The sequence below is a fragment of the Pseudarthrobacter woesei genome, assembly GCF_055412745.1.
In genome coordinates this window covers 285939-343609 of record NZ_JBVAYU010000003.1, presented here as the reverse complement: position 1 = coordinate 343609, position 57671 = coordinate 285939, and the positions used below count along the sequence as shown (strand labels likewise).

Sequence of the window (57671 nt, the reverse complement as noted above, 5' to 3'; positions counted from 1 at the left end):
CTGATTGCAGGAGGGCGTGCTGGCCCAGAATGTTGTCGAGGATCCGCCGTTCGGTCGCCGAAACGTCGGCAAGGTGTTCACCGTTGTCGAGGATTATCGCCGCCGGAGACGCTATGGCGCCGCGGACAAAGTACTCATGCATTACCAGCTTTAGAAACGTTCCGCGAGAGGGAGAGTCCCTGAACTCGCTTTGAAGCAGCTCTGACGTTTGGCCCGCATCCGGTGCAGACGTGACAACGGTTGGCGGGGACGCCTTCTCCTCCGGGCCTGGTGCCACGCGAGCGTCCTGGACCCGTTCCGCCCTGGCAGACGGCGTCGCATTGAAGCCCGGCATGGACCGAATCAACGACGCCAGGAGCGAGGGGAGTCGTAAGAGCGCCCGCACGGGCCGGATAATTAGCTTCCCGAGCCGAAGGCTTGCGGACGTACGCAGCCGCCGGAGCGTGGACTTGAGCTCGACGTTCTCCTTGCTTGCAGCTGAGAACTTCCCCTTGAATTCGTCACGGGCACGTTGCATGGCCCGCAGGTGCTTTTCGAGGTCGTCGATGTTGCGCGTCTGCCGGGCGGAGCGTTTGACCAGCCGCTCGTAATCTTGGATCAGGGAGTCAATATCCTGCGTGTATCGCCTGCGCTTGGCCAGATTTACCGCCGACGTCTGCGCCACTTCATCAGAATGTTTCATTCCCTGTCCTGCCTGTCCCTCTGTGGATGCTTACCTACTGCCAGATGCCGCGGGTGTCGATAAGCGGTTTGCCGGCCAAGGCGCTGACATCCATTTCTTTGAAGTCATCGTGGTCGACCAAGAGCAGTACGGCGTCTGCGCCGGCGACAGCCGGTCCCAAGTCGTGCAGGGAGACATTGGACAGGCCAGCGAGCTGACGGGGAAGTCTATCCACGTGGGGCTCCACGACCAGAAGTTCCGCGCCGTCCAACTTAGCGCTCAACTGCTGCACGATTGCCACTGCAGGGGATTCCCGGAGGTCGTCGATGTTGGCCTTGAACGCCAAGCCCAAGACTGCGATCTTGGGTGAAACTGTATCCCCCGCAGCTTCCAGGACTTTCCGGACTACCCAGTCGGGCTTCGAGTCGTTGGTTTCACGTGCCTGCCGGATCAGCTGTGCTTCTTCCGGCGCGGCCGCCACGATGAACCAGGGATCGACGGCGATGCAGTGGCCTCCCACTCCGGGACCCGGCTGCAGGATGTTGACGCGGGGGTGGTGGTTGGCAAGTTTGATGAGTTCCCAGACGTTGATGCCCAGCTTGTCGCTGATTATCGAAAGCTCGTTCGCGAAGGCAATATTGACGTCCCGGTAGGAGTTCTCGACCAGTTTCGCCATTTCCGCTGTAGCGGCATCGGTGACGAGGATCTCGCCCTGGCAAAAGACGGCGTACAGGGCCTTGGCGAGCTCGGCTGCCGCCGGCGTCAGGCCGCCAACAATACGGTCGTTAGTGACCAGTTCGATCATGATCCGGCCGGGCAACACACGCTCCGGGCAGTGGGCCACATGGATCGACGGCTTGCCATCGGCTCCGTCGAGGCTCAGATCTGGCCGCAGGCTGACGAGGTAGTCCCCAAGGAGTTGCGTGGTTCCAGGAGGCGAGGTGGACTCAAGAATGACAAGCTCTCCACCAACAAGCTGGGGGGCGATGCCACGCGCCGCGGCCTTGATGTACGTTACATCCGCGGTGTGGTCGGCGTTGAAAGGCGTGGGGACGGCCACGATGTACGCCTGTGCAACGGGTGTTTCAGCGGATGCGCTGAGCTTGTGCTGGCTCACAGCGCCGGCCACGTAGGACGCCAGATCGGGTTCGACGAAGGGGACCTCACCACGGTTGACGGACTCGACCGTCTCCAGGTTGACGTCGACCCCGATGACATGGACGCCATTTCCGGCCAGAATCGCCGCGGTCGGCAGACCGATGTAGCCCAGTCCGATGACAGCTACAGTTTCAATAGTATTCAAGGAGAACCCCCACTCAGACAGAGACTTGGTCCCTGTAATTTCCAAAAAATTTCAATGTTCCGCTGGCCAATAGTTCGCTCTCGCTGACTTTCCAGGTGTGTCCCTCGGAGGCCCGCTGTTGGCAGTAGTTGAACCTGTCTGACGCGTAGATCACACCGCCGCCGGCAACGACGTCACGAAGGAAGCGTGTATCTTCTCCGTTGCCCACTGCGGCAAACGGGTTGCCCCGGAATACGCCGGCGGCTCCCATGATTGTGGGTCCCATGACCGTCCGAGTATACCGGTGCTCCCACTCGGCGAAGCGAAGCAGCGTTGCGTTCCGGTCCACCAGGTGCATGTAGTGCGCCTGTTTGCCCACCACGTCTGCGGCGGAATACTCCAACGCGTGAAGCTGATCACTCAGGTAATCTGCGGCATAGAAGTCGTCGTCGTCCATCTTGGTCAGGACCTGTCCGTCTGCCGCTGAGACGCACAGGTTCAGGCACTCCCCCAGGGAAACGTGCGCCTCCGCTGTCAGCAAAGTCACGTCTCGAACAACGTATTTTTCCTTAAGGTGACGGATCGTTTCGCCGTCTGCTGTGAAGCCATGTGTCAGGAGTACCAACTCTGGGTCGACGTCGCGCTGGCTTCCGACAGTCTGGAAAACGTGTTCAAGCTGCCAGGGCCGAATTGTCGACACCAGTACGGACAACGTCGGGCGCCGCGATTTGAGGGGCAGTTCCGGGGCGACGGCGGCCAGTATTTGGTTGCTTCGCGCCCGGTACGTGTGTTCCCGCCAGATCCTCCGCTGACCCCGGTGCAGTTGGCGCTCGCCCAGCTCGGGGTTCCGATGCAGCGCGCGGAGGAGTTGCTCCGCCTCCGTCTCGGTGGCAACGGTAAAGACCTCATCCGGGCCAAAGTGCGCGCCGATTGCGGCGCTTGGTGTGGTCACGACGTTGGACCCGCTGGCGATGATCTCGAAAATTCGCCGCGAGCACATGGTGGGGGAATCCACTACAGAATTTACGTTAAGAAATGTCTTGTAGGCCTTGTAGGCGGTCAGCATTTCCGGGTAGCCAAGGGAACCGACGACCCTGTCAGCGAAGGGTGGCGGGAACTGGTATTTCGGCTCGCCGCCCATTTGCCGGGAAAAGATCTCGAGGCCCGTACCCATGACCTCTGAAGCGGCTTCGGCTGCCGTGAGCAGGAGGTCCAACTGCTCTCGGCGTTCGGGATATTTCTCGACGAAATACATCCCGCCAAAGGCAACGTCCCTGTCATGCCAGCCGTGTTTCGGGCGGACCGGGTTATGGATAACTGGTTGGGCAGCGAAGGGCAGCACGTCCACGAGATCGTGCCCCAAATCCTTCACATAGGCTTCGAGCCGGTTGGCATCACTGGTGAACACGTGGTCGAACAGCTTGGCGGCGGCCAGGAAGTCGCCGTAGTGGGGCGGATCCTCCTTATTCCAGAAGACCGTCGGAATTCCCTGTTCACGGCACCAGGACGTGAGTTGGGCCAATGCTGAAGCACCAGAATGACTCGGACCGACAATTTTCCCGCTCCACTGCCCGTTGTTACCATTCCAGGCAGATTCCACGAACAGAAGATCAACCGGATTTTCCGACAACTGTTCCAACCACGAACGGGGCGACAAAGGTATACAGGTCCATTCAGTGCCGAACGCCAACGCTGAAAAGTCGTCAAGGATTACGGCAGCGCGGGCAGCAGACCCGGCGCCGGCGCGGGAGGCTGGCACGGTCGATGGCCGGAAGGTAAGGCGCTTGTGCTTTCCGCGACCGACCCAGACACCCTCCGCACCCCGGACTGTGTCGAGCTTCCGGTGGCCTGCCTCAAATGCTTCTCGTGCCAGCCAGGTACGGACCTGCTGCGTCCCACCAGACCTGAAATGCCAAAGGAGTCTCCTCAGCGTTGGGATGTCCGCTCTCATGCCTTTGACCGCCGCGCAGAGTTGCGGTCTGTGACGTCGGCAACTTCCAGGTCGTGGATCATGCGCCGCCGAAGCTTCATGGCCCCGAAGCGGTCTCCGGCCGCAAGCTTTTGGGTAAACATGCGGTACCACTTGATGACTTCGGCCGGCGCGCCGTCCGAGACCAACTCCCCTTGGTCAATCCAAATGGCCCTATTGCAGAGCTCGGAGATCGTCGGCATGCTGTGGCTGACCAGGAAGACCGTTCCTGCCTGGCCGAGGAGTTCCAACATCCGCTTACGGGTTCTGTCTTTGAATTGTGCGTCGCCCGTGTTCAACGCCTCGTCAATGATGAGGATTTCGGGATCGATACTGGCCGCGATTGCGAACCGGAGTCTCGAACCCATGCCGGCCGAATATGACTTCATCGGCATGTGAACCGCCTCCCCCAGCCCGGACAGCTCCACAATCTCGTCATATTTTCCATCGATTTGCTGGTGCGTCATCCCCATGGCCAGGCAACCGAGGACGATGTTTTGGTCACCCGACAGGCCCGGCAACAATGCCGCGTTGACTCCGAGCATCACCGGTGTTGATGTGGCATACACTGCGCCTGACGTCGGGGGGACTTGTCCACCAACGAGTTTCAACAACGTGCTCTTGCCGGAACCATTCCTGCCGATAATTCCCACGGATTCACCGTGCTCGACAACTAAGGACAGTTCCTTGAGCGCCGACACCTCTACTGTTTTGGTTCGATTCGCCATGTTCTTTAGCCCCGGCCACCGCATCGAGGACGACGACGACGCGTCCCGGCTGCGGCTCTTTGTCCAGTAAGTCATACTGACCTTGTCGATGACGACCGCCGGCGTGCCCTGGATGAAGTTCAGGTCAGAGTTCTCGCCCATAGGTTTCCTCTCCCTTCCAGAAGAAGACCGCTCCCACAGCCAAGGCGGCAAGAGCCCAGAGGGCAAGTATGGTCCAGGCCTGCCAAGAGCCGATGCCCCCGTACAGGAGGCACTCCCGCGCCAGGTGGAGAACGTTGTACAAGGGGTTGTATTCCATCAGTGTCTTGATGGCCGGCATGGAGTCGAACCTGTCGATGGAGAAGAACATGCAGGACGTATACATCCATAGCCGCATTGCATATGAGATCAGCTGACTGGCATCGTTGAAGACAGAGACCACCCTGGCGAGGATGAGGCCCAAGCCGAGATTGAAGACAAACTGCAGCATAACAACCGGAATCAGCAGTAGCCAGCGCCAGGAAATCTCTTCGGCGGGTGGCAAAACGATGACCAGGATAAGCATCGTGATCAAAACCGGAATGTTAGACAGAAACTCGCGGACGTTTGCCGCCACGACCAAGCTCGCGCGTGGGAATTGGAACGCATGGATGACGTTCTTGTTTGCTGTGATGACGCGGGATGATGATGTGATGGCGCGGGTGGACATCTGGAACAGAAAGACGCCGATGATGAGGAAAGCAACGAAATTTTCAATGCCTCCGCCCGAATTCAGCAGCACGCCCATGATGAGATAAAACATCAAGCCGTTTAGCAGCGGACCGAGTACCAGCCAGGCCCGGCCTAGCCGGTCTTGTTCGTTGCCTGTCTGTACCCGGGACTGTGCGTCGTAGTAGATAAAGTGCCGGTAGTCCCAGAGCGACACGAGATAGTCGAGGAAAGGCGGCCTGGCACCGACCCGGCGTAGGTCGCGCAGGTTGACTGAAGTGGCGACCGCCGTTGGCGTCGGCCCCTGCGGGACTGCCGAAGTATCAGTGCTCAAATTCGAGCCTCCATTAAATGCTCATAGGCGCCGGCCAGGGTTAGCGCGTTCGCTTCCCATGTGCGGCTTTCCAGCACGCCTTGTCTCCCCGTCTGTCCCAAGAGGGCCCTTAACTCCTCGGAGTCGAGGAGTGGTTCCAGTTTAGCGGCCAAGTCCCGGGGGTCCTCCGCCGTCACCATCAGGCCGTTCGTGCCGTCCGTCACAATCTCTTGCAGGGCCTCCAGTCGGCTGGCAACTACCGGCCGTGCGCAGGCCAACGCTTCTACCGGTTTGAGTGGAGTTACCGAGCGGGTGACATCCAGATCCTTGCGTGGGACCACAAAGACATCCAAAGCCTGATGGAATAGTCGGGCCCGATCCCGCGGAACGCGTCCGGCGAAGATGATGCGGTGAGCGCATGCGCTTCGCCGGGCCAGCTGCTTCAGGGACGGCAGTGATAAGCCGTCACCGACGATCAGCAGACGAAGGTCCGGATTCTTTGGGGCCAACAGCTCGAAGGCTGCGATCAGGTCATCGATGCCCTCATAGGGCACAAGGCTGCTGACCGTGCCGATGTATGTTCCGTGTTCGGGAAGGCCCAGCTCTCGTCTTGCCGTGCACGCGTCCAGCGGTTCGTCCAGGAATTCCGCGCCAATGGCATTTGGCGTGATGATGATTCTCTCGCCTGGAATGCCGGAGGCAACAATGTTTGCCTTCATAGCCTCCCCCAGTGTCACCACGAGGTCCGCCGCGGCCATGACCTCAGCCTCGCGCTGCTGGAACAGTCGGTATTTTTCGCTGTCTCGGGCGGCCGGACCACGGGTGGCGGCCCAAGTATCAGCAAGCTGACCACGGACTTCGTACACCCACGGAATGTCAAGTGACTCCGCCACGGCCCGGACCACCATGCCGTTGACGAAGTGTGTGGTGGTGTGGAGCACGCTCGGCCTGAACTCCAAAGCTACGCTCAGCAGTTCCTCAGCCTGTTGCTGGAGACGGGCGTCCAACGTCGCCGCCAGACGAGCTGGGAGGAGCCGGCGATAGCGCACGCCGTCCACAACGTCGCTGAGGCCGGCGCGCAGCTTTCCTACCTGCACGGGATAGCCGAGGCGGGTGACCGCGAGGACATCCCACCCCTCCTGTTGCTGGGCCAGCATGATGGAGTGGGAACGCTGGGCGTAGCCACTGGCCGTGTGGGGCAGGGAATTTGTCAGCAAATGGAGGACCCTGCCGGGAACCGGGGTGTATTCGCGCCGGACCAGCGAGGGCGCAGCCCCTTGTAGTACTGCCAGTTCACCGGCCAGCCGCACCTGCTGGCGCCGTCCGAGCCGACCGGAACCTTCGAGAACGGCCACCGCGCGACTTAAGGCTCCGTCATGCCACTGCCTCCGTGCCTGGGCAGCCTCAAGCCCGCGGGAATGCCGTGCACCTGCCAGCAAGACGTCCGAAAGCTCCGGCAGATTCGCGGCGAGCGCGATGTCAGCAAGCCTCCGTGCCAGCTGGCCCGTGACATTTCGATCTGCGGCGAGCTGGAGGCGGCGAGTCACGTCCCGGTCGTCACCCCTCGTGATCGACGCCAGCAGCACCGGTATGCCCGTAGAGCTCTCGCGGGCTGTTGCACACACAAGACGTGCCAGCGGCTGGACAACGGATGCTGGCAAACGTCGGGACAACTGGAGGAACAGCACTATCGGATCGTCCGTAAGGTGCTGCCGTGCCGTGTGCGCGGCGAGCCGCACATTCTTCAGGAATTGGATCATTGAGTGACTGCACGTAGCAGACCATCGGGCCCCGGTTGGCCGGCCATAGCCCCGCCAACGACTTCTTCTTGAACCACGACCAATTACTTTCCTGCCTTGGCGGCCAGGCCGCGGCTCTTCCCGCCAAGAAACCTGAAGTACGCGAGCGCGAGTCCCAGCAGGATCAGCACGGTAACAACCTGCACCGGCAGCGGGCTTCCTGTCACAGTGGCCACGGCGGCTTGGATTTCTGCAGTGACAATAGCGGGAGGAGAGGCCGCGGGGGCAACCTCGGCAGGCGCCGTGGATCGCACGGGGTCCGGTGTCGGGGACGGCGAAGCCGTTGTCGCGGCACCGGCTGGAGCCAATTCTTCGGTGCCCGGCTCCGCCGCAGGTGGCTGAACTGGCTGCCTAAATATTGGCGGCGCAACAACCTCAGCACTGGGAGCTTCTATGACCGCCTCCGGAAGAGGCCCCGCGGGGAGCTCCATGGCCGGTGGGGATGTCACGACAGGAGGCGTCGTGTCCGCCGGCGGCGATGTGGGCTCAACGGGCTGTTCGGGCGCGGGCTCAAGGGGCGGCGGATCATCCGGCGTCGGGTCGCTAGGGGTCGGCTCAACGGGAGCAGGAGGGGGAGGCGTTGGAGTCAGAGTGACTGTTAGTGGGTCCGGAAGAACGGGGTCGTCAGCATAAGCCGCCGGGACTGCTGTGCTGATACAAAGTGCGAGCAGCGCTGTGCCCAATCCAACGCGTGCTGAACTTAATTTTCGGCTTCGCGACGTCATCGAAAGGCCCTCCCCCAGGTGCGAAATTGAATCAAAGGTGCGCTGTTCCGGCCATAACTCAAGTAATTGTCGGCGGCGCCCCGGAGTCGCACACGTCTTCCAAGTCTACTGGACGGTCCGGATCAGGGCGGTCACTGGCACTTGCGGACGGGCAGCTGTCCTGGCCGGTGCGGCCCTTCGGCAGGGATAGGCTTGAAGAATGCACCAGTTCCGTTTCCCGGCCCCCGCACGTCCGCTCCGGCTTCTGGCTGCCGCGGCCGCAGCGGGGCTCGCGTTGAGCGCCTGCGCACCGGTGGTCGACGTCGCGCCGGCCAAGAATTCCGCGGACGCCGCCTGTGCCCCGATGATGGTTGCCCTGCCGGACGCGATCGGCGAGGCCAAACTGCGCAAGACCAACAGCCAGGCCACCGCGGCGTGGGGCGATCCGTCCCTCGTGGTGCTGCGCTGCGGTGTGAACGTCCCGGGCCCGACGACGGACCGGTGCGTCAGCGTAAACGGCGTCGACTGGGTCATCAAGGAGGGCGACCCGGTCTGGACGCTGACCACGTTCGGGCGTGAACCTGCCACCGAGATCCTGATGGACCCGGACAAGATCAGCTCGGCCACTGTGCTGGCCGATCTCGCCGCCTCCGCCGCGAAGATCAAGCCGACACGGAACTGCGTGGGCCAGGCGGACCTGCAGAACCTGCCGCCGAGCCAGTAACCCCTAGCGCAGGCCCGTCTTGCGGTGCAGCGCCAGGAGGATCAGTTCGTCGATCAGCTCCGCGTAGCCCAGGCCGGAGGCCTTCCACATCTGCGGGTACATGCTCTTCGGCGTGAACCCGGGCATCGTGTTGATCTCGTTGATGATCAGCTCGCCCTCGGGTGTGTAGAAGAAGTCAACCCGGCTCAGCCCCTCCGCGCCGACGGCGTCGAACGCGACGGCGGCCAGCTCGCGGACCCGGGCGATCGCCTCTTCGGGGAGGTCGGCCGGGCAGCTGAGGTCCGCGGCGTCGTCCACGTATTTGGCGTTGAAGTCATAGAACTCGTGGCCGCCGCCGGCCACGGAAATCTCCCCCGGCATGGACGTCCGCGGGGCGTCGGTCCCCCGGCCCTCCAGCACGGCGCATTCGATCTCACGGCCCGTGATGCCGGCCTCGATGACCAGCTTCGGATCATGTTCACGGGCCGCCTCGATCGCCGCATCCAGGCCCTCGAGCGAATCCACCTTGGAGATGCCCATGGAGGAACCCGCCCGGGCCGGCTTGACGAACACCGGGAAGCCGAGCTGGTCCACGCGCTTGCGGACGGTCTCGGGATCGTTGAGCCACTGCCGGTCCGTCACGGCGATGTACGGCCCCACCCGCAGCCCGGCGGACTCAAACACCACCTTCATAAAGTGCTTGTCCATGCCGACCGCGGACGCCAGCACGCCGGCGCCGACGTAACGGGTGTCGGAGAGCTCCAGGAAGCCCTGGATGGTGCCGTCTTCGCCGAACGGGCCATGCAGCAGCGGGAAGACCACGTCCACGGCACCCAGTTCCTGCGGGACCGCGTTCGGGGAGGCCACGATCAGCTGGTGTTCGCCGCCGATCTCGGCCAGCGCCACGGTCTGTGCCGAGGACGCCACCTCGGGCAGCGACGATGCCGAGAGCGACCAGTCGTGGGTGTCGCCGGTGGCCAGCACCCACTGCCCTGTTTTGGCGATTCCGATCGGGATGACCTCGTACTTGGTCTGGTCGATGGCGCCCAGGACTCCGGCCGCCGTCACGCAACTGACGGCGTGTTCGCTGGAGCGGCCGCCGAAAAGCACCGCCACGCGGGGCCGGGACTGGCCGGTCCGGCCTGCTGTGGTCACGTTTTCTTCCGCCACGCTCAATAGTCGCCTTCGGGTTTCAGGTTCCGGGACAGCAGGAGCGGCCCCAGTTGGTCTACGGACAATTTTCCGGCCAGCACGGCGACGACGGCCGCCGTGATGGGCATCTCGACGCCGAGTTTACCGGCAAGTTCGTGGACGGCCTGCGCGGACTTGATGCCCTCGGCCGTCTGCGTCATTTCCGCGGTGACCTGGTCCAGCGTCAGGCCCTTGCCGAGCAGCCGCCCGGCGGTGTGGTTCCGGGACAGCGGAGAGGAACACGTCGCCACGAGATCGCCGAGGCCCGCGAGACCCGCCATCGTCTGCGCTTCGCCGCCGAGGGCGAGGGAGAGCCTTGACGTCTCCGCCAGGCCGCGGGTGATGACCGAAGCCTTGGTGTTGTCGCCCATCTGCTTGCCTTCGCAGATGCCGACGGCCAGGGCGATGATGTTCTTCACGATCCCGCCGATTTCGACGCCGACGACGTCCGCCGTTGTGTACGGACGGAAGTACGGGGCCGTGCAGCTGCGGGCAATCCAGCCGGCCGCAGCCTGGTCTGTGCAGGCAACGACGGACGCGGTGGGCTCTTCCCGGGCGATCTCCATGGCCAGGTTGGGCCCGGAGACCACGGCGACGCGGTCTGCCGGGATGCCCAGCTCTTCGCAGATGACTTCACTCATCCGCGCGTCGGAGTGAAGCTCGAGGCCTTTCATGAGTGAGACGACGAAGGCGCCCGGCTCCACCAGGTCCTTCCATTCGCGCAGCTGCGGCCGCAGGGTCTGCGCGGGCACGGCAAGCACCACCAGCTCGGCCCCGGCAAGAACCTCGGCGACGTCGGTGGACGCGGTAATGCTCGGCGGCAGCGCCGTGTCTTTGAGGTACTGCTCGTTGCGGTGCTTTAAGTTGATTTGCTGCACGACTTCGCGGCGGCGGCCCCAGAGCCGGATCTCACGCTCGACGCCGGACGCGGTGGCCGCGTCGGCGAGGATCTTCGCGAAGGCGGTCCCCCAGGAACCGGCGCCGAGGACGGCCACCCGGGCGGCGGAGCCCGTTCCGCGGATGTCCGCCGTCATGCGTCGTCCGCGCTGGTTCCGGTGCCGCCGTCGTCCGCGGTGATGCCTTTACCGCCGTCGGACGCGCCGCGCTCGGTGAAGCGGCCGTGGGCTGACTGGTTGTGCGCCGAGGGGTCCCAGCGCACCAGGGGCGGCTGTCCGCCGCGCAGGGTGGCCAGAAGCTCAGTGATGGCGTCCATGATGACGTTCGTGGCCTCGCTGAGGGTGGCCTTGTCCAGCGGCCGTCCGGCGAAGGCACTGAGGTCCACGGGTTCGCCGACCACCAGGCGCGAAGTTTTCCGCGGGAAGATGTGGAAGCGTTTGGCATAGCGGGGGAAGACTTCGTGGGCTCCCCAGTGGGCCATGGGGACCACCGGGATGCCGCTCTCGAGTGCCATCCGGGCGGCGCCGGTGTGGCCCTTCATCGGCCACAGTTCGGGGTCGCGGGTCAGTGTGCCCTCGGGGTAAATGATGATGGCACCGCCCTCGCCCACTATTTCCTTCGCGATCTGCAGCGAGCGGTTGGCCCCTGCCGAGGAACGTTCCACCGGGATCTGCTTGGTGTTGCGCAACACCGCCCGGAGGACCGGGACCTTGAACAGCCCGGCCTTGGCCAGGAAGTGCGGCATCCGCTTCTGGTTGTAGAGCATGTGCCCCACCACCAGCGGGTCGATCTCGGTGCAGTGGTTGGGTGCGGCGATGAAGCCACCGGCTGGGAGATTCTCCAGCCCGGTCCATTTCTTTTTCATCAGCAGGTTCATGGCGGGCCGGACGATTCCGGCCACGATGACAAAGGTGATGTGGCTCTTGGCCGATTCCTTCACTGCGGTCCCCGCTACTTGGCCGAGGTGATGTCGAAATCGGCGCCCAGGCCGGCGAGCTTTTCGGTGAAACGCTCGTAGCCGCGGTTGATGATGTCGATTCCCGTGACCCGTGAGGTGCCGGTGGCGGCCAGGGCGGCGATCAGGTGGCTGAAGCCGCCGCGCAGGTCGGGCACGTCGATGTCGGTACCGGTCAGCTGGGTGGGCCCGGAGATCACGGCGGAATGCAGGAAGTTGCGCTGGCCGAAGCGGCACGGCACACTGCCGAGGCATTCGCGGTGGACCTGGATGTTGGCGCCCATCCGGATCAGGGCCTCGGTGAAACCGAAGCGGTTCTCGTAGACGGTCTCGTGGACGATCGACACGCCCTCGGCCTGGGTCAGCGCTACGATCAGCGGCTGCTGCCAGTCGGTCATAAAGCCGGGGTGCACGTCCGTTTCGAGGACCAGCGGGTTGAGCTTGCCGCCGCGGTGGTAGAAGCGGATGCCGTCGTCGCCGATGTCCATGCCGCCGCCCACCTTGCGGTAGGTGTTGAGGAAGGTCATCATGTCGCGCTGGGTGGCGCCTTCGACGAAGATGTCGCCGCGGGTGACGAGGGCGGCGGAGGCCCAGGAGGCGGATTCGTTGCGGTCCGAGAGTGCGCGGTGGTTGTAGCCGCCGAGGTCCTGGACGCCTTCGATCCGGATGGTGCGGTCCGTCTGGACGCTGATGATGGCGCCCATCTTCTGCAGCACGGCGATGAGGTCCACGATCTCCGGCTCGGTGGCCGCACCGGAGAGCTCGGTGATGCCTTCGGCGCGGGTGGCGCTCAGCAGGACCTGCTCGGTGGCGCCGACGGAGGGGTACGGCAGGGAGATTTTGGCGCCCTTGAGGCCGTGGGGCGCGGAGATGTGGATGCCGCCGGGGCGTTTTTCCACAACGGCTCCGAACTGGCGCAGAACGTTCAGGTGGTAGTCGATCGGGCGGTCGCCGATCTTGCAGCCGCCGAGGTCGGGGATGAAGGCCTCGCCGATCGCGTGGATCAAGGGTCCGCAGAGCAGGATCGGGATGCGGGAGTCGCCGGCGTGGGCGTCGATGGCCGTGTGGGAGGCCGTCTTCGCGTTGCTCGGGTCGAGGGTGAGATCCCCCGTGACGGGGTCCTTCTCCACCGTGACACCGTGGAGCTGGAGCAGGCTGGTGACAACCTCGACGTCCTTGATTTCAGGGACGTTGCGCAGTACGGACGGCTCATTGCCCAGCAGCGCAGCCACCATGGCCTTGGGGACAAGATTCTTGGCCCCCCGGACGGTGACACGGCCGGTCAGCGGGACGCCTCCGCGGATTGTCAGAACACTACTCATATACCGGTTTCCTCACGACTACTCGCCCCAAATCCTTACAAAGGCTCCTGCTAAGCATAGGAGCTTGCGTTACCGATCTGAAATACGGGGTTCCCCGGAACCACGAAGGCCACGCAGTTGGCGGGCACTGAAGCCGCCCCCGGGCCCGTCACCGCGGCCTAGGCAGCGGCTGCCGCCGTTTCCCGGATTTGATCAGCGATCCAGGCAATGCCTGAGTCGCCGAAATGGTAGGGCGCCGCTCCCCACTTGTGGTCGACGGCGGCGTAACGGAGATCCTCCGGCAATTCCACCACCTTGAACCCAAGACTTCGAATGTGGGCGCAGGACTCGTTGAAATAGGCGTTGACTTCGGCCGTATCAAAGTTCCAGAACGGTGGGGCGGGGTCGCCCGCTTGCGTCGTTTCTGCCCACGGAGTGTTCAGTACGACTGTTTTTTCCTGCAGCCCCATCTGCGACAGTGCGCCTAGGAGCCGGGTGGCCGCGGCTTCCCACAAAGTCCAGTGCCGCTCCGTCAGAATCCGGATATCCTGCGTCCTGCCCTGAACGGCCTTCAGACGACCGGAGCTGACCAGTTCGTGCGACCGTGTGACGTGACTTCCGTCCGGGAGCCGGACGACGCCGAGCCGCTCGTCGGTTAGGTCAATTACTAAAACGTCAATGTCGCTCGCGAAGCGTCGAACGAGCTGCAAGAGGTTCGACCGGATGTCCCCGGCGAGCGAGCGGTCCTGGAAGGCCGAGCTCAGAGTGTCGCCCTGCAGCAGATCAGTGGGCTTGGACATCGCACTGATCATCGACTGCCGGGCGACATAGCTCAGCAGCTTGTATTCGGGATCCAGGAGCGGGAAGGCATCACGGGAGACGCAACTTCCATAGATCATGAGGTTCTTTTGCATTGTATGAACCTTAACAGAGACACTCCCAGTTCCCGCCCCCCGGCCGGGCCGCTGGTACAGTCAGCCACTGCCTTAATGAATCGTCCTTGGGGGAATCTTGAAGTCGTCTTCACTCACGCGCAAACCGCTCCGTATGGTCTTGATCTGCATTCTCGCTGCCGGCATCGCTGCCGGTACGACGGGGGCCAAGGAACCACCGATGGACCGCTTCTGTGGTGGCACCGACCCAGCCACTGGGGAGCAGGATTGCTGGTGGGGCCCGGCCTGGGAACTAAATGACGCCCCCTATTACTATCTCCCCCAGATCACCGGCACCATGACGGTCGGATCCACCCTGAGCGCCGTGGCGCCCCCGAATGACCTGCGGTGGACGCTCATAACGTACCAATGGTTGCGGAACGCAACTCCTGTTGCAGGGGCCACCACTGCCACGTACAAGCTGACCGATGCCGACATCGGCCAGACGATCGGACTTGAGTCGTACGGCGAGGCACACTACCACCAGGACGCCGGAGAAACGTTTACCGCTGACTCCCCGGTCAAGGGTTACACCCTGACTCCCGGCGCTCCCCGCGTGTCAGGAACGCGGCCGGTAGGGTCGGTCCTGACAGTGGCTCCGGGAGCCTGGACCGCTGGCACCTCATTCAGATACCGGTGGCTCCGCAATGGTGCGGCCATCAGCGGTGCCACGGCAGGCTCCTATAAGCTCACGGATCCTATAAGCTCACGGATGCGGATCGCGGCCACCGAATCGCAGTCCGGATCACGGGAAGCAAGCCTTTATTCACCTCAGCAACCAAGCTGGTTCTGGGGGTAGCATCTGTCGCCCCGTCGTCCACCACATTACTCAACCGGACTTTGCCAACGCTCACCGGTGCTCCGGCCGTTGGTAGGGTCCTCAAGGCCACCCCTGGAACATGGTCGCAGCCGGGCCTGACGTACCGGTATCAGTGGCTGCGCGATCGCTCGATTCCGATTCCCGGCGCCACTGGCACCGGCTACAAGGTAACCGCCGCGGATGTTGCTTTCCGGAGCCTGACGGTGAAGGTCTACTCCGTGAAACGGGGCTGGACTTCCGGATCGGCGCTATCCAGCCCGGTTGGTAGGATCCTGCCCGCACCATAGCAGCGGCACGCCTCTTGCGACGCGACGGCCGAGCCAAGGGCGCGTCAGGACAGCCTGGCGGGCAGGGTCTTGGGCATAAACGCCGGCCGGGTGGCCTCGAAGGCGGTGATGTCGGCCTCGTGCTTGAGGGTCAGCCCGATGTCGTCCAGGCCCTCCAGCAGGCGCCAGCGGGTGTAGTCGTCGATTTCAAAGGGCGCCACGAGGTTCCCGCACTGGACGGTCTTGGAGACGAGGTCCACGGTGACCGCTGTGCCGGGGGCGTTCTCCAGCTCCTTCCAGATGAGTTCGATGTCGTCCTGGGCCAGTTCGGCGGCCAGCACGCCCTGCTTGCCGGAGTTGCCGCGGAAGATGTCCGCGAAGCGCGACGACAGCACGGTCTTGAAGCCGTAGTCCTTGAGCGCCCAGACGGCGTGTTCCCGGGATGAACCGGTGCCGAAGTCGGGGCCGGCTACCAGCACGGAGCCCGCGTTGAAGGGTTCCTGGTTCAGGATGAACGCCGGGTCCTTGCGCCATGCCGCGAAGAGGGCGTCCTCGAAGCCGGTGCGTGTGATGCGCTTGAGGTAGACGGCCGGGATGATCTGGTCCGTGTCGACGTTGCTCTGGCGCAGCGGGACGCCGATTCCGGTGTGGGTGGTGAACTTTTCCATGGCGGATCCTTCGGTGCTGTCGGGGAACTAGGCTGCGTCGGTGCGGATGGCGGCGGACGCCGGAGCGGGATCCAGGTCCGATGGCGAGCTCAGGGTGCCGCGCACCGCCGTCGCTGCCGCCACCAACGGGGAGACCAGGTGGGTGCGGCCGCCCTTGCCCTGGCGGCCCTCGAAGTTGCGGTTCGAGGTGGACGCGCAGCGCTCCCCCACCTCCAGCTGGTCCGGGTTCATGCCCAGGCACATGGAGCAGCCGGCAAAGCGCCACTCGGCCCCGAAGTCCGTGAAGACCTTGTCCAGGCCCTCAGCCTCTGCCTCGAGGCGGACGCGGGCGGAGCCGGGCACCACCAGCATCCTGATGTCGGGGTCCTTGGTGCGGCCGCGGATGATGTCCGCGGCTGCCCGGAGGTCCTCCATCCGGGAGTTGGTGCAGGAGCCCAGGAAGACCGTGTCCACCCGGATGTCCTTCATCGGGGTGCCGGCTTCCAGCCCCATGTACTGCAGCGCCCGTTCCGCCGCGGCCTTGGCGTTTTCGTCGCCGAAGTCCTCGGGCGAGGGCACCTTCGAGGAGAGGGACACGCCCTGGCCGGGGTTGGTCCCCCAGGTCACGAACGGTTCCAGGGTGCCGGCGTCGAGGTCCACCTCGACGTCGAACGTGGCGTCGTCGTCGGTGCGCAGGGTGTTCCAGTACTCGACGGCGGCGTTCCACTCGGCGCCCTGCGGCGCATGCGGGCGGCCGTCCATGTAGGCGTACGTGGTCTGGTCCGGGGCGACCAGTCCGGCGCGGGCGCCGGCTTCGATGGACATGTTGCAGATGGTCATCCGGGCTTCCATGGAGAGCGCCCGGATCGCGGAGCCGCGGTATTCCAGCACGTAGCCCTGGCCTCCGCCGGTGCCGATCTTGGCGATGACGGCCAGGATAATGTCCTTGGCCGATACGCCGGGGCGCAGGGTGCCTTCGACATTGATGGCCATGGTCCTGAACGGCTTCAGGGACAGCGTCTGGGTGGCCATAACATGTTCCACCTCGGAGGTGCCGATGCCCATCGCCAGGGCGCCGAAGGCCCCGTGCGTGGAGGTGTGCGAGTCGCCGCAGACCACGGTCATGCCGGGCTGGGTGAGGCCAAGCTGCGGGCCGACGACGTGCACGATCCCCTGTTCGGCGTCACCGAGGGAGTGCAGCCGGACGCCGAACTCCCGGCAGTTGTTGCGCAGGGTCTGGATCTGGGTCCGGCTGGTCAGGTCCGCGATTGGCTTGTCGATATCCAGCGTGGGAGTGTTGTGGTCCTCGGTGGCGATGGTGAGGTCCGGCCGGCGCAGAGGGCGCCCGGCCAGCCGGAGGCCCTCAAAGGCCTGCGGGGACGTAACCTCGTGCACCAGGTGAAGGTCGATAAAGAGGAGGTCGGGTTGGGCATTGGCCCCTTCGCCGTCGCCCTTGCGCACCACGTGCGCGTCCCAGACTTTCTCGGCCAGTGTCTTTGCCACGGCCTGCTCCCTTCACTGCGGTGTTCGTTCATGCCGGCTGATTATCTCCACTGAATCAGCACTCCCGTGGAATGCGCCAGCGCGGTGACTTGCATCTCAGATAATGAGACGGCAATATCATTACATGGACAATTCTAGTGGTGTCGGTGTCATCGATAAAGCGGCCCATGTGCTTGACGCACTTGAGGCGGGCCCCACCACCCTGGCGCAGCTTGTTGCAGCCACGGGACTGGCACGGCCCACCGTACACCGGCTGGCGCTGGCGCTGGTCCATCACCGGCTGGTCAGCCGCGACATCCAGGGCCGCTTTGTGCTCGGCAGCCGCCTCGTGGAGCTGGCCTCCGCCGCCGGCGAGGACCGCCTGATCGCCTCGGCCGGCCCCGTCCTGGTCCAACTGCGCGACGCCACCGGCGAAAGCGCCCAGATTTTCCGCCGCCAGGGCGACTGGCGTGTCTGCGTCGCCTCCGCAGAACGCCCCATCGGCCTCCGCGACACCATCCCCGTGGGCACCCAGCTGTCCATGAAGGCCGGCTCCGCCGCCCAGGTGCTGCTCGCCTGGGAGGACCATGACCGTCTCCTGGAAGGCCTTCAGGCTGCCCGCTTCACCCCCACCGTACTTGCCGGCGTCCGGCGCCGCGGCTGGGGCCAGAGCCTGGGCGAACGCGAGCCGGGCGTCGCCTCCGTGTCGGCCCCGGTGCGCGGCCCGTCCGGCCGGGTGATCGCCGCGGTGTCCATCTCCGGCCCCATCGAACGCCTGACCCGCCAGCCCGGCCGGCTGCATGCCGAGGTGGTCTGCAACGCGGCACGTGTCCTCACCGAGGCGCTGCGCAAGACCAGCGACTGACTCCGCCGCCGGCTCATCCGCTCCCGCGTGCGCACCGGAAAGCTAGGCTGGGCGGATGAACAGCTATGCGGTGTTCCTGCGCGGGATCAATGTTGGCGGCATCACCATCAGGATGGCCGAGCTCAAGGAGGCCCTCACATCGCGGCCGTTTTCCGGAGTGAAGACGCTGCTGGCCAGCGGCAATGTGGTGCTCGCCAGCGAACTGGATGCCGGGCGGGTCAAGCAGGAATTCGAGGCCTGCCTCCGGGAGGCCTTCGGCTACGACGCCTGGGTGGTCGTTTTGGCGGCGGACCGGGTGGGCGAACTGGTCGCCGCGTGTCCATACCCCGCGCACGATGCCTCCACCCACACCTACCTCACGCTCGGCTCGGACGCCGGCGTGCTGGCTGAGCTGTATGAGGCAGGCAAGGCCCTGGACGGAGCGCAGGTCACCTCGCTGGGTCCGGAGGCCTTGGCGTGGCCGGCACCCGCCGGCGGCACCTTGGACAGTCCGTTCAGCAGGCTGTCCTCAAAGCAGAAGTACAAGGCCTCAACCACCACCCGCAATCTGCGCACCATGATCAAGGTCCGCGACGCGGCAGCCCTGTTGTAGTCGCGGTGCTATTAATGGTGACTCACCAGCTGCTCGCAAATTTGTGGCTCTTCATCACGAACGCGTACGCGATGGGCTTTCCCACGGCGCTGCCCGCCACGTCGCTGTAAGCAACTGAGCCTGCAGCATCGATTCCGACGATTCCGTTGTGATCGGTTTTGTGGCCGACGACCGGAGAAAAGGCCGTCATGCCGGTGTAGCCGCCTGTACTAAGGCGAACCGGCGACTTAGAAATCTGTCCGCTGGCGGTTCTCGCATAGCGGTACAGAGAGCCGCTTTCGTTCACTATCAACGCGGATGCCGTCGTCCGGGACGGCACCAGCATCACCATTGGTTTGTTGCTCCAGCCCGAGCCGATTAACGCCGGCTCGCCCAGTCCGCCAGACGCCAGACTGGGCCAGGAAAGCAAATGGCCGCTGATTCTGTCCGCAGACACTACTGTCAGTTGGGATCCCCACACGCCGACCGCAATCCTCCTGTTATGCCAGCCACTGGCACCCAGAGTCACCGGGGCAGCAAAACCGCCTCCGCGGAGGCCCTTAAAGAGTTGAAGCCTGCCGTCCGCGCGGGTGGCCAGGACGTCCAGCGTGCCGTCCCGGTTCCAGTCGGCCACGTGGCAGGAGCGGATATCGGTGCCAAACGCGGAAGCAGCACGGATCGGTAAGGCAAATTTGCCCTCGCCCAGCGAGCGAGCCACATACAGCCAGCCATCGGGTCCAACGCTGACGAGATCGGCGGATGACCGGATAGTGGGCGCCTGCGCCGCGTCGATCTCAACGACATTTGTGCCGTTCTCGGCGAAGTACAGCCGGTTCCGACTCGTGACCACCATATCCGTGTACTGCCCCCGAATGATTTCTTTCCTGGTCCGAGTTTCGGTATCCAAAGCAGTCGCCGTCCCCCCGCAGAGATGCACAATCGAATTCGCTTGGGGGAGGTAGGCGATACTGCTGGTCCTGTATCCCGCTACCGCAGTCCGGTTGAACAACCTGTATGTGGACACCAGGTTTCCACTGGCCCTGTCCAGGCTGATGACGCCGTTATTGGTACTCACATACAAGAGGCCCCGAACAAGGAGTGGGCTGTTTATCTCGACCTCGCCGGTCAGCGCACGCTTCCAGACGAGGCGGTTTTCCCGGACGTTCCAGGCAAAGACGTGCGCCGGCTTAGTGTCATCCACGGATCCGTAGCCGCCCTTGATCCCGGTAGTTCCGAAAACAGTGTCGCCGTCGCCGGCAAGGCCAAGGACGGATTGGCCTGGAATGGGACAGTTGACCACTGTGATATCTGCATCGTTCAGGGGGTTGATTATTGCCAGTGCGCCCGTGTTTAGTCCGTACTCGGCAACGGTGCCCGCGACCACTCTGTCGGCGGCACGTGCCCAGGCAAAGGGACGGGACTGCGAATATTTCTCGCGGAGTTCGATGAGTTTGGTGACGCTCTTGGTCTGGGGATTAAGCCTAAAAAGTCGCCCGGCTCCGTACGACCCAACATAAACGGTTGTGTCGTCGTACTGGAACATACCTTCGATTTGGGCGATGCCAGTATCGGCGGCAGAACGCCAAAGTTCCCGTGAGACTAGGTCCACTGATCCGATTCCGTCGCCCAGGGAACCCCCGAAATACATGGTGGTCCCGGATAGTGACGCTGCGAGGGCCTGAACTTTGAGGGGCGTGTCAGAAAAGGCAGATTTCACGGCTTGGATGACATTTTTCCCTGCGACTGAGACCTTGGCGTAAATTTGCTGCTGACCCGAGGCACAGAGGATGTTCACGATCGGGAGTCCGTTCGAACTTTCCACACTCAAAGCGCTCGGCGCGCCGGGAACGGTGCAAACGCTCTCGGCCGCCATGGTGCTGGGGTCTATTTTCATGAGTTCGTGGGTTCCGGCTGTGTACCGCACTGCATAGACGTGACCACCGGCCGGCAACGCCGCTGAGGTGCGCATCATGGGGATCCAGGTCCACGGTGGCGACTTCCAGGCCGCGGCTGCCAGGTCGTATACCCTGAACAATTCCTTGCCGAGGGCGCCTTGGTAGTACACGAAGAGCATTCCGGAATGGGCTGCAATGTTGTAGACAAACCCTTCCGCCGCCGCACCGGGCAGCGCGATTTCCCGTAATTCGGCGGGACGGTCCGTGTGCCAGGTCACGATACGAGGGTTCAGCGCGCCCGTCCCCGCATAAACATTGCCGTTGGCGTCGATGGCTAGGCTTCGTACATACTGTGCGCCTGCATGCACTCGTGGCGTATGGACGGTCCCGCCCGTGGTCGGGTCGAAACGGGTGGCGTTGCCCGTCGGATAGTTGCCGGTCCAAATCCTGCCTTTCGAATCGACCGCCCTGGCAAAAGCAACATTGGTTGTCCCTGGCGCGGCGCTGTAAGCGTCAGTAACGCGCCCTGAAAGGCTCACGCTCTTGGCTGTCGCCGAAGCACCAAAAGCAAGAACGGCGTCGGTGGATGGCTCGTAGACTACCCGGCCCGCGCCGCCTCCGGATCCTGGGAACGGCGTTGCGGACAGCTCAAGTTGCCCGGTGGCTGCATCGATGACTTGAACCTGTCCGGAAAGGCCCCGGCAGGCGGCGGCGAGCTTCAGGACTCCGGCCCGGTTTCGGAAGAACACGGCGTTTGGATTTGGGCTGCTCTTGAAAACGTTTACGTACCGGCGCAAAACCGCAGAAGGCTCAGTTCCGACTATGGACAGTGGAACTTCGGTGCCGCCTATCGCGTCCAGGGAGTTAGCCGGAACGTTCGCTAGGGCGGTGTTGTTTCCGACATATAGTGCTGCGCCTGCCCCTACGCCGACGGCCAATGATAGAAAGCCGCGTCGCCCTACTTCTCTCACTGGATACATCTCGGCTAGCCGTCCTCGTCAAGGAACTACCGGTTGTTTCCTAGCGAAGCTATCGAGAGGGGCTTGGGAAAACCTTAGGGGATCGCCCCGCCTGCGTGCGAACCTCTGACTTCATATTCCAAATAGGAGGCGAAAAGAATCAATGAAGCTAAAGGTTCTAAGATTCGGTCCACGGCCGGATTCCACCTGGTTGGGTCCCCGTGTAGAAGTCCAGTGTTTGTGTGAGTTTCGTGTCCGAGAATGGACACAGGAGGAAATTCACGAATCATGGCACGCAGACACACCCCAGAGCAGGTCATCGCCAAAGTCCGGCAGGGCCAGAAGATGCTCAGTGACGGACGCCCGATGGTCGAGGTCATCAAGGAGCTCCAGGTCACCGAGGCGACCTGGTACCGGTGGTTGAACCAGTACGGGTCCGAGAAGAACGCCGAGGCGTCCAAACGCACGAAGGAGCTGGAGAAGGAGAACGCCCGGCTCAAGCGCCTGCTGGCGGAGAAGGAACTGGCCATCGACATCCTCAACGAGGTGGCGAAGGGAAAATTCTAAGCCCCGAACCCCGCCGCCGTGCCGTGCGCATGGCGGTGGAGAAATTCGGGGCATCCGAACGCTTCGCCTGCGCAGTGCTGGGCCAGAACCGGTCCGCGTTCCGGAAGAAGAAACCCGACATGGGCTTCGAGGAAGCGCAGCTGCGCAAGCAGTTGCGCGCCACCGCCAGCAAGCACCCCGCATGGGGTTGGCGGAAGGCCCGCTGGCACCTGCTGGCCCAGCCGGAGTGGGACGGCATAGCGCTGAACAGGAAGCGTGTGCGCCGGCTCTGGCGCGACGAAGGCCTGGTCTGTAAACCCAAGGCGCGGAAGAAGCGCCGCACCGGGCCCGGCGCCGGGGAACAGAAACGACTCTCGGCTGAGTACCCGATGCATGTGGTCAGCTTCGACTTCCAGTCCGATGTGACCTCCTGCGGGCGGCACATCCGGTTCTTCAACGTCATCGACGAATACACCCGCACCGCGCTGGCGATCATCCCGCGCCGGTCGTTCAAGGCCGCCGACGTGGTCGCGGTGCTGGAGAACATCATCGCCGAAACCGGCACCGCCCCGGCCTACGTCAGATGTGACAACGGGCCGGAATTCACCGCCGCGGCACTGGTCGATTGGTGCAACACCGCCGGCGTGGACACGGCGTTCATCGACCCGGGATCACCCTGGCAGAACGGCTTCATCGAATCCTTCAACGCCCAATTCAGAAGGGAACAACTCTCCGGAGAAATCATGGACACCATGGCCGAAGCGAAGTATTTGGCCGAGGAATGGAAAGCTATCTACAATCATGAACGGCCCCACGGATCCCTGGACGGCATGACGCCGAAACGCTACTGGGAAAACTGGACGCTAGAAAACCAATTAGCTATCGCATAGACGCTGGACTGCTAACGGGGGCCCAACCACACCGACTCCCCAAATCACGCGATGGCGAGACGTAAGAGCCGAAGCCGGCGTGGCGGGAAGACCCGACTGCCGCGCAGCTTGCCGGGACAGTCCGGACTGAATATTCAATGCTTTGCGCGTCCGTTCGCTCTACAACGGGATGGATTTTATTCGGTCTCATTCACCCACTGGGGCTTCGTTTCTGTCCGACGAGGTGGTTGGTATGGGTATAGCTCTCTGAAGTGACCCCACCTTTGGGGCTTTTAGTCGCTTGAATTGGCCCCACCCTCGACCCGCCCGTAGCGTTCCCTTTGTCGTTCAAGACTAAGAGAACGGAACGGGTTTGAAAGAGAGAACGAGAGCCGAATAATTCGACCGTATCCGCCGCGATGCAAGTAAAAGATATGTCTGTCCGAGAGCTGGCCCGGGTCCCCGGTGTGCATCGGCGCACGGTGCGTGCCGCGCTGGCCGGCTCGACGCCGCCGCCGCGCAAGCAGCGCCATACCGCCCGGCCGTTCTGGCAGCGGCTGGTGGACGAGCTCGGGGTCACCGTGACGGAATCCAACGTCACCCACGCGGTGGCGAAGATCCGGCGCGAGCTGATTGGCACCGCGGTCGATGTCGCGGTCCCGCGGACCCATGCCCCCTGCGCGGAAGCTGAAGTCGATTTCGGTGAGTTCCAGGCCCTGATCGGCGGGATCATGGTCAAGCTGTTCATGTTCGTGCTGCGCCTGTCGCATTCTGGCCGGGCCGTGCACGTGGCGTATGTCAATCAGGCCCAGGAATCCTTCCCGGACGGGCACAACGTGGCCTTCGAACGCCTCGGCGGAGTCCCGTCGAAAATGATCCGTTACGACAACCTGACGCCGGCGGTGATCCGGGTGGCGCTGGGGCGGGAGCGGGTGGAGAACCCGCGGTTCATCGCCATGAGGTCCCACTACGGTTTCGACACGTTCTTCTGCATACCGGGCATTGAAGGGGCCCACGAGAAGGGCGGGGTGGAGGGCGAGGTCGGCCGGTTCCGGCGCCGCTGGCTCACCCCCGTGCCCGATTTCGCGACCCTGGCGGATCTGAACGGGTTCATGGCTGCCTGCGAGGACACGGACGACTTTCGGGTGATCTCTGCCCGCCCGGTCATGTCGGCGCCGCGGCCGCCGCCGAGACCCCGGAGCTGGTGCCGCTGCCTGCGGATGTTTTCGAGGCCGGCCCCACCGTCTCGGTCAAGGCCAACCACAAAGCCGAGGTCTGTGTGCGCCAGTGCTATTACGCCGTGCCGGTCACCTAAGCCGGCGGCGTGTCAGTGTGCGGATCGGGGCGGCACTCATCGAGGTCTTCGCCGACGGCAAGCGCATCGCAGCCCATGTGCGCGCCGTGCACAAGTGCGCCTATGCGCTCGAACTCGTCAAGTACGCGGATATCCGCATAGTCGACAGAGTGGGCTACGCCGAGCTCGATACCCACGGATCGGAGCTGCTCTTCCAGATCATCACCGCCCGGGAAGAAAGGGCATCCATCGTCTGCGCCTCCAACGCCAACTTCAATAGAGTGGGGCCAGACCTTCACCGGCCCCCGCCTCGCGGTGGCCATCGTGGAGAGGCTGACGTTCCGCGGCCATGTCATCAACACTGGAACCATTCCTACCGCCTCAAGACCACCCGCCAAGCACAGAAACGATTCCCCCGACGCGGCGGCCAAGCCGGAAACCCTACCAGGGGCGGGGCCAAAACAAGCGACGAACCCGGGCCAAATCAACTTGCTACTCCCACGTCAAACGCGCCGCTACGCAGAGGTTTTCATCTGAGGCATCGTATCCGGCTCCGCCGAGGTTTTCTATGAGTCAGCGCGGTTAAACATTTCCATTTGCCGTGGGGTAACATCGGCTCGTCAGCTATTGCCTTTCCTGGGGAATCAATGCCTAGCGTTATGCCTATGTCCGGTGCCCGTCCGGTTGGGATGGCGCTAAGCGTCACGGCCCCGAAAGAGTCCGCCGACACCCGTCGTGTGACCGATCCCTGGGCTACGGAAAGTACACGCCGGTGCTGTCATTGGCGCACTTAGTGCCCAACGATTCCAGTGGAGTCCGGAAGACGACCTGGCAGCCAGTACTCATCACGCCGGACAACAACGAACGGCTCGAACCAGCACATGCGGGCACCGTGACCCTAATTGGCACCGACGAATAGCAGAGGGTCAAATAGGTGGACCGCCTCGTGAATAACCATGAGCCCTTCGACACCTCAACGCCGTTGACACCCATGGAGACGGCGAGGCGCGTGAGCGGACTGTTGGTGCCGTCGCGCAGCTACTAGGTACCGGAAAACGAATCAACATCTAGTAGGAAGGCAATTCAGGGCGGCCCGGTACAATAACGGGTCGTTTTCACCGCTGGACGAGCACTCGCGATCCGCGAAGTAGCGCAGCAACCTTAGGCGAGTGATTATGGCAAGTATTTATATTTATGGCAGCTGCGTCTCGCGTGACGCGTTCGAATATTTAGACACAGCGGGCAACGAGTTACTTGGGTACACCGCACGACAGTCACTGATCAGCGCCGTCAACGAACCCTATGCAGCTGATGCAGCTAGTGGAAAGCTCTCGAGCCCTTTTCAGATCAGAAACCTTCAAGGTGATTTCGATGGAGACCTGTTCCAGACGCTAATTGATATGGCTGATCGTGCCGATTTCGTTTTCTGGGATCTCACAGATGAGCGACTAGGAGTTATCGAGGTTGGCGACGCCACTTACGTTACACGCTCGACTGAGCTGGTTCAGAGCGCAATACTTGGCGATCAGGCAGATCGCGACTGGATCCGGTTTGGTAGCGACCGACATTTGGCGCTCTGGAGGAGAGCTGTGATCCGGTTCGCTGACTTTGTCAAAGCAAACAATCTCGAGTCGAAAGTTGTTCTGTTCAACATACCTTGGTCCATGCATGACGAAGAAGGCGAGGCCCTAGGCAGGTACTGGGCGATGTTACCGGATGAAGCAAACAACCTGTTCGCTCGTTACATCGCCGTCATACGCGAGCATCTCGACGTGTTTTGCCTTGATCTTCCCTGGCAATCGACGGTATCGAATCGCCAGCACAAATGGTCGTTGGCGCCCTACCATTACATGGATACGGTATACGACGGTATTGTCAACCGCCTTGCGGAACATCCGAACCAGGTCGCTACGCAACCTAACCGTCAGAGAGCTGACAGTGACGGCCCTGAGTTCGCGTCCGGCAGCGAGACGTGGGATGACGCAGTCGATGCGCCACTCCGCGTGGCGGTTTATCCGGGCGCCGGTTCTTTTGGCATCCAATTCGAAGCTCAGAGCCGCCTCCCGCAAGGTCGCCATTTATTGATTTCTTTGGAGCTCCACGGTGCAACCGATATGGATCTCTCTGAATGCCGCATTTCCAAGTCCGGGCATGAGAGTATCGGTTACTTCCGCTATGTGGAAGTCGATGCCGGCCAGCGTACTTACTTCGCGTCTTTCGGCCTCCCAGCAGGCGTCACCTGCACTTCTATTTCCGTTGTGGGCTGGCATGTCGCCAGCGGCGGCGTCTCCCTGCGCGGTCTCACTGCATTCGCCGCGCAGGGAGCCGCCGCGCGCAATCACGGAGATCAAATCACAGACGATGGAGATCAAGCACCGGAAGACGGTCACATACTCCCACGAGCTTGGGGAGACACTGACTCGAGGGCTCTCATTCTCACGACGCGCTTCAGTCTTTTCCTGCCTCAGAATGCCGCGTGGTATGCCTCCAATGGGTCTAGATTCCCCAGCGCCGACGACTACGCGGCCTATCTGTATAGCCCAGGACGCCTCGACCCGAGGATGGAGATATTCATTGGCATGTCCCTCCCAGCGATTGCGCTGATTGCAGAACGTCATCTGGTTCTACATCGAGTTCAGTATTCTCGATCCCTGCCGGGTAAGTACCTGGAACAACTTCAAAGAGCCGCGGAGCAGTATCCTTTCATGCAATTGGAACTTGTCGACGAAGAGGGAAATCCTGGCAGACCAGAAATGATCAGAGAGTTCATCTCCCGAGCAGCCCAAAGCTCCAACATGGTCTTCGGTGATGCACGCTTAGACGATGACGATGTATTGTCATGCGACTTCTTCGATCTCTGCTCACGCTATCTCACTCGCGATCACGTAGGTTACGCAATTTCTTTGGCTAAGGGACTTACTGGACTATTTGAGGACGGGAAAGTTACCTCTCTGCGACGTGTTGTCCATCCTAAGATCGCTATCGGCCTCATGACGGTTGGCTATTTTGACGCCCGGACAGAAACGATTCAGCAGACATTTATTGGTTCTCACCCGACCGTGGATGAGCGGATGCCTGTAATCCTAGATTCGACAGCACCCAGCTATTTATGGATGAGGCATCTTGAGCAGGATTCGGTTCTTCAATTGGATCCGCGCCAGGCGCGAAAGATAGTCGAGCATTCTCTAAGTCGCTACGAGCCTCAGACCGCTGACGGGTCAGTAGTAGGCGCATTTCCGACCGTGCCATTTGATGGGCTCCAGCCAAATTAGTTGTGCCTGGGTAGCGAACTTCGGTGCTGGTGAGATGTTCGCAGAGCTCGGCGATGGTCTTTTGTCGCGCTGGCTGTGGGCAACGGGTCGAAGCGGATGGTCTAGTAGTCCGGAAGGGTGGGGTAAATGTCGCCGCTGGAGGCCAGTGCGGATCGGACGAGGCCGTGTGCTTCCTTGGCGGCTCGTTTGTAGCCGGTGTTCGTGCCAACAGGGCCACCCGTATCGCGTACGCCATGGTCCGGGGGACCAGGCCGCCTAAAACCCCGCCCGATGGGCGTGACCACCCGCCGGCTTTCCCGGGGCAGTGGCTGTAACCGGCCGCCGGCACAAGGAGCGGTCAACGTGGAGTGCCCGCAGCGCAGCGAGGACGAAAGACGTTGACAGCGACAAGCCGGGGCGCACTATGTGGGCCCTTCGCATTTAGGCATGGTTTGTTGGTTTCGCCCGGTAGGGGCGGTGGCCGCCGGCGGCGAGCAGGCATCTGAGCCGGTAGTTGGTGAAGTTGCGGAAGCCTCTGGCGATTCTGCGGGTGGTTTCGATGACGCCGTTGATCGCTTCGGTGGGTCCGTTGGAGGCGCCGTTGGTGTCGAAGTAGGCCAGGATAGCCGACTTCCATTGTTTGAGGGTCCGGCCGAGCCGGGCGACTTCCGGGATGGGGCAGGTCGGGAACGACGCGATTACCTCGGTCACGAGTGCCCGGCCGTGTTCCGGGCGGGCGTGGTAGATGTTGCGGAGCTTCTGGGGTAGCACTGCCAGGCGAGGGTGACTTCGTGGTCCGGGTCCCCGGCGGTGAGTTTCGCGTCGAGCCGGGATGCCTGTTTCTCGGTGAGGTGTTCGGCGCCGATCTGCAGGGTCCGGCGGATTCCGTAGAGCGGATCTCCCTTGCGGCCGCGGTGTCCCAGGGTGTCCTGCTGGACCCGGCGGCGGACTTCGTCGACCATGGCCGATCCCAGTTTCACGATGTGGAAGGCATCCAGGACGGTGATGGCTTCGGGCAGTTCGTCGCGGATCGCGTTCGCGTAGCCGCGGAATGGATCCAGCGCCGCTGTCTTGATGCCGGCGGTGAATCCGGTGCCGCGGTCTTTGAGCCAGTCGGCGTAGGCCTTTCCGGAGCGTCCCGGAACGAGGTCCAGCAGCCGGGCGTGGACCACGCCGTGCGCGTCGCGGGTGTGGTCCACGATCCCGGTGACCATGCCGGTGCCGGGCGGCCCGGTGTGGGCCCAAACGTGCTCGTCGACGCCGAGCGCGTCCACCCCCTTCAACCGGCCTGTGTCGGCGATCCGCCGCGCGGCCTCTCCCCGGATTCCGTCCCAGACGGTGTGCCAGGAGACGCCGAGCTGGTGGGCCAGGGCCGAGACCGAGGTGTCGAAACGCTGGAGCGCATCTGTTGCCCAGTTCACGGCACGGGCGGTCAGTTTCGCCCGTGGCCCGGCCAGCGGGTGTTCCTCGGTGAACGTTGTCCTGGGGCAGCCCGGGTCCGGGCAGCGCCAGACACGCTTGGCCCACAGCAGCCGCACCGGCGTGCCGAAACAGGGAATGTCGTGGAGCCGGACCTGGCGGCGTCCGTGCCCGACCGCGACGACGCCGCAGTCGGGGCAGCCTGTGACGTCCTCCCCGGTTTCGACGCCCAGAACCAGGCCGGCCGCGGTTGCCGTGACGGAGCTGACGCGGACGCCTTCGACACCGAGCAGCGTGTCCGCGCGCGTGCACCAGCGGCCATCGGAACAAGACATTGAGGTGTGTCAAGGATGTGAGACAGCCGGTTGGTTTCTTTTGGGTTAGGCGGCCGCGGGTAGCGGCTGGTTTTTGGTCTTGAAGTTGGCCATTGCTGTGGCCGGCGGCAGCCCCTCGTTGTTGCTGTGGGGCCGCCAGCGGTTGTAGAAGACCTCGATGTAGCGCATGGTTCCCTGGCGAGCGTCCTGCCGGGTGGCGAAGCTGTGGTGGTGGTAGAACTCGTTCTTCAGGAATGAGAACGCCGACTCGGCGACGGCATTGTCCCAGCACACGCCGGTGGCCCCCATTGACTGTCGGACAGCGTTGCCGGTGCACCAGGCGCCCATTTCCCGGGAGGTGTATTGGGTGCCGCGGTCGCTATGGAAAATCGCGTCCGGGGCCAGGTGTCCCCGGTCCCGGGCCATCGCCAGCGCGCCCGTGACGAGGGAGGCGCGCATGTGGTCGGCCATCGCCCATCCAACGACCATGCGGGTGCACAGGTCGATGACGGTGGCCAGATACAGCCAGCCCTCCCCGGTGCGCAGGTACGTGATGTCACCGACGAGCTTCGTTCCGGGGGTATCTGAGGTGAAGTCCCGGCCGATGAGATCGGCAAAGACCTTGTCCGGGTCCGAGGGGATGGTCGTGCGTTTGAAGGCGCGCATCCGCTTGGCCGCCCAGCCGTTCTCGGCCATGATGGCAGCGACCGTCCCCACGGAAATCTCCACACCCGTGGCGGCGAGTTTGGTGTGGACCATGCGGTGTCCGAAAATCCCGTCGGAGGAATCGAACATCACCTTGACCAGTCCGGTCAGCTCCCGGTGCCGGGCAGCGGTCGGTGATTCTTCGTGGTCCAGCCAGCGGTAATAGGAGGCCCGCGGAATGCCCAGCCGGGCGCACATCCAGGTGACAGGGAATTCGGCGTTCTTCCCCTGAACAAGCCGGTAGAGGTCCTCTACCGTTGTTCTTTGGCGAAGAACGCCGAAACTTTTTTCAGGTTATGCCGACATCGGCATAACCTGAATTATCCTGATGTCCGGAATATGCCGATGTCTGCCTGAACCCGCAGCTCAGGGCCGGGTGGGTGCCGGAATGTTCGGCATAATCCGGCGGCTATTTGATACTTGTCCTCCCGTCTTCTCTCGGAAGGACAAGGATCATGAGCGATCCTGCCAAAGTACGTGTCCGCGGCCCGCTGGTCTCACTGTTTCCAGGGTTCCGCGTCAGGCTTGCCGCGCTGGGCTATTCGCCAGGGACCGCAGCCCAGCAGCTGCAGATACTCGCCGACTTGTCCGGGTGGCTGCACGCTCGGGGCCTTGAGATTCACGATCTATCTCCGGAAGCGATCGAGGAGTTCTTCCGGCATCGCCGCCAGAGCCACAGAAACTTGATCACGGCCCGCTCGCTGGACAGGTTCATCGAATTCCTCTCCGATTCAGACATTGAGCGGGCGGCAGTAGCGCCGGCCGTCCTGCCTGGCTGGGAGCAGACGCTGGTTCGGTTCGAGCAATATCTCTCCCGCGAACGGGCGCTGGCGCCGACGACAGTCGAGAATTAGAAACAACGCGAATACCTGCACGGGGTACTGCTCGCCGAACACGAATCCCGGCTCGAATCACGACGCCAGCGGCTGTTGAAATCCGCGAGGCTGCCGGCCCTGAAAACACTCACGGGATTCGACTACACCAGCGTCAGGTTCCCCGAGGACTACGGCCGCGAGGCCCTGGCTTCCCTGGACTTCATCAACCACGCCCAGGACCTGGTCCTCTACGGCGACGTAGGCACCGGTAAAACCCACCTGGCGACCGCGCTGGCGGCAGCGGCCTGCAACCAAGGGATCCAGGCACGGTTCTTCACCACTTCGTCCCTGGTCATGATGCTGCGCCGCGCCAAGGACGAGGACCGCCTGGACAAGGAACTGGCCTCCCTGGCCAAAAACCAGCTCCTCATAATCGACGAATTTGGATATTTGCCGATCGACACCGAAGGAGCCAGGCTCTTGTTCCAGGTCATCGCCGACGGCTACGAGAAACGCAGCCTCATCATCACCACCAACCTCGAGTTCTCCCGCTGGGGAACGGTGTTCGGGGACGACAACATGGCCGCCGCTGTCATCGACCGCTTGGTCCACCACGGACGCCTCCTGCAATTCCGCGGAGAGTCCTACCGAGTCAAGAACGCCCTCATGAAATAGCCAACTGCTGAAATGGACTAAAAACGTGCCGCGGTGGCCTAATCCTTAGCGCCGAAATGGCCTACTTAAAAGTTGACGAAACACAGGTGTCCTGGCCGCCGGCGGCACGCTGACCGAGGCGGCCTAGCTGCTGCGCCATACCAGCCCCGCGTCCACCGTCATTTACGCCAGGGTCGATCTGGCCGCCCTGAGAACCCTGGCCAGACCATGGCCGCGTGCCGAAAGAGGCACCCCCGGATCAGTCACCGTTCCCGGGCGAGTCCAATGACCACGGTTCTGGCCGGCTATGAGCAGGAGTATCTGCGGTTGCGCCGGCAGATGGGCGCCACCCTGCACGCGCACGAGGGGCTGATCACCAATTTCCTGCTCAGCCTCGAAACCGCCGGCCAAGGAGCAATCACGGTTGAAACAGCCGAAGCCTGGGCGGTCCTGCCGATGGGTGCCTCGCCCCGCTGGCGGGCCTACCGCCTGGCCGTGGTCCGCGGCTTTGCCGGCTATGTTCACGCACAGAATCCCGCACTGGCCCCGATCATCCCGGCCGGGCTGATACCTTCGAAGGTCGTTCATGCGATTCCGTACATCTACACGCCACGGCAAACCGTTGAGCTGATGGACGCCGCACTCAGTCTGGGCCCGCCAGCCCGAGGGCTGACGGTGTCCACGGTGATCGGGCTGATGGCCGCCACCGGCATGCGGATCGGGGAAGCCCTTGCCCTGAACCTGGAAGATGTCGACCTGGGCGCCGGCGTGATCACAGTGACCGGCAAATACGGGAAGGAACGTCTGGTCCCGCTGCACCCGAGCACGACCGGTGCACTGGGCTGCTATCTAAGCGCGAGCCGGGACCTGGTCACGGCCCGCGACCCGGACGCGTTCTTCCTCACCTATATCGGTACCCGCCCTCACACCGGAAACCTGCAGACAGCATTCCGGTCCCTGGCCACGACCCTTGGCCTGACGCCCCGACCCGGGGCCGGGGCCGGGGCACCGCGCCTGCACGATTTCCGTCACACCTTCGCCACCGAATCTCTTACCGAGGCCTACCGTGACGGCGCTGACGCCGACGCCCGGATCGCTGTTCTGGCGACCTATCTCGGCCACGTCAGCCCGGCCAGCACCTACTGGTATCTGAGCTCCACCCCCGAACTGCTCGCCCTGGTAACCGAAAGAGTCCAGACCGCACAAACCCACGGAAAGCTCCTGTCATGAGCCAGCTCGCCCCCACCCTGCAATCCTTTTTCACCGCCTACCTGAGCGGCCAGCGAGGCGCCAGCGCCCATACGGTCGCGGCCTACCGGGACACCTGGCGGCTGCTGCTGGCCTACCTCGGATATCACCGGCACCGCCGCCCGGCCGCCGCCGATTTCACCGACCTCGACGCTGAGACGGTCACCGGATTCCTGATCTATCTGGAAACAGGCAGGGGCAACAGTGCCGCGACCAGAAACGCCCGGCTCGCGGCCATCCACGCGTTCTTCGGCTACGCCGCGTACCTCCATCCCGAGCATGCGGACCTAATCAGGCGGGTGCTGGCTATCCGGGCCAAGAACGCACCCAAAGCACAGACCAGTCAGCTACCTCACGGACGCCGAGGTCAACGCCCTGCTCGCGGCCCCGCCCGAAGCCCGCTGGGTCGGCAGACGCCACCGGCTGATTATCCTGACATTGGTCACCACCGGCCTGCGGATCTCAGAACTCACGCACCTGACCTGGGCCGATCTCCAGCTGACCCGCCCGGCGCACGTTGCCTCCCACGGCAAGGGCCGCAAAGAGCGGATCACACCGCTGGACGCCGCCACGACCCTGGCCCTGCAGGCCTGGTATGAGGACAACCTGTCACCGGCTCCCCCGTCCGCGGTCTTCACCGCCCAAGGCAGCAGCCGGCCGATGACAACCGACGCGGTCGCCCAACGGCTCCGCGTCCATACGACCGCAGCGGCCACCACCTGCCCGACGCTGGCGACAAAAACCGTCACCCCGCACGTTCTCAGGCACACCAACGCCATGCGGATGCTCGCCGCGGGCATCGACACCGCGAGCATTTCTCTCTGGCTGGGCCACGAATCCATTGAATCGACCCAGGCATACCTTCACGCCGACCTAGGTGTATTAACCACGGACGTTAGTGACACGCGGCGTGGATAGGTGACAAAAAGAAGACCTCCGGGTGGAGTGGGGCTTGTCTAGAGTCCAGTTCCACAAACGGAGGTCTTCATGTCCCACCCTAATGCTTTTCTCGCGCCCAAGGGGCGGCTGCAGTTGGCCCGATGCGTCGTCGATGACGGGTGGCCGTTGCGGCGGGCCGCGGAGCGGTTCCAGGTGTCCGTGCCGACAGCGGCGCGCTGGGCAGAGCGTTACCGCGAACACGGCGAGGACGGGATGGAGGACCGCTCCAGCCGCGCTCTGAGGTCTCCCTCGCGGACCCCGCAACGGCGGGAGCGGCGGATCATCGCCCTGCGCGTGAACCGCCGGTGGGGGCCCGCCCGGATCGGGTATCTGCTGGGCCTCCAGCCATCCACCGTGCACAAGGTCCGTTCCCGGTTCGGGCTGGCCAAACTCTCCTGGCTGGACCGCGCCACGGGCCGGGTGATCCGCCGCTACGAGCACGAGAAGCCCGGGGACATGATCCACGTCGACATCAAGAAACTTGGACGCATCCCCGACGGCGGCGGGCACCGCGTCATGGACCGGGCAGCAGGCAAGAGGAACAAGACAGGGACCGCGGCGAACCGGCGCCCCGGCTACGCCTACCTGCACAACGCCGTGGACGACCACTCCCGCTTCGCGTACACCGAGATCCTCGAAGACGAGAAGAAAGAGACAGCCGCCGGCTTCTGGGAACGCGCCAACGAGGCCTTCAACACCGCCGGCATCACCGTGAAGCGCGTAGTGACAGACAACGGCTCCTGCTACCGCTCACACGCCTTCAAAGACGCCCTGAGCCCGGACATCACACACAAACGAACACGGCCCTACCGGCCCCAGACCAACGGCAAGGTCGAGCGCTTCAACCGCACCATGCTCGAGGAATGGGCCTACGCCCGCCCCTACACCTCAGAGACCGAGCGCGTTGCCGCTTTCCCGGCCTGGCTCCATGACTACAATCATCACCGAGGCCACACCTCACTCAAAGGTCAGCCACCAGCAAGCCGCGTCACTAACCTCCGTGGTTAATACACCTAGGCATCAAACAACGGGCGCTGGACCGGACCGCACCGCCGGACACCACGCCCGGATCTGCTGGAATTCCTGGAAAACCTCTGAGTGATTATGCCGAACATTCCGGCACCCACCCGGCTCTGAGCTGCGGGTTCAGGCAGACATCGGCATAATCCGGACATCAGGATAATTCAGGAAATCATTCTCCCTTTCCAGCTCCCGCAGCCGTGCCTCCAACGCCTTGTATTTCGCGGGATCCACCGGGTCATCAGGCTTGCCGCCGGACCCGGCCTCTCCTTCCCGATGCAGCTGGACCCACCGCTTCAGCGCGGTCACGGAGATCCCCAGCTCGGGGGCAACTGAGGCGGGCGAACGGCCAGAGGAAATGACGAGATTCACGGCATCAGCCTTGAACTCATCGGAATAAGTGGGACGGAAAGACATGGGCACAATCCTTTCAAACTGTGTCTCACATCAGTAGTACACCTCACATAGAGTTATTCATGTCAGGGTCTCTTTTGGATATTGGTTGCTTGGTCGCTACCAATTCAAAGAGGCCCTGACCTCTTTTCCCGCCGCACCACGCCGCACAGGCAGCGGCCCTACCCCGCGGCGCCAGCCTCAGACCGCCCTAACCACGCTCATCTGCGAAGGGCCACTATGTGGCCAGCCGGGAAAGCGCCGTTCCGGACCCGAAGGAGGTGCACGGCAGGCCTTCACAACCAGGGCCAGCGGTGAGACGCTGGAACCGACGAAGTGCCGGACCAGAAGCCGCTTCCGCTAAGGCGGACGGTCACGCGTTACGCCGCAACTAGCTTGGCGCCAGGCCCTTCGCCCCGGCTGCAGCCCGAACGACGCCCGATGACCCGGTGCATAACCGAGGTCGGATAAGTCAGGGTGGGCGCTGACCGGAACCGTGCCGGTCCAGCAAGCAAACCGTCAGCCGCCACATCCACTTACAAGCGCCCGGCCTCTCCCGAGGCGCGAACCGCCGTGCCCGGACAAGGGCTTGACACGACCTATAGCCAGCTAGTTTCGCGGCATTACCCACGTTAACGGCGCCGCATCTCGTCCCCCTCCGTTAGGACCCGATCTTCGGAGCTCAGCGAAGACGCCACTTCGCTCTAGCTCTACAATCGGTTTGCCTATGCCGTCCTCCTCGGTGTACGGCCTCCCGGATAGATAATCCCAAACTCCGAACCTTGTGGCATGGAGGATGTCCTCGAAGTAAGTGTCGGTAGGAACGTTAGTCCACGAAGCAACCCATTCAACATCCGCGTCAAGCTCCGATGATGAAGACACATTGATGCCATTCTCTTCTAATCGCTTCACATCATAATGGGCCGCCATCTTCGTATGGACGACGGATGGACGCCAGGATTGGCGAAGTATCGACTCAACAGTCTCCGCATCTAGCGCAGTGACGACTACTGCGTAGCCCGACAGCCGAGGAGCGGTGACGGGAACGCCGGCGGTGCGCATCAGAATCGTCAGCGAGTAGCCGGCCAGATGTGACCGAGTGATAGTTCGCAACTGACGCCAAACTTCCTCAATACGTCCGCCTTCGTCGGTCATCCATGTCCCTAGAAGTTCAGTCCACCGCTCTTCTGAGTCACTCGCCTCGATACCCTGGAGCTGTTCCGTAATTCCTCTACCCCTGCCGCTCAGCACAACAGAACCACTGGCAGCAATTTCTACAACGCGCCTGGAAAACATCGTCGGTGAATCATTGGCAGAATTGACATTTATGTTTACGGGATGTGCTTTGTAGACTTCCAATACTTCGTTGTACGGCACCCCCTCACGCACAAAGCCTGACAACTCTGGGGGAAAACGATACGGAGAATTAGGGACATTTACCTGGCGGTCGTAAATGGTAAGGCCTTGGCTCTTTGCGACGTCAAGCATCTTGTGAAGCTCGATCGATCGATCCTTGAACCTATCCCCGTAATATGTGCCGGCATAACTAACAGAATGACTATAAGTCCTGCCTGTCGGCATCGGATTATGAATTGCGGGCTCGGCATAGAAAGGCAACGAAGAAACTGTGAGTGCCGTAGATTCATCGCTTTGGAGATACTTGCCAACCATATCCGCGTCCGTTGTGAATATGTGATCCATCATCGCGGCTGTTCGCTCAAAGGCAAGGAAATGAACCGGATCTTCCTTATTCCAGAAAATTACAGGTATTTTCCTCGCTTTAGCTACTTCGATAATCCTGCGCAGATCATCATTTTGATCGGGGTAGTAAGCTACGCCCCTGTGCCACTCATGATCAGGCCCTTCCCAGGCTGACTCAACAAAAATCGCGTCTAGGTCCAGCGTGGCAACCTGCACATATCCGCCGGCCCTGGACAGGGGCACGAGTTCGAATGAGTAAGAGATCGTTCGGGCCGTAAACTGATCCGAAATGACTCCGACCTTCAAGGTCGAGAGTTCACGCTGCACCAACGGAACTATTGCGTTACTATACTTCTGAATCGCCTCTTGAAGGCAATGCGTCGGGCAAGTTCCCGAGCGGAACACCGCATCAGCTTCTTTGCGGCACACAAGAGAGAGGCTTTCATCTCCGCGCTGGTCCTGTCCTGTTGATTCGTCTACAAGGAACGGAATACCCAGACGGCGTGCCGCCAATAGCGCGGGGAGCGCGACCCAAAATTCCCCTTCGGACGCGATGGCGGCAGGCCGAAATGTACGTGCCTCGCGCACTATTGCATCCGCAGCAGCCATGACGAGTTTGTCCAAGCGCAGCTGGTCGGAGTGACGCAGTGAGTGGCGTATCGCTGGAAGTCCGTCAACCTCGAAGTCACTCCGGCTGGGTTTCTGACTGTCGAAGCGCGGGTCAATCGCACCTGAGGCCACTACAACTAGACGGAGCAGGCCTCCATCAATTTCTCCTCGACAGGCTGCTGATAGCCGACGGGTAGACGCCTTGGTTTCATGACCGTCGACAGCAAATAATACGGCGTTAGGGCGCGCGAGGTATGCCGCCCCGGAGCTTCGTTCGGTAATTTTGGGAAGGTCGGCCTTCAGCGCTTCGACCCCGTCCGTCCATTTTGACTCAAACATCAAGGGCAGCGGAAGCTCTTTAGCGAGATTGGGATGAGCCGTAACCAACTCGTTTACGCGATTGGAATCACCGTCGCGGCGCAGTACCTTCACCAGCCGCGCCAGAGCGGCCGCGGTGTTGTTGGAGGCAAAAAGCACTTCCTGCCGTTCCGCCGAAATATTAGCAGCGGGCATGTCTGAATAGGCGCTCTCTCTGGCGAACAACAGTCCTAGCCACTCACACCCGGTTTTCACGACGTCAAACTCGCGGGCCTGCTCGGCTGCAGCTTGGGAGAGTCCGCTATACACCGTGGCGTCTTCATTTACGCGAATAACATACTCGGCAGCGGCATTTGTGTCTGCATGAACCCAATCCGGACCAAATATCTCTTGAGCCCCCTCTCGCTGCCAGACTACTGGAATGGCGCCGGAAGCCATTCCTTCTACTGGTGCGAGGTGAAACGTTTCGCGATAGCTCGGCGAGAGCACCCAACCGATGTTTTGGAACCATCGAGCCATGTCCGGTCCGAACTCCTCGAACGCTACCCGGCGGCGAAGCTTGGGGTTAACGGCCAAACGCTCGTAGAAAGCCTCATAGGCCTCGCGAATGTCCTCCTGCTGCCACATCCAACCGTATTCCCACGGTCCCCTTCCACGGATGTGTAAGGTGTAACGACCATCCGAATCTAGCAATCGTTCCAGCAAATCCAATGCGCGGTCCGGCCTCTTAAGGATGGGGACGATTCCTGCAATGCCTAGGTGGAACCGTCCATCAGGGGACTTTGGCCGGGCTAAGTCCAAGGTGTCAACAACGTTCGGCATGACCGCGGTCTTTTCCCGCGGCCAGCCCAGTTCCTCGATCACCTTTTCTCGGTAGAACTCAGAAACAAACACAACCCTGTCAACGTTGGCGAGGTTCATGTCTTGGATCCAAGGCGACCACAGTTCATATCCGTGGAAGCGCACAATGAGAATTTGGCCTTGCTTCTTTTCCCACGAGTACCAAACAGCGTTATGCGAAGCAAATTCGCATAAGATCACTTCTGCCCAATCAAGAAGCGTCCGGCTTAGCGACTCATCTTGCGCAGTCTGAGTGGCCCAGTGGTCGGCCCGGAGCTCAACGTCTTCGCGCTGGGAAATAACGCCCAGCAGTTCACCCGCGAATTTGAAGTCGTGTCCAGCTACAAGGATCCGACGTTTGGTGCCGCGCCGAGGGAGGGACAAATAATCCGCAACCGATCGATCCAAGTATTCCTTAAACAACAAACTCAATTGTCCGTCCGGTCTGATGGGGCTGGGCGAGTTTGTGCCAGCCATGCCAAGACCAGGGAGCACTACGGTCTTCGAGGTCGCCGAAGGGATTCGTGCTTCAAACATGGCTCGGGTATCGTGATCGACGAAGACCATGCGACTAACCGTCGTCGCCAATTGCTCGAAAAGTTGCTTCCGTTCATTGAAGTCTTCAAGGCCCTCAATCCTGATAATGGGCCACAGTCGTTCACGAATGTAATCATTTGAGAAGCCGTACACGACGGTCTCGAGATCGTCGCTGAGCACGACTGAGCAGTCTAAAGATCTGGCTGCAACGCCCACGTGCCAGGCAGCGAACCTAGGCAGGAGCCGGCCGCCAGCCACTTGGTGTTCGGCGCTGGGTGGCTCAATGGTCGTCACAAATGGGCTACGCGTTGCCAACTCCGTCCCGAATACGGATAGTGCGTCTTGGCACATAAGGACGATGTGGACTTCCGTCGAGGCTAGTGAACTAGCAATCGCATGCGTTTGCTCTGCCCATTCCCGGGGCGACCGGACTGGACGATCCCAGTACACGAGAACCCTTCTTTGTGCACCGGACAACGTTGCAAGGCGCGAGAGAGAAACCCGGGAGGCCAAAGAGTCGGCGGTCAAACCGCCGGCTTCTGTGACGTTGAACACCTTATGGTGCGCCAAAGGCGCGGCCCTCTTTACCGAACGTAACTGCTCCGGACCGTCGACCAAGATGAGCTGACTATTTTCGACTATAGTCCGCAGAACTGTCTCACCTGTTGAATCCATCTCTGCCTCGAAGTCTGCAGAACTCAGAAGTGACCAGAGCTTGACAGGCAGTCCCGGTTCCTCAGCTAGGATCCGGTTCAGCTCAACGCCCTGTGCGATAACAACGTCAAAGCGCTTTTCCTTGACTACCGCCACCACGTCTGCCGCAAAAGCACCGATGAGACTCTCGAAGGTGGTGTCGTTGCTGTCAGGTTCGACGTCACCCGGGCCTCCGAAATCCAAAAACGATTCAGATCTCGTCGCCGCCCCCGAATCAGCCGCAACTTGGACCTTTACATCGTGGCCAGCCTGGCGAAGTTCTCGCAAGATTCCTGCCGTCGCATGATCCCCGGTATCATCTGGAATGGACGTGTTCACTGCGCAATACAAGAACTGCATGCTACTGGTTACCATTCAGAAGTGGGGCCGGCTGCTGGGGCGCATATTTGCGGGCGATCTCAAAAACGGCCCTGCGAGGGGCACCCTCCGGTACTCGGTTGTATGTGTCAACGGACGCAAAGATTTCCGTCCCGATCTCCCGCAGGACGCTGGTGTAGAACCCGTCCGGCGCCCCGTTTTCTATGAAGAGAACTGGCACCCTAAGTTTCCTGCTCCATGGGAGGAGACGCTTGATGACGTCTACTGCAGTGCCACCCGATGCATCCTCCGCGCCGAACCACGGCCCCTCCTGAAAGGCCGCTCGGTGGATTACGATCATTCGAGGCTGTCCTTCATCCACAGAATCGACGAGGCAAGACGGCATTAGTGGAAGAACCGAATAGGACTTCTCGAGCTCGTCGTATAGCTCGTCGTGAACGATCGTTGCGAGCCTTAGCTTCGGATGAACTGGTGAGGCCGAGTGAAAATTGATACCCAACAGATCTGTAAGTTTGACCTTCGCTCCTCCTGGAGGCGGCGGAGTCGACGACCGGCCTCTATTGGCCAACAGGTGCTCGATGTTGCCGACTTTCTTATCGAGATCGGTCACACTCGGATGGCTCACTGAATTCCCCTTGGGTACTACTTGGATGCAGTACGCCCTGCACGTTGGTCTCTAGTCCGACCATATTACAGTCCGACGCCGTCAGCACGCCCAGACGCTGCGGCCGGCTTTGGGCGGGCGCGGTGCCCTTCGAAAGCTGCAGCACGGACGTTCCAGCTTTCAAATTGCGACTGAACCCGCTATGCCGAGAAGGAACTGAGTCTCGGCGGCGGCTCGCTCGACGGCAAACGGCCCCGGGCTCATGCCCGGGACCGTTTTAGATGTGACCCCAGCGGGATTCGAACCCGCGTTACCGCCGTGAGAGGGCAGCGTACTAGGCCGCTATACGATGGGGCCGCGTACTCTCCAGAACAGCATTTCTGCCATTCGCGCCAAGTGATTAGTTCATACACTCAGCAAGCGTTTCAAACCGGGCCAGCCGACTCAAAACCCCTGATCAGCCGCGTAAATCCGCGGATTTTTCAGAGCTGGGATACCAGGACTCGAACCTAGAATGACGGTACCAGAAACCGTAGTGTTGCCAATTACACCATATCCCAATGGAACTTTCGGTCCGGATCCGTAGGTCTAAACCCGCGCTCCCGGCGCCTCAGCACGAGTAATTACTCTACCCGAGAGTTTTCGCTTGCACAAATCGAGCAGGGCCGGCGCCCTCAAGACGTCCAGGCGGACTCCAGACAACGGCTCCACACGGATCGGGTCCGGCGAATTCCTTGCCAATACGCCCCTAACAAGTTTACGCTCGGTAAGTTACCAATGAGTAACAACACCTCCCCCACTCCGCTGCGGGCAGCTTCACGCGCATTTTTCTGTGTTAGCTGCATGACAGCCCGGGGCCGGCAGCACAGCCGCTGCCGGAAACACCGTCGAGAGGACCCATCTGTGACACAGAGTCGTGCCGCCGCTGCAAGCAAGACCCGAACCCGTGCCCAACAGATCGCCATCGCCATCCTTGCCCTGCTGCTGATCGGGCTGCTCGGTTTCTACACCCTCGTGACCGGCCGCATCACGGACGGTTCGGCCAAACTCAAGGAGGGCGCCGGCCAGGCCTCCGCCGGAGCCGAGCAGCTGAAGGACGGCGCCGGCAAGCTTGCCAACGGTGCCGGCCAGGCCGACACCGGTGCCGGAAAGCTCTCCGCCGGCGCGGAAAAGATCCACACGGGCATCAGTCAAAAGCTCGCCCCGGGCGCGGACAAGCTCCAGGCCGGCGCCGACCAGCTGGCCACGGGCGCCGTGAAGATTGAAACCGACGTCAACAACAAGCTCGCGCCGGGTGTGTACAAGGTCGACGACGGCGCTCAGAAGCTTGCCGCCGGCGCCGTGCAACTCTCTGCTGCACTGACCCCCACAGCCGCCGGCACTGCGGAGAACAACCTGGCCGACGGCGCCACCCAGCTCGACGCCGGGGCAGCCAAGCTGGCCGCCGGTACCGGGAACCTAGCGGCCGGCACGGTCCAGCTCAAGGGCTACCGGGGCGCCAACAACGACCCCGGGGCGGGAACAGGAACCGCCGCGCTGGCCCAGGCCCTGGAGCTGCTGCAGGCAGCCGCCTCGGACCCCGTGCAGGGGCTGGTGCCATTGGCCGTCGTCAAGGACAAAATCGCCAGGATCGCCGCCGGCGCCCAGAAGCTGGATGCCGGGGCCACCCAGCTGCAGGATGGCGCAGGCAGGCTGCAGGCGGGCGCGGGCCAGCTTCACGCCGGAACCGGAAAGCTGACGGCGGGCTTCGCTACGCTGGCCAACAAGCTCAACAGCGAGGACCCCAACAGCCCCGGGGTGGTCATGGGCACCCGGCTGCTGGCTGACGGCACAGCCAAGATCCGCACCGGCATTGACGGCGTTCCGGGCAATCCCGAGCGTCCGGGACTGATCAAGGCCGCCGCCAAAATGACCGAGGGAAGCTCCCGGCTCGCCGACGGCACCGTCGCATTGAATGCAGGCATCAAGGGCGATCCGGCTGATCCGGCCAACCCCGGGCTGCTCAGCGGGTCCCAGGCCCTTGCCTCCGGCGCCTCGCAACTCTCGGCCGGCAACACCAAGCTGGCGTCCGGCTCCACCCAACTTTCCACGGGCGCGGAAAAGCTCGCGGACGGCAACGCCCGGATCGCGGAAGGCACCGGGACGCTGTACTCGAGCGCCGCGGCCGTCTCCCCCTCGACCATGGTGGGGCAGTCCGACGCCGCCATGGCCCTGGGAATGGTGGGCGTCCTCGGGCTCGGATCGGTGGGCGGGTTCTTTGTGCTGCGGAACCGGCGTACACCCGCCGGTGCGTCCCCGGCAGAGGGTTAGGCCAGCAGCTCCAGCAGGGAACCGATCTCGCGGCCGGCAAAGCCCGGGGCCGGTTCCCCGCCGCGGTTCAGCCAGACGCCCAGGAGGCCTGCCGCCGTCGAGCCGTCAGCGTCGAGCAGCCGGTTGTCCCCCACGTAGAGCGTCTCACCGGCGCCGGTGCCGAGGCGGCGGACGCCCTCCAGGTAGATGGCCGGATCCGGCTTCGCCGCACCCACGGTATCCGTGCCCACCAGGACACTGATGCGTTCCAGGCCGGCGGCGTCCAGCTTGACCCGCTGGTAGTCGTGGACGTTGTTGCTCACGGCGCCGTACGGGATGCCGGCGGTATCCAGCGCGTCCAGGATCGGGGTGACGTCGTCGAAGGCCCGGATGTAGCCGTGCTGGAGGCTCGCGTAGGAACTGACCCAGTGATGGGACTGCTCCCCCTCCTCCAGCTCCACGCCGAAGTGGCCCAGGGCGGCCCGGCCCCGGAGCAGGCGCTGTTCGTTGAAGCTCAGTTCGCCGGTGAGGTAGCGGTCATAGAAATGCGTCGTTTCACGGGTGAAGATCCGCCCGAACTTCTCCCACCCGGCCTGGTCCAGGCCCGGCAGGAGATGCTCGCTGACGTCGCGCAGGGCAGCCGTCATGGCGAACTCCAGGTCCACTAGGGTGTCGTCGATGTCGAACAGTACCCCGCGGATCCCGCCCAGGCCGGCGGCCAGGGCGTTGGTGTCGGACGGCGTGCTCATCAGCCGCGGAAGGCGCGCAGGCGGGCCAGCGAGGAATCCTTGCCCAGGATGACCATGGATTCGAACAACGGCGGGGAGATGCGGCGCCCGGACATGGCCGTGCGGACCGGGCCGAAGGCCAGCCGGGGCTTGACGCCGAGACCTTCCACGAGGGCCTCCTTCAGGGCGGCCTGGATGTTCTCCGCGGTCCAGTCCTCAAGGGGTTCCAGCGCCGCGAGGGCGGCGTCGAGGACCTCGGTCAGGTTCTCGGGGAGCCCCTTGCGGGCGTCATCCGCGACGTCGATCGCGTCGTCGTTCTTGAACAGGAACGCGAGCATTTCGGGGGCTTCGCCCAGCAGCGAGATGCGCTCCTGGATCAGGGGCGCCGCCTCGGCGAGGATCTCCTCCTCCCGTGCGGTGAGGGTCTCCCCCACCAAGCCGGCGGTGCGCAGGTAAGGGACCAGCCTGGTCCGGAAATCCTCGGCCTCGAGCATACGGATGTGGGTGCCGTTGATCGCCTCGGCCTTCTTGATGTCGAATCGCGCCGGGTTGGCGAGCACATCGTTGACGTCGAAGTTCTCGATCAGCTGGTCCACCGTGAAAATGTCCTCGTCGGCGGAGAGGCTCCAGCCCAGCAGCGAGAGGTAGTTCAGCAGGCCCTCGGGGATGAAGCCGCGGTCCCGGAGCAGGAACAGGTTGGACTGGGGATCGCGCTTGGAGAGCTTCTTGTTGCCCTCGCCCATCACGTAGGGCAGGTGGGCGAACACGGGCATGTCGCCGGCGACGCCGATGTCCATCAGGGCGCGGATCAGCACCACCTGGCGCGGGGTCGAGGAGAGCAGGTCCTCGCCGCGGAGCACGTGGGTGATGCCCATGAGGGCGTCGTCCACCGGGTTGACCAGGGTGTAGAGCGGGGAGCCGTCGGCGCGGACAATCACGTAGTCCGGGATACTTCCGGCCTTGAAGGTGATCTCGCCGCGGACCATGTCGTTGAAGGTGACGTCCTCGGCGGGCATCCGGACACGGAGCACCGGCTTGCGGCCCTCGGCCTTGAACGCGGCGAGCTGCTCGCCGGACAGCTCGCGGTCGAAGTTGTCGTAGCCCAGCTTGGGGTCGCGGCCCGCGGCGCGGTGGCGGGCCTCGACCTCCTCCGGGGAGGAGTAGCACTCGTAGGCGTAGCCGGCTTCGACGAGCTTGGCGACGACGTCCGTGTAGAGGTCCAGGCGCTGCGACTGCCGGTACGGCTGGTGCGGGCCGCCGACTTCCACGCCTTCCTCCCAGGTGATGCCGAGCCATTTCAGGGCCTCGAGCAGCTGCTGGTAGCTTTCCTCCGAGTCGCGCGCCGCGTCCGTGTCCTCGATGCGGAACACGAAGGTGCCTTTCGTGTGCCGGGCGTGGGCCCAGTTGAAGAGGGCGGTTCGGATCAGGCCGACGTGCGGGGTGCCGGTGGGCGACGGGCAGAACCGGACCCGGACCGGGGTGTCGGCGGTGACTTCGCTGGTCACAGTGGGGGCGGAGCTGGAGACGGCGTCGGGCGCAGAAGGAGTAGTCATAGTGATTCCAACTTTACCGCCTGCCCCGCGGGGACCGCCGCCGGCGGGGCCGCGGGGCGCCAGGAACCGCCTGCCCGTCAGGATCAGTCAGCCGGGCAGCCGCAGCACATCCAGCGCGGCCAGCAGGTACGGGACCGGATCCGGGTCTGTCCCCGCGGCCCAGTGCATCCAGGCCTCGAAGGTCGCGCCGAGGTAAGCCGCGCACAAATAGCGGGCGCTGTCTTCGCGGACCCCGCGGGCAACCAGGTAGAGCCGTGCCCGCTCGCGCTGGGCCGCCAGCGAGTCATAGCTCCGGCTGGACAGTTCGGGATGCTCGGCGATCAGGCGCAGGCGTCCGCGCGACACGGAGAGGTCCGGAATCGCCGCCACCCCGGCAACCGCCGCCGCCCGCAACACCGCCAGGATGTCGCCATCGGCCGCGGGTTGAACCCCGGCCTGCTCCAGCGCCTGCCCGGCGGCCTCGACTGCCGGTTCCATCCCGCCCCAGATCAGGTCGGCCTTGCTGGAGAAGTAGCGGTACAGGCTCTTCCGGCCAATGCCCGCTGCGCGGGCGATGTCCTCCATGGAGGTCTGTTCGTAGCCGTTCTCGGCAAAGAGACGCAGTGCAATCGCTGCCACGGCGTCCGGATCGATCGTTACCGGACGGCCGCTGGGGCGCGGGACGGCGGGTGTCGGTTCTCCCTGTGGCATCCCACCAGTATTCACCCTTTTATAATGACACACGGTGTCATAAGCTAGGTAGTGTCAGCCTCTACAACGTTCGGAAGGACATCATGGGCAACGGAGCATCATGGCAGGAAGTCACCACCACCGGCCGCTTTGCCGGCAGGACGGTCATCGTCACCGGGGCAGGTTCCGGCATCGGCCAGGCCACGGCCCTCCGGATCGCCAGGGAGGGCGGCAGGGTGATCGCCGCCGACATCAGTCCCGAGCGGCTGGCCGCGCTGGTTGCCGGGCACAGCGAACTGGACCTGGTTCCGGTCGCCGGCGACATCTCGAGCGAAGAGACAATCGCCGCCGTCGTCGCGGCCGCGGGCGGACGGGTGGATGCCCTCGCGAACGTCGCGGGCATCATGGATAACTTCGCCCCGATCCATGAAGTCGATGACGCGACGTGGGAGCGGGTCTTCCGGATCAATGTCACGTCGATCATGCGGCTGACCCGCGCCGTGGTGCCGCTGATGCTCGACGCCGGGGCCGGCTCCGTGGTCAACGTCGCCTCGGAGGCCGGGCTGCGCGGTTCCGCCGCCGGCGCCACGTACACCGCCTCCAAGCACGCGGTGGTGGGACTGACCAAGAACTCCGCCGTGATGTACGGGCCGAAGGGCCTGCGCTTCAACGCCGTTGCGCCCGGCGCCACCATCACCAACATCGAGGCAAACTGGGGATCCCAGCTGGCCGCGGAGCGCCTCGGACCGATCATGGGCACCACCATTCCCGCCCCCGCCACCGCGGCGCAACTGGCCGCCTCCATCACCTTCCTGCTCAGCGACGACGGCACCAACGTCAACGGCGCCATCCTCGCCTCCGACGGCGGCTGGTCCGCCCTGTAGGAACATCCGCAGCGGTTTCCACTCCGAAAGAGGAAAGCAAAAAGGACAGCCGCGCCGTGAATCCACGGGGCGGCCGTCCTTTGTCGGCGCGGGAAATATGTTAGCGGCGCACAACCGGGTTGGTGAGGCGGCCGATGCCCTCGATCTCCACTTCGAAACGGTCGCCGGCTTGGACCAGGCCGACGCCGGCCGGCGTGCCGGTCATGATGACGTCGCCCGGCAGCAGGGTGAAGGCCTGCGAGACGATGGAGACCAGCTCGCGGACGCCGCGGATCATCTGGCTGGTGCTGCCGTCCTGGCGGAGTTCGCCGTTGAGCCGGCCCTGGATCTGCAGGTCCTCGGTGTCGAGTTCGGTCTCGATCCACGGGCCGAGAGGTGCCGAGGTGTCGAAGCCCTTGGCGCGGGCCCACTGCAGGTCCGTTTTCTGGACGTCGCGGGCAGTGAGGTCGTTGCCGCAGGTGTAGCCGAAAATGACGTCGTCGACGCGCTCTTCGGGGACGTCCTTGCAGATCCGGCCGATCACGACGCACAGCTCGGCTTCGAAGGACACCTCATCGGAGAACTCGGGCAGGACGATCGGATCGTTGGGTCCGATCACGGAGGTGTTGGGTTTCAGGAAGAGCAGGGGCTGCTTGGGAACCTCGTGGCCGAGTTCGCGGGCGTGCTCCGCGAAGTTGCGGCCGACGCCGATCACCTTGCTGCGCGGGATGATCGGGGCCAGCAGGCGCACGTCCTCCAGCTTGTGCCTGACGGCGGTTCGTTCCACGCCGTGGAAGAACGGGTCGCCGTTGATGACGGTGACTTCCTCGCTGCCGGGCTCACCTTCCACAATGCCGTAGAGGGGATCAGAATCGACTACAAAACGGGCGATACGCATGGCTCCAAGCGTACCGTCTCGGCAGGAGTGCCCGACTCCGCTGCGAGCTACTTGGGATTCAGGACGTGCCGCTGCCGGACCGCAGGTACTCGAGCTGCGCCGCCAAGGAGAGTTCCGCTGCCGGCCGGACGGCAGGGTCGACGGCGGCATAGACGGCGTCGGCGACGTCCGCCACGCCCGCATCCTCGCCGAGGTCCGCCAGTGCGGCCCGGACCTGGGCCAGCCGTTCCTGACGGTGGTCCCGGTAGGCGCGCACGATCGCGTCCAGGGCTGGCAGCATGGGGCCGTGGGCGGGCAGGACGGTCGCGGAGCCCAGTTCTTCGAGCCGGTCCAGTGATTCGAAGTAGTGCCCCAGGGTGCCGTCGGGGTAGTCAAGAACAGTGGTGCCCAGGCCCAGGATGGTGTCCCCGGTCAGCACAGAGCCCCGGGCGCCGTCCTGCGGCAGGTGGAAGCAGACCGAATCCGAGGTGTGGCCCGGCGTCGCGAGGACCCTGATTTCCACCCCGGCAGCGTGGATGACTTCCCCGTCCGCCAGTGGGCTGCCGCCATGGCAGTGGGCCGGATCGGCGGCCCGGACGGGGGCGCCGGTGAGTTCGGCGAAACGTGCGGCGGCGGCAGTGTGGTCGGCATGCCGGTGCGTGATGAGGATGAGTTCGACGGCGCCGGCCCGGGCCAGGTCCTGCAGGTGCGGTTCATCGAGGGGGCCCGGATCCACCACAACGGTGGTCGCTGCGCCGGGCGCTGAAATGAGATAGGACTTGGTGCCCTGCAAACTCATCGGCCCCGGGTTCGGGGCAAGGCGGAAGCGCGTCAGCTCGGTGCTGCGCACGACGGCGCTGGATGCTTGCGGGATCACGGGTCCATCTTCGCACCGAAATGTGCAAGTTGCAGTGTCGCCGCCGATGCCGGACCGACAGCTAGGCAGCGAGTAAACGCGGTTCCTGGACGTGGAGTTCCCCGCCGGAGAGAGGCGTTATGCGGACCCGGACCCGCGGAGTTCCAGTGAGGGGCAGGATGACGTATTGGTGCGCCTGTTGGAAACCCGCCGCCGGCGGCAAGGTGACGGTCTTTGCAGCAGTGAAGTACCCCGGGTTGGCCGGGTCGAGGACCTCCACTTTGACCCGCACTCCAGTGGTGGAGCGCATCGAGACGCGAAGCTGCCTAGCCGATCCGGCGTAGACGCCGACCGGCACGTCCTTGAACAGAGCCAGAGACTGAGAGCCGCGCCGGGCGTAGCTGACTCCGGAGTCGGTGCGACGAGCCCAGTTGGCGGCTGACCCGTTCCACCCGTTCCATCCGAGAACGAAGCTTGCACCGGCGGACATAACGTCATGGCGGGACGATGTTGAAAAGCTGGACATCATCAGCCCGGTGGTCGTGAGGATTTCCAGCCGGCCCGCATCGCGTTCGCGCGCGCACCAGGCGAAGAAACCCTCGATCGCCTGCAGGTCGGTATCGTCCACCAGGCTCGGGTGGTACATAAAACACACCCCGCGTCCCTGCTTCCGGGCGGCAGCGATAAAGTCCGGCCCGCGGCGGGCGTAGTCGGCGTTCTCGATGCCGACGTGCACATTGCCCATGCTGTCCAGCGGATTTCCCGTCATGGGCCAATAGCCCGGGACATAGCCCGTCGACATGGCATGTTGCTGGGTAATCAGCCGCCCCGCAAGGTACTTCTGGAACGAAGACTGGGTTTTGCCCCCCGCGAAACCGAGGTACTGCGTCCCGCCAACTCCTGGCGGAATGAACAGCTCCAGGGGAAGTTTGGGCAATGCTGCGGTCAGTGCATTGCGCGAATAGACGATTTCTTCCCGAAGACGCTGGGGTGTGTCCGCGTCGGTGTGGGTGGCGCCGTGGTTGGCGATTTCCAGGCCGTTGGCAAGGGCCAGCGCCTGAAGGCGGGGGAACGGCAGGTTAGTGCTGCCGTTGGTCCCGGTCTCAACCCTGAACATCTGCGACATGGCGGCAATAGTGACGGGAATGCCGTACTTCTGGTGGAGAGGAAGGAGCCGGGATTCAAACTTGTTGAGGTGGTGGTCACAGCGGAAGGCGATGGCCACTTTGCCGCCGGTCCCGATTGCGCCACCGCGTCGGGCCACAAAGGCATCAACAAGTTCCGTGTTCGGCGTAAACGGATATATCTGGGTTGCGCCGCCGGCGGCGCTAATTGGCGCGAGGCTGGCCGCAGCACCGAAAGCACCGGCGTACAGGAAGCTCCGGCGGCTCAAGGACTTCGAGTCGATCGACATTTCAATTCCCCCAAAGATTTAGCTGGTTATGCCGGTCCCGCCTGAATGCATTTAGCATAGATCACTCCCGCCCCACCGGCGCCGCTCGGACTTCCGGCCGGCCGCAATCCCGTTAACGACCATGGCGGCCCTGCACCGGAAGGTGGGGGCCGCCGTCGAACGCTGGCTGTTACTGAGGCTCTCTCGCTCAGGCGAGGCGGGTCAGCCAGCCGTGGGTGTCCTCGATGGCTCCGGTCTGGATGCCGAGCAGCTGCGCGCGGATGGCCATGGTGGTCTCCCCCGCCTTGGCGTCCTCGGAGCCGATGAACTCGGTGGTGTCCTTGAGCACGCCGATGGGGGTGATGACGGCGGCGGTGCCGCAGGCGAAGACCTCGGCGATGTCGCCGGAGGCCACGCCGTCGCGCCATTCAGCCAGGGTGATCTTGCGTTCGGTGACCGCGCGGCCCATGTCCTTCGCCACCTGCATAACGGACGAGCGGGTGACGCCCTCGAGGATGGTTCCGGTCAGCGCCGGGGTGACCAGCGACCCGTCCTTCATCACGAAGAAGACGTTCATGCCGCCGAGTTCTTCCACGGCGTTGTCGTTGAACTGGTCCAGGAAGAGGACCTGCTTGCAGCCGTGCTCCTCGGCTTCCATCTGGGCGATCAGTGAGGCGGCGTAGTTGCCGCCGCATTTGGCGGCGCCGGTTCCGCCGCGGCCGGCGCGGGCGTAGTCGCGGGAGATCCAGATGGAGATGGGCTTGAGCTCGCCGCCGAAGTAGTTGCCGGCCGGGGAGGCGATGACGCGGAAGGAGACCTCACGGGCGGCGCGGACGCCCAGGAACGCCTCGGTGGCGATCATAAACGGGCGCAGGTACAGGGCCTCGCCGTCGCCGGAGGGAACCCATTCCCGGTCCACGGACACAAGCTCGCGGATGGCACCGAGGAAGTACTCCTGCGGAATCTCGGGGAGGGCCAGTCGGCGGGCGGACTTGTTCATTCGCGCGGCGTTGGCTTCGGGCCGGAACGTCCAGATGGTGCCGTCGGCATGGCGGTAGGCCTTGAGTCCCTCGAAGATCTCCTGGCCGTAGTGCAGCACCGCGGCGGACGGGTCCAGGGAGATGGGTCCGTAGGCTTCAACGCGCGCGTCGTGCCAGCTGCCTGTGCCTTCGGCGTCGACGCTGTAGTCCACGATCGCCGTGTGGTCGGTGAAATAGTTGCCGAAACCCGGGTTCGCCAGGATGGCAGCACGTTCTTCAGCGGACTTCGGGGTTGCCGAGAGCTGCTGGCTGAATTCGACGCCATGGGCAGTCTGAGTCATGGTTCCTCCACGGTCGGCTGCCTGGCGTGTGAACGTGGTTCATCGTCGGACCACGGCAGCATATTGGTGATTCGAAACAAGCTTACGCCCGTTGCCGGGGCCCTTGGAGCGGGGCCTATAGAGCCATGTCTATAGGGCTGTGTCTACAGGGCTGCGGTGATGGCGTCGCCGATGGCGCTGGTGCTGCGGACCGCGTTACCCCGGCTTGCGATATCGGCGACGACGGCGGCCTCGATGCGGCGCGCGGCGCCGGCGTAGCCGAGGTGCTCCAGCAGCAGTGCGGCGGAGAGGATGGCGGCGGTGGGATCCGCCTTCTGCTGGCCGGCGATGTCCGGGGCGGAACCGTGGACGGGCTCGAACATGGACGGCGCGGTGCGTTCCATATTGATGTTGCCGGACGCGGCCAGGCCGATGCCGCCGGTAACGGCGGCAGCAAGGTCGGTGATGATGTCACCGAAGAGGTTGTCGGTGACGATCACGTCGAAGCGGGCCGGGTCGGTGACCATAAAGATCGTGGCGGCGTCGATGTGCAGGTAATCATGGGTGACCTCGGGGAACTCCTGGGCCACGGCCTCGACGGTGCGCTTCCATAGGTGGCCGGCGAAGACCAGGACATTGTGCTTGTGCACGAGCGTCAGCTTCTTGCGCGGACGGTCGTTGGCACGGCGGAACGCATCGCGGACCACGCGTTCGACGCCGTGGGCGGTGTTGAGCGAGACCTCGGTGGCCACCTCGTGCGGGGTGCCGGCGCGCAGCGTGCCGCCGTTGCCCACGTAGGGGCCCTCGGTGCCTTCGCGGACCACGATGAAGTCGATGTCGCCGGGGTTGGCAAGCGGGCTGCCGACTCCCGGGTAGAGGCGCGAGGGCCGCAGGTTGACGAAGTGGTCCAGGCTGAAACGGAGCTTGAGCAGCAGTTCGCGCTCGATGATGCCGGAGGGAATCCGGGTATCGCCGGGGGCCGCCCCGACCGCGCCGAAGAGGATGGCGTCGCGGGTGCGGAGATCGGCGAGGGTCTCCTCGGGCAGGGTCTCCCCCGTCTCGAGCCAGTGCTGCGCGCCCAGGGCGTAGTGGGTCTGCCGCAGCACGATGCCTTCCGCAGCGGCCGTTTTCTCAAGGACCTTCAACGCTTCGGCAGTGACTTCCGGGCCAATGCCGTCGCCGGGGATAACGGCCAGATCAATCGTGGATGCACTCATGTTTTCAGGGTAGCCAAGGCATCCACATGCTGGTCAAGTCGTCTCACTATTCGAACACGTGTCAGGCCCCGGCGGGCTCCTCGTACTTCGGGAAGACCGGGGCGGGGGCTGGCAATGCCGTGCCTGCCGCGATCGGCATGCCAAGGGCCGCGAACGCCCGCGCCGCCCCCTCGGGCTGGCCGAGGGTGTCCAGGATGGCCGCCGTCGCCGTCGGCATGACCGGCTGCGTGAGGATAGCAACGATGCGTACGACCTCGAGCGTGACGTACAGCACCGTGTTCATACGTTCGACGTCGGTCTTCCGCAGGACCCAGGGTGCCTGCTCGGCGAAGTACGCGTTGGTGTCCCCCAGCACGCCCCAGATCGCCTCGAGCGCCCGGCTGAATTCCTGCTTTTCGAAGGCAGCACGGGCTGCTTCCAGCAGCCCGTTGGCCTGGTCCAGCAGCGCGGAGTCCGCGGCGCTGAAGGCACCCGGAGCGGGAACCAGCCCCGCGCAGTTCTTCGCCACCATGGACAAGGACCGCTGCGCGAGGTTGCCGAAGTTGTTGGCGAGGTCGGAGTTCATCCGGCCAACGATTGCCTCATGGTTGTAGTTGCCGTCGGCGCCGAACGGCACCTCGCGGAGCAGGAAGAACCGGACCTGGTCCAGGCCGTACTGGGCCACGAAGTCCGCCGGCGCCACCACATTGCCCAGTGACTTGGACATTTTGACGCCATTGTTCTGCAGGAAGCCGTGGATCATGACCCGCTTGGGCAGTTCCAGTCCGGCGCTCATCAGGAAAGCGGGCCAGTAGATGGCGTGGAACCGCGAAATGTCCTTGCCGATCACGTGGACGTCGGCCGGCCAGTACTTCTTAAAGGACGCCGATTCCAGGTCCGGGTACCCAACGCCGGTGAGGTAGTTCGTGAGCGCATCCACCCAGACGTACATCACATGCAGGTCGTTGCCGGGCACCGGAACACCCCAGTCGAAGCTGGTGCGGCTGATGGACAGGTCCTCCAGCCCGCCCTTGACAAAGCTGATGACCTCGTTGAAGCGGGACTGCGGGGCACCGAAATCAGGGTGGGCCGCATACATGGCCAGCAGTTTGTCCTGGTAGGCCGAGAGCCGGAAGAAGTAGCTCTCCTCCGCCGTCCACGTCACCTCGGTGTCCGTTTCGCGGGAGTAGCGGACGCCGTCGTCCTTCACCACGGTCTCGTCTTCGACGTAATACGCTTCGTCCCGGACCGAGTACCAGCCCTCGTACTTGGAGAGGTAGATGTCACCGTTGGCTTCCATCTTCTTCCAGATGGCCTGTGACGCCGCGTAGTGGTCGGCGTCAGTGGTGCGGATGAAGCGGTCATAGGAAATCCCCAGGGCGGAGTGTGCCGCCTTGTAGATTTCCGCGTTGCGGTCCACCAGCTCCTTGGGCGTAACGCCTTCCTTTTCTGCCGTTTGCGCAATCTTCATGCCGTGCTCGTCCGTGCCGGTCAGGAAGAAGACGTCGTACCCGTCGAGCCGCTTGAAGCGGGCCATCGCATCGGTGGCAATGTACTCGTAGGCATGGCCGATGTGCGGCACGCCGTTGGGGTAGGTGATGGCCGTGGTGATGTAGAACGGGGTTTTCGCTGAAGACGACACTCTGTGGACTTACCTTTTCTGAAGCGGTGCGGGCCGGAGGGCGGGAGGCGCTGCGCCTGAACCTAGATCAGTTCGGTCAGGGTATCGCTCTGGCGGACCAGTTCGTGGTCATGTGAAGCCACCAGGACGGCGATTCCGTCCGACGTCGTGTCCTTGAGGATGCTGATGATGCGGTTCGCCGACGCACGGTCCAGGCTGGCGGTGGGCTCGTCGACCACCAGCACGCGGGTGCCGAGGATCAGGGCCCGGGCGATCGCCACACGCTGGCGTTCGCCGCCGGAGAGCTGGGCGGGGCGGTGGCGCATGCGCCGGCCCAGTCCCACCAGGTCCAGGAGGTCCTTGGCCATGTCGCGGCGCTTGTCCACCTCGCCGTCGGGCACGGCGGGCAGCAGGACGTTCTCCAGGGCACTCATCCCGTCGATCAGGGCACCGCCCTGGTCCACGTAGCCGATCAGGGCCCGACGGCGGTCGGCGATCTCGTCGTCGCCCATGGTTTCGAGCGAGTCGCCTTCCCAGAAGACCCGGCCCGACGTCGGCAGGGTCAGGCCCGCACCCACGGTCAGGATGCTGGTCTTGCCCGAGCCGGAACGGCCGGCGACGCAGTGCATCTCGCCGGCGTGCAGCGTCATGTTGAAGTCGTCCACCACGTTGACGGCCTCGGCACCGCCCTTGCCGCCGCCGTAGTGGATGGTGATGTTGCTGAGCTCCAGCGGCGTGGCGTGGTCCGTGGCCTTTACGATCGTGTTGGCGCGGGTCTGGTGGGCGCCCCGCCGGGTACTCGCCGTCATCTGCTCGTGAGCGGCCCGGTCAAGGTTCAGGTCGTTATTCATCGGACCACTTTCGTTGCAATGGGAATCCAGATAAGTACTGCCACGAGTCCGGCGAGGCCGGCCCAGAGTGCGGCATAGGGGGCGAGGAGGAGGCCGACGCCGAGGGCGCCGAGGACACCCAGCGGCAGCGCGACCGTCCCCACCATGGCGTTTTCGAAGAAGCGGACCTGGCCCAGCATGTCCGGGTTCCAGCCCATGGCCTGCAGCGTGCCGAGGTACTGGCGTTTGGACTGCAGCTCGAAGCGGCCGGTGACCATGGTCAGCAGCAGCCCGACGGCAACCCCGGACAGGGCCAGGACGATGCTGGGCAGCGCGATGCTCGCGGCAGCCAGCCCGCTGAGCGCACTGGCGCCGGCGGCCCGGGGAATGTCGATCAGCAGGGCGGTCATTCCGCCCACCGCTGCCCCGAAGACGCCGACGGCAACAGCCAGGGAGCCGGTGTTGAACTTGTTCGTGCTCAGCTGCCGGTTGGCGAAGGTGAGCGGGGAATCGACGGCGATGAGGCGTTCATCGTGCTGCGGTTCTTGGTCCACCACGTCGCGGTGGCGCAACTGCTGCGCTGCGAAGTAGGCGGCCCCCACATACAGGGCCAGGACGGAAGCCGAGACGATGGCCGTGGCAGCGTTCCAGCTGATCAGGCTCAGGGCGATGCCGGCGACGGCCAGCAGGGCCGCTCCGACGCCGAATTCGGCCAGCACCCAGGAACGGATCCTGCGCTGGGTCCATCCCATGGCACGCAGCGTCCCGGCCTCGCTGCGCCGTTTCCGGACGTAGCTGACGGTCGAGGCGCCGGTCAGCAGGGCGGCACCGCAAAGGGTAAGGAAAAGCAGGGTCAGGTTGGTGCCTGTCAGGGAGCCGGAAACGGCGTCCGCGGCGTCCTGGCGGACCCACGACTGCTGGACGGTGCCCAGCGGCGATTCCTTGCCGGCGTCGTCCTTGGAGTAGCCGGGGAGGAAGATGCCGGCGTCCTCGCGGGCGGAACCGGCGACGACGGTCGCCTGCAGGCCCATGTCGCGGATCTCGTTGGCGAGCTTCTCGACCTCGGGCTGCGCCTGCTTCCAACTGCCGGGCACCTTGGCCCGGACGCGGACGGCGTCGATCGCGGCGGCGTTCTGCTCGTAGCCGCGGGCGGCTGCCAGGCCGTAGTAGTCGGTGATGGCACCGGCGGACTGGCTGGCCAGTCCCGTGGCGCTCAGTGAGGGCTTGAGTTCGGTGTCCTGGACGTCCTTGCCGGACGCGTCCTTGGTCAGGCTGAACGGGGTGGGGTCGTAGCCGCCCAGCGGCAGGCGGTTGACGTCACCGGCAACCTCCTTGACCTTGTCGGCGTCGAACGTTCCGTAGACCATGGCGAGCGGCGTGGCGAGCTTTTTGCCGGTCTCGAGGTCCTCGCGGTAGGAGCGCTCGTCGACGGGCTTTCGCTGCGTCTGGTCCACGGGGGCGCCATTGGCGGCCTTCTCCGGCAGCCGGTTCACGGTCACCCAGTCACCGGGTTTGGCGGTCTTGTCGACGGCGCCGTTGCCGGCGGTGTCGCCGTCCTTGTACTTGGGGGCGGCAGCGAAGTCGGTGCTCCAGGTGGCGGGGTTGTAGAGGCCCTGGCTGAAGCTGCCGGTGTCTCCGAGCAAGGCGGACAGGTCCTTGGAGCCGGGCCAGGCGAGGGCGAACGGGGACTTGGAGACGAACGGCAGGTAGTCCTTGTCCAGCGAACGGGCCACGGTGCCCACATCCTTGGTGACGTTGCCGGAGGCGTCGATTTCCTCGATCTTGACCGAGTATTTGAGGTCCAGGGAGGTGCCGGAACGGACGATCAGCGGGATGGCCTGCGAATCGGCGGTCAGCAGCCCGGCGCGCTTGGCCTGCTGGTACTGGCTCATCAGCGGGGCCCAGTACTTGAGTTTGACGCCCAGGAAGTCGGGGCCTTCCTTGAGCTTGTCCATGCCGATGCCGCTCGTGAAGAGGCTTTCGAAGTGGCGGCCGATCGCGCCGGCGTTGCGGGCATCAGCCGGCGGGGCCTTCTCCAGCGGGGCGAGGAAGTCACCGGCGGTGCCCAGCAGGGCACGCTCGGAGACGGGGTCGACGGCGACGACGGACTCGGTCACCTGCGGGGCGAGCGGCAGCGAAACGGCGAGGTTGAACAGGTTGTGCTCGGACCCGCCGGCCGGGGCGGGGAACTTGATGCCGGTCTCCCCTGCCGGGCCCGCGATGCGGACGTTCTTGCCGCCGGCGACCTGCTCTTCGATGAGCTCGGCCTTGCCAAGGGATCCTTCCGCCATGGTCTTGAACAGTGTCTGGTCGGAATGGCCGTCGGAGCTGACGGCGCTGGCGGTGAGCCGATACTTCTTGGGCGTGGCGGACAGGACCGATTCGGCGGCCGGCCACTTGCTCGGATCGGTGGCGCTGGGGTCTCCGGCGGTGCCGGCAAGTCCGGCGTTGAAGCCGAGGTAGTCGGTGGCTTCGAGCCGCGGGGCTTCGAGGTTCTGGCTGACCCGGGAGACGAGGCTGATCGGGGCCGCCACGGAGGTGCCCGTGAGCTTCCGGATGGAGTCCAGCTGCTCGAAGCTGATGCCGCCCTGGCCGCTGGCGATCTCCGGCTGCATCAGCCCGCCGTTGCCGTCGGCCCTGGCCTGGACGAGGACGTCGTAGAGTCCCCGGGAGTTCTGGTCGACGGTCCGGTTCAGGGCCGCCTGCGACTGACCCTGGACGAGGACCGAAAGGCACATGGCCACGATCAAAATGGACGCGG

General features: G+C 63.6%; 45 protein-coding genes, 2 tRNA genes and 3 pseudogenes (2 of these 50 cut by a window edge). 15 read left to right on the top strand and 35 right to left on the bottom strand.

Annotated features, from left to right (window positions below; genetic code table 11):
• From ACZYZE_RS07010 to ACZYZE_RS06980, 7 genes are all read right to left on the bottom strand, one after another.
• Window positions 1–682 carry the beginning of a glycosyltransferase gene (locus ACZYZE_RS07010; protein ID WP_463907049.1) on the bottom strand. 3755 nt of this gene lie to the left of the window's left edge, so the window shows 682 of its 4437 coding nt (coding positions 1–682); it begins with the start codon at window positions 680–682; its stop codon lies off the left edge, out of view.
• A gap of 34 nt (window positions 683–716) precedes the next feature.
• Window positions 717–1964 (bottom strand): UDP-N-acetyl-D-mannosamine dehydrogenase, encoded by a 1248-nt coding sequence (gene wecC / locus ACZYZE_RS07005; protein WP_463907047.1) that lies wholly within the window; start codon window positions 1962–1964, stop codon window positions 717–719.
• Between the two features lie 13 nt (window positions 1965–1977).
• Window positions 1978–3633, bottom strand: a complete 1656-nt coding sequence (locus ACZYZE_RS07000) for a CgeB family protein (RefSeq protein WP_463907046.1) — start codon at window positions 3631–3633, stop codon at window positions 1978–1980.
• A gap of 257 nt (window positions 3634–3890) precedes the next feature.
• Complete coding sequence (locus tag ACZYZE_RS06995) at window positions 3891–4640, bottom strand: ABC transporter ATP-binding protein (RefSeq protein WP_463907163.1); 750 nt, start codon at window positions 4638–4640, stop codon at window positions 3891–3893.
• 124 nt (window positions 4641–4764) lie between these two features.
• On the bottom strand, window positions 4765–5661 hold the full coding sequence (locus ACZYZE_RS06990; protein WP_463907044.1) for an ABC transporter permease: 897 nt from the start codon (window positions 5659–5661) through the stop codon (window positions 4765–4767).
• Window positions 5658–7400: a glycosyltransferase family 4 protein gene (locus tag ACZYZE_RS06985; RefSeq protein ID WP_463907042.1), complete on the bottom strand. Its 1743-nt coding sequence runs from the start codon at window positions 7398–7400 to the stop codon at window positions 5658–5660. Before ACZYZE_RS06985 ends, ACZYZE_RS06990 begins: the two co-directional genes overlap by 4 nt.
• A gap of 83 nt (window positions 7401–7483) precedes the next feature.
• Window positions 7484–7615, bottom strand: coding sequence for a hypothetical protein (locus ACZYZE_RS06980; RefSeq protein WP_463907040.1), 132 nt, complete (start codon window positions 7613–7615; stop codon window positions 7484–7486).
• A gap of 748 nt (window positions 7616–8363) precedes the next feature.
• Between ACZYZE_RS06980 and ACZYZE_RS06975 the strand changes: the two genes are divergently transcribed.
• On the top strand, window positions 8364–8867 hold the full coding sequence (locus tag ACZYZE_RS06975; RefSeq protein ID WP_463907038.1) for a DUF3515 domain-containing protein: 504 nt from the start codon (window positions 8364–8366) through the stop codon (window positions 8865–8867).
• Between the two features lie 3 nt (window positions 8868–8870).
• On the opposite strand, the gene ACZYZE_RS06970 is transcribed toward ACZYZE_RS06975, so the two are convergent.
• From ACZYZE_RS06970 to ACZYZE_RS06950, 5 genes are all read right to left on the bottom strand, one after another.
• Window positions 8871–10016, bottom strand: coding sequence for a D-alanine--D-alanine ligase family protein (locus tag ACZYZE_RS06970; RefSeq protein WP_463907037.1), 1146 nt, complete (start codon window positions 10014–10016; stop codon window positions 8871–8873).
• Between the two features lie 2 nt (window positions 10017–10018).
• Window positions 10019–11071 (bottom strand): NAD(P)H-dependent glycerol-3-phosphate dehydrogenase, encoded by a 1053-nt coding sequence (locus ACZYZE_RS06965; RefSeq protein ID WP_463907034.1) that lies wholly within the window; start codon window positions 11069–11071, stop codon window positions 10019–10021.
• Entirely contained in the window at window positions 11068–11874 is an 807-nt protein-coding gene (locus tag ACZYZE_RS06960; RefSeq protein ID WP_459317553.1) for a lysophospholipid acyltransferase family protein, read from the bottom strand. Before ACZYZE_RS06960 ends, ACZYZE_RS06965 begins: the two co-directional genes overlap by 4 nt.
• An 11-nt stretch (window positions 11875–11885) precedes the next feature.
• Window positions 11886–13211 carry a UDP-N-acetylglucosamine 1-carboxyvinyltransferase gene (gene murA / locus ACZYZE_RS06955; RefSeq protein WP_459317552.1) on the bottom strand — a complete coding sequence of 442 codons (1326 nt, stop codon included), beginning with the start codon at window positions 13209–13211 and terminating at the stop codon, window positions 11886–11888.
• Window positions 13212–13369: 158 nt separating this feature from the next.
• Entirely contained in the window at window positions 13370–14104 is a 735-nt protein-coding gene (locus ACZYZE_RS06950; protein WP_463907031.1) for a DUF6270 domain-containing protein, read from the bottom strand.
• Window positions 14105–14237: 133 nt separating this feature from the next.
• Here ACZYZE_RS06950 and ACZYZE_RS06945 point away from each other — a divergent pair, with 133 nt between their 5' ends.
• Entirely contained in the window at window positions 14238–14921 is a 684-nt protein-coding gene (locus ACZYZE_RS06945) for a hypothetical protein (protein WP_463907028.1), read from the top strand.
• Window positions 14922–15273: 352 nt separating this feature from the next.
• Here the strand turns inward: ACZYZE_RS06945 and leuD are convergent, their stop codons facing one another.
• Together leuD and leuC are read right to left on the bottom strand one after the other, a co-directional pair.
• Window positions 15274–15876, bottom strand: a complete 603-nt coding sequence (leuD, locus tag ACZYZE_RS06940) for a 3-isopropylmalate dehydratase small subunit (RefSeq protein WP_463907026.1) — start codon at window positions 15874–15876, stop codon at window positions 15274–15276.
• 27 nt (window positions 15877–15903) lie between these two features.
• On the bottom strand, window positions 15904–17358 hold the full coding sequence (gene leuC, locus ACZYZE_RS06935) for a 3-isopropylmalate dehydratase large subunit (RefSeq protein ID WP_463907024.1): 1455 nt from the start codon (window positions 17356–17358) through the stop codon (window positions 15904–15906).
• A 124-nt stretch (window positions 17359–17482) separates the two neighbouring features.
• On the opposite strand from leuC, the gene ACZYZE_RS06930 reads away from it, so the two are divergent.
• Together ACZYZE_RS06930 and ACZYZE_RS06925 are read left to right on the top strand one after the other, a co-directional pair.
• Window positions 17483–18202, top strand: a complete 720-nt coding sequence (locus tag ACZYZE_RS06930) for an IclR family transcriptional regulator (RefSeq protein WP_463907021.1) — start codon at window positions 17483–17485, stop codon at window positions 18200–18202.
• A 55-nt stretch (window positions 18203–18257) separates the two neighbouring features.
• A complete protein-coding gene (locus ACZYZE_RS06925) occupies window positions 18258–18794 on the top strand; it encodes a DUF1697 domain-containing protein (RefSeq protein WP_463907019.1) in 537 nt (178 codons plus the stop codon).
• A 22-nt stretch (window positions 18795–18816) separates the two neighbouring features.
• Here the strand turns inward: ACZYZE_RS06925 and ACZYZE_RS06920 are convergent, their stop codons facing one another.
• Window positions 18817–21417: an FG-GAP-like repeat-containing protein gene (locus ACZYZE_RS06920; protein WP_463907016.1), complete on the bottom strand. Its 2601-nt coding sequence runs from the start codon at window positions 21415–21417 to the stop codon at window positions 18817–18819.
• A gap of 498 nt (window positions 21418–21915) precedes the next feature.
• Here ACZYZE_RS06920 and ACZYZE_RS06915 point away from each other — a divergent pair.
• A protein-coding gene (locus ACZYZE_RS06915; protein WP_463907014.1) for an IS3 family transposase occupies window positions 21916–23063 on the top strand; the annotation gives its coding sequence in 2 pieces (ribosomal slippage) (window positions 21916–22189 and window positions 22189–23063; 1149 coding nt in all).
• Between the two features lie 272 nt (window positions 23064–23335).
• Here ACZYZE_RS06915 and ACZYZE_RS06910 read toward each other — a convergent pair.
• A complete protein-coding gene (locus ACZYZE_RS06910; RefSeq protein WP_463907011.1) occupies window positions 23336–23875 on the bottom strand; it encodes a hypothetical protein in 540 nt (179 codons plus the stop codon).
• Window positions 23876–24329: 454 nt separating this feature from the next.
• Between ACZYZE_RS06910 and ACZYZE_RS06905 the strand changes: the two genes are divergently transcribed.
• Both ACZYZE_RS06905 and ACZYZE_RS06900 read left to right on the top strand, forming a co-directional pair.
• Entirely contained in the window at window positions 24330–24908 is a 579-nt protein-coding gene (locus tag ACZYZE_RS06905; RefSeq protein ID WP_463907008.1) for an ATP-binding protein, read from the top strand.
• 603 nt (window positions 24909–25511) lie between these two features.
• The gene (locus ACZYZE_RS06900; protein ID WP_463907006.1) at window positions 25512–27608 is read left to right on the top strand and encodes a DUF6270 domain-containing protein; all 2097 of its coding nucleotides are present in this window, start codon (window positions 25512–25514) and stop codon (window positions 27606–27608) included.
• A 420-nt stretch (window positions 27609–28028) separates the two neighbouring features.
• Here the strand turns inward: ACZYZE_RS06900 and ACZYZE_RS06895 are convergent, their stop codons facing one another.
• The 3 genes and pseudogenes from ACZYZE_RS06895 to ACZYZE_RS06885 form a co-directional block, all read right to left on the bottom strand.
• Complete coding sequence (locus ACZYZE_RS06895; RefSeq protein WP_463907004.1) at window positions 28029–28298, bottom strand: transposase; 270 nt, start codon at window positions 28296–28298, stop codon at window positions 28029–28031.
• Window positions 28295–29341 carry an ISL3 family transposase gene (locus ACZYZE_RS06890; protein ID WP_463907001.1) on the bottom strand — a complete coding sequence of 349 codons (1047 nt, stop codon included), beginning with the start codon at window positions 29339–29341 and terminating at the stop codon, window positions 28295–28297. The genes ACZYZE_RS06895 and ACZYZE_RS06890 overlap by 4 nt, the downstream gene beginning before the upstream one ends.
• A gap of 45 nt (window positions 29342–29386) precedes the next feature.
• Window positions 29387–30286 (bottom strand): annotated as a pseudogene (locus ACZYZE_RS06885) (IS3 family transposase); the annotation flags it as partial.
• A 194-nt stretch (window positions 30287–30480) separates the two neighbouring features.
• Between ACZYZE_RS06885 and ACZYZE_RS06880 the strand changes: the two are divergent.
• The 6 genes and pseudogenes from ACZYZE_RS06880 (at window position 30481) to ACZYZE_RS06855 (ending at window position 34689) form a co-directional block, all read left to right on the top strand.
• Window positions 30481–30879 (top strand): hypothetical protein, encoded by a 399-nt coding sequence (locus ACZYZE_RS06880; RefSeq protein ID WP_463906999.1) that lies wholly within the window; start codon window positions 30481–30483, stop codon window positions 30877–30879.
• 15 nt (window positions 30880–30894) lie between these two features.
• Window positions 30895–31515, top strand: coding sequence for an IS21-like element helper ATPase IstB (istB, locus tag ACZYZE_RS06875; protein WP_463907161.1), 621 nt, complete (start codon window positions 30895–30897; stop codon window positions 31513–31515).
• Between the two features lie 264 nt (window positions 31516–31779).
• Window positions 31780–32724 carry a tyrosine-type recombinase/integrase gene (locus ACZYZE_RS06870; RefSeq protein WP_463906997.1) on the top strand — a complete coding sequence of 315 codons (945 nt, stop codon included), beginning with the start codon at window positions 31780–31782 and terminating at the stop codon, window positions 32722–32724.
• Window positions 32721–32990 (top strand): annotated as a pseudogene (locus ACZYZE_RS06865) (site-specific integrase); the annotation flags it as partial. The gene ACZYZE_RS06870 and the pseudogene ACZYZE_RS06865, both read left to right, overlap by 4 nt.
• Before the next feature lie 112 nt (window positions 32991–33102).
• Window positions 33103–33660: pseudogene (locus tag ACZYZE_RS06860) on the top strand (tyrosine-type recombinase/integrase); the annotation flags it as partial.
• A 69-nt stretch (window positions 33661–33729) separates the two neighbouring features.
• A complete protein-coding gene (locus tag ACZYZE_RS06855) occupies window positions 33730–34689 on the top strand; it encodes an IS481 family transposase (protein ID WP_463906996.1) in 960 nt (319 codons plus the stop codon).
• A gap of 138 nt (window positions 34690–34827) precedes the next feature.
• On the opposite strand, the gene ACZYZE_RS06850 is transcribed toward ACZYZE_RS06855, so the two are convergent.
• From ACZYZE_RS06850 to ACZYZE_RS06830, 5 genes are all read right to left on the bottom strand, one after another.
• Window positions 34828–35118 (bottom strand): transposase, encoded by a 291-nt coding sequence (locus ACZYZE_RS06850; RefSeq protein ID WP_463906993.1) that lies wholly within the window; start codon window positions 35116–35118, stop codon window positions 34828–34830.
• Window positions 35119–35703: 585 nt separating this feature from the next.
• The gene (locus tag ACZYZE_RS06845; protein WP_463906992.1) at window positions 35704–40131 is read right to left on the bottom strand and encodes a glycosyltransferase family protein; all 4428 of its coding nucleotides are present in this window, start codon (window positions 40129–40131) and stop codon (window positions 35704–35706) included.
• Between the two features lie 22 nt (window positions 40132–40153).
• Window positions 40154–40741: a hypothetical protein gene (locus tag ACZYZE_RS06840; protein ID WP_463906990.1), complete on the bottom strand. Its 588-nt coding sequence runs from the start codon at window positions 40739–40741 to the stop codon at window positions 40154–40156.
• 278 nt (window positions 40742–41019) lie between these two features.
• Window positions 41020–41092: transfer RNA gene (locus ACZYZE_RS06835), tRNA-Glu, on the bottom strand.
• A gap of 131 nt (window positions 41093–41223) precedes the next feature.
• Window positions 41224–41295, bottom strand: a tRNA-Gln gene (locus tag ACZYZE_RS06830).
• Between the two features lie 343 nt (window positions 41296–41638).
• Between ACZYZE_RS06830 and ACZYZE_RS06825 the strand changes: the two genes are divergently transcribed.
• Window positions 41639–43045: a hypothetical protein gene (locus ACZYZE_RS06825; RefSeq protein ID WP_463906988.1), complete on the top strand. Its 1407-nt coding sequence runs from the start codon at window positions 41639–41641 to the stop codon at window positions 43043–43045.
• Here ACZYZE_RS06825 and ACZYZE_RS06820 read toward each other — a convergent pair.
• The 3 genes from ACZYZE_RS06820 to ACZYZE_RS06810 all read right to left on the bottom strand — a co-directional run bounded on the left by ACZYZE_RS06820 (window position 43042) and on the right by ACZYZE_RS06810 (window position 45995).
• Window positions 43042–43773, bottom strand: coding sequence for an HAD family hydrolase (locus ACZYZE_RS06820; protein ID WP_463906986.1), 732 nt, complete (start codon window positions 43771–43773; stop codon window positions 43042–43044). The two genes, ACZYZE_RS06825 and ACZYZE_RS06820, sit on opposite strands and share 4 nt — an antisense overlap.
• Window positions 43773–45305, bottom strand: a complete 1533-nt coding sequence (gene gltX, locus ACZYZE_RS06815; RefSeq protein ID WP_463906984.1) for a glutamate--tRNA ligase — start codon at window positions 45303–45305, stop codon at window positions 43773–43775. Before gltX ends, ACZYZE_RS06820 begins: the two co-directional genes overlap by 1 nt.
• An 87-nt stretch (window positions 45306–45392) precedes the next feature.
• Entirely contained in the window at window positions 45393–45995 is a 603-nt protein-coding gene (locus tag ACZYZE_RS06810; RefSeq protein WP_463906982.1) for a TetR/AcrR family transcriptional regulator, read from the bottom strand.
• A gap of 83 nt (window positions 45996–46078) precedes the next feature.
• Here ACZYZE_RS06810 and ACZYZE_RS06805 point away from each other — a divergent pair, with 83 nt between their 5' ends.
• Window positions 46079–46858 (top strand): SDR family NAD(P)-dependent oxidoreductase, encoded by a 780-nt coding sequence (locus ACZYZE_RS06805; RefSeq protein ID WP_463906980.1) that lies wholly within the window; start codon window positions 46079–46081, stop codon window positions 46856–46858.
• A gap of 100 nt (window positions 46859–46958) precedes the next feature.
• On the opposite strand, the gene ACZYZE_RS06800 is transcribed toward ACZYZE_RS06805, so the two are convergent.
• From ACZYZE_RS06800 to ACZYZE_RS06765, 8 genes are all read right to left on the bottom strand, one after another.
• On the bottom strand, window positions 46959–47735 hold the full coding sequence (locus tag ACZYZE_RS06800; RefSeq protein WP_463906978.1) for a fumarylacetoacetate hydrolase family protein: 777 nt from the start codon (window positions 47733–47735) through the stop codon (window positions 46959–46961).
• A 58-nt stretch (window positions 47736–47793) separates the two neighbouring features.
• Window positions 47794–48591: an MBL fold metallo-hydrolase gene (locus tag ACZYZE_RS06795; protein WP_463906976.1), complete on the bottom strand. Its 798-nt coding sequence runs from the start codon at window positions 48589–48591 to the stop codon at window positions 47794–47796.
• A gap of 61 nt (window positions 48592–48652) precedes the next feature.
• A complete protein-coding gene (locus ACZYZE_RS06790; RefSeq protein WP_463906974.1) occupies window positions 48653–49984 on the bottom strand; it encodes a polysaccharide deacetylase family protein in 1332 nt (443 codons plus the stop codon).
• Window positions 49985–50171: 187 nt separating this feature from the next.
• Entirely contained in the window at window positions 50172–51284 is a 1113-nt protein-coding gene (locus ACZYZE_RS06785; RefSeq protein WP_463906972.1) for a branched-chain amino acid aminotransferase, read from the bottom strand.
• Between the two features lie 143 nt (window positions 51285–51427).
• Window positions 51428–52480, bottom strand: a complete 1053-nt coding sequence (locus tag ACZYZE_RS06780) for a 3-isopropylmalate dehydrogenase (protein ID WP_463906970.1) — start codon at window positions 52478–52480, stop codon at window positions 51428–51430.
• A gap of 61 nt (window positions 52481–52541) precedes the next feature.
• Window positions 52542–54101: a methionine--tRNA ligase gene (metG, locus tag ACZYZE_RS06775; protein ID WP_463906968.1), complete on the bottom strand. Its 1560-nt coding sequence runs from the start codon at window positions 54099–54101 to the stop codon at window positions 52542–52544.
• Window positions 54102–54163: 62 nt separating this feature from the next.
• Entirely contained in the window at window positions 54164–54931 is a 768-nt protein-coding gene (locus ACZYZE_RS06770) for an ABC transporter ATP-binding protein (protein WP_459317529.1), read from the bottom strand.
• A protein-coding gene (locus tag ACZYZE_RS06765; protein WP_463906965.1) for an ABC transporter permease crosses the window boundary here: on the bottom strand, window positions 54928–57671 show its 3' portion. The gene runs 46 nt beyond the window's last position; only the last 2744 of its 2790 coding nucleotides appear in the window; the start codon falls outside the window, past its right edge; the stop codon is at window positions 54928–54930. Before ACZYZE_RS06765 ends, ACZYZE_RS06770 begins: the two co-directional genes overlap by 4 nt.

Excerpts from the sequence above, each read along its gene's own strand:
- leuD (WP_463907026.1), bottom strand. The coding sequence starts at position 15,876 with ATGGAAAAGTTCACCACCCACACCGGAATCGGCGTCCCGCTGCGCCAG.
- ACZYZE_RS06930 (WP_463907021.1), top strand. The coding sequence starts at position 17,483 with ATGGACAATTCTAGTGGTGTCGGTGTCATCGATAAAGCGGCCCATGTG.
- ACZYZE_RS06780 (WP_463906970.1), bottom strand. The coding sequence starts at position 52,480 with ATGAGTGCATCCACGATTGATCTGGCCGTTATCCCCGGCGACGGCATT.
- gltX (WP_463906984.1), bottom strand. The coding sequence starts at position 45,305 with ATGACTACTCCTTCTGCGCCCGACGCCGTCTCCAGCTCCGCCCCCACT.
- murA (WP_459317552.1), bottom strand. The coding sequence starts at position 13,211 with ATGAGTAGTGTTCTGACAATCCGCGGAGGCGTCCCGCTGACCGGCCGT.
- ACZYZE_RS06950 (WP_463907031.1), bottom strand. The coding sequence starts at position 14,104 with ATGCAAAAGAACCTCATGATCTATGGAAGTTGCGTCTCCCGTGATGCC.
- ACZYZE_RS06790 (WP_463906974.1), bottom strand. The coding sequence starts at position 49,984 with ATGTCGATCGACTCGAAGTCCTTGAGCCGCCGGAGCTTCCTGTACGCC.
- ACZYZE_RS06810 (WP_463906982.1), bottom strand. The coding sequence starts at position 45,995 with ATGCCACAGGGAGAACCGACACCCGCCGTCCCGCGCCCCAGCGGCCGT.
- ACZYZE_RS06770 (WP_459317529.1), bottom strand. The coding sequence starts at position 54,931 with ATGAATAACGACCTGAACCTTGACCGGGCCGCTCACGAGCAGATGACG.
- ACZYZE_RS06870 (WP_463906997.1), top strand. The coding sequence starts at position 31,780 with ATGACCACGGTTCTGGCCGGCTATGAGCAGGAGTATCTGCGGTTGCGC.
- ACZYZE_RS06850 (WP_463906993.1), bottom strand. The coding sequence starts at position 35,118 with ATGTCTTTCCGTCCCACTTATTCCGATGAGTTCAAGGCTGATGCCGTG.
- ACZYZE_RS06995 (WP_463907163.1), bottom strand. The coding sequence starts at position 4,640 with ATGGCGAATCGAACCAAAACAGTAGAGGTGTCGGCGCTCAAGGAACTG.
- ACZYZE_RS06800 (WP_463906978.1), bottom strand. The coding sequence starts at position 47,735 with ATGCGTATCGCCCGTTTTGTAGTCGATTCTGATCCCCTCTACGGCATT.
- ACZYZE_RS06785 (WP_463906972.1), bottom strand. The coding sequence starts at position 51,284 with ATGACTCAGACTGCCCATGGCGTCGAATTCAGCCAGCAGCTCTCGGCA.
- ACZYZE_RS06855 (WP_463906996.1), top strand. The coding sequence starts at position 33,730 with ATGTCCCACCCTAATGCTTTTCTCGCGCCCAAGGGGCGGCTGCAGTTG.
- ACZYZE_RS06890 (WP_463907001.1), bottom strand. The coding sequence starts at position 29,341 with ATGTCTTGTTCCGATGGCCGCTGGTGCACGCGCGCGGACACGCTGCTC.
- ACZYZE_RS06985 (WP_463907042.1), bottom strand. The coding sequence starts at position 7,400 with ATGATCCAATTCCTGAAGAATGTGCGGCTCGCCGCGCACACGGCACGG.
- ACZYZE_RS06880 (WP_463906999.1), top strand. The coding sequence starts at position 30,481 with ATGAGCGATCCTGCCAAAGTACGTGTCCGCGGCCCGCTGGTCTCACTG.
- ACZYZE_RS06900 (WP_463907006.1), top strand. The coding sequence starts at position 25,512 with ATGGCAAGTATTTATATTTATGGCAGCTGCGTCTCGCGTGACGCGTTC.
- ACZYZE_RS06805 (WP_463906980.1), top strand. The coding sequence starts at position 46,079 with ATGGGCAACGGAGCATCATGGCAGGAAGTCACCACCACCGGCCGCTTT.
- ACZYZE_RS06975 (WP_463907038.1), top strand. The coding sequence starts at position 8,364 with ATGCACCAGTTCCGTTTCCCGGCCCCCGCACGTCCGCTCCGGCTTCTG.
- ACZYZE_RS06925 (WP_463907019.1), top strand. The coding sequence starts at position 18,258 with ATGAACAGCTATGCGGTGTTCCTGCGCGGGATCAATGTTGGCGGCATC.
- ACZYZE_RS06820 (WP_463906986.1), bottom strand. The coding sequence starts at position 43,773 with ATGAGCACGCCGTCCGACACCAACGCCCTGGCCGCCGGCCTGGGCGGG.
- ACZYZE_RS06965 (WP_463907034.1), bottom strand. The coding sequence starts at position 11,071 with ATGACGGCGGACATCCGCGGAACGGGCTCCGCCGCCCGGGTGGCCGTC.
- ACZYZE_RS06945 (WP_463907028.1), top strand. The coding sequence starts at position 14,238 with ATGGTCTTGATCTGCATTCTCGCTGCCGGCATCGCTGCCGGTACGACG.